59 protein-coding genes and 1 pseudogene (1 of these 60 running past the window's edge) are annotated in these 53,852 nt (G+C 65.7%); 39 read left to right on the plus strand and 21 right to left on the minus strand.

The window, feature by feature from the left end:
- A pseudogene (locus ACSFCA_RS26925) lies at nt 1-376 on the minus strand (sensor histidine kinase); the annotation flags it as partial.
- Nucleotides 377-593: 217 nt separating this feature from the next.
- On the opposite strand from ACSFCA_RS26925, the gene ACSFCA_RS26930 reads away from it, so the two are divergent.
- Together ACSFCA_RS26930 and ACSFCA_RS26935 are read left to right on the plus strand one after the other, a co-directional pair.
- Entirely contained in the window at nt 594-1,334 is a 741-nt protein-coding gene (locus ACSFCA_RS26930; RefSeq protein ID WP_435461659.1) for a Crp/Fnr family transcriptional regulator, read from the plus strand.
- A 125-nt stretch (nt 1,335-1,459) separates the two neighbouring features.
- Nucleotides 1,460-2,167 (plus strand): Crp/Fnr family transcriptional regulator, encoded by a 708-nt coding sequence (locus tag ACSFCA_RS26935; RefSeq protein ID WP_093074795.1) that lies wholly within the window; start codon nt 1,460-1,462, stop codon nt 2,165-2,167.
- Nucleotides 2,168-2,194: 27 nt separating this feature from the next.
- Here ACSFCA_RS26935 and ACSFCA_RS26940 read toward each other — a convergent pair whose 3' ends face one another.
- Together ACSFCA_RS26940 and ACSFCA_RS26945 are read right to left on the minus strand one after the other, a co-directional pair.
- Nucleotides 2,195-2,518 carry a collagen-like protein gene (locus ACSFCA_RS26940; RefSeq protein ID WP_309148878.1) on the minus strand — a complete coding sequence of 108 codons (324 nt, stop codon included), beginning with the start codon at nt 2,516-2,518 and terminating at the stop codon, nt 2,195-2,197.
- Nucleotides 2,519-2,686: 168 nt separating this feature from the next.
- Nucleotides 2,687-3,139, minus strand: coding sequence for a GNAT family N-acetyltransferase (locus ACSFCA_RS26945; protein WP_435461660.1), 453 nt, complete (start codon nt 3,137-3,139; stop codon nt 2,687-2,689).
- Nucleotides 3,140-3,251: 112 nt separating this feature from the next.
- On the opposite strand from ACSFCA_RS26945, the gene ACSFCA_RS26950 reads away from it, so the two are divergent.
- A complete protein-coding gene (locus ACSFCA_RS26950; protein WP_435461661.1) occupies nt 3,252-4,124 on the plus strand; it encodes an alpha/beta hydrolase in 873 nt (290 codons plus the stop codon).
- Between the two features lie 86 nt (nt 4,125-4,210).
- Here ACSFCA_RS26950 and ACSFCA_RS26955 read toward each other — a convergent pair whose 3' ends face one another.
- From ACSFCA_RS26955 to ACSFCA_RS26965, 3 genes are read right to left on the minus strand one after another with little or no spacing between them, the layout of a single operon-like run.
- On the minus strand, nt 4,211-4,759 hold the full coding sequence (locus tag ACSFCA_RS26955) for a hypothetical protein (RefSeq protein WP_435461662.1): 549 nt from the start codon (nt 4,757-4,759) through the stop codon (nt 4,211-4,213).
- Nucleotides 4,760-4,785: 26 nt separating this feature from the next.
- Nucleotides 4,786-5,337, minus strand: a complete 552-nt coding sequence (locus tag ACSFCA_RS26960) for a hypothetical protein (RefSeq protein ID WP_435461663.1) — start codon at nt 5,335-5,337, stop codon at nt 4,786-4,788.
- Nucleotides 5,334-5,999 (minus strand): peptidoglycan recognition protein family protein, encoded by a 666-nt coding sequence (locus ACSFCA_RS26965; protein ID WP_435461664.1) that lies wholly within the window; start codon nt 5,997-5,999, stop codon nt 5,334-5,336. Before ACSFCA_RS26965 ends, ACSFCA_RS26960 begins: the two co-directional genes overlap by 4 nt.
- Nucleotides 6,000-6,272: 273 nt before the next feature.
- On the opposite strand from ACSFCA_RS26965, the gene ACSFCA_RS26970 reads away from it, so the two are divergent.
- Nucleotides 6,273-7,301, plus strand: coding sequence for an aldo/keto reductase (locus tag ACSFCA_RS26970; RefSeq protein ID WP_258355160.1), 1,029 nt, complete (start codon nt 6,273-6,275; stop codon nt 7,299-7,301).
- On the opposite strand, the gene ACSFCA_RS26975 is transcribed toward ACSFCA_RS26970, so the two are convergent.
- Entirely contained in the window at nt 7,298-8,191 is an 894-nt protein-coding gene (locus tag ACSFCA_RS26975; protein ID WP_093054533.1) for a LysR substrate-binding domain-containing protein, read from the minus strand. The genes ACSFCA_RS26970 and ACSFCA_RS26975 overlap by 4 nt on opposite strands.
- A 48-nt stretch (nt 8,192-8,239) precedes the next feature.
- On the opposite strand from ACSFCA_RS26975, the gene ACSFCA_RS26980 reads away from it, so the two are divergent.
- Nucleotides 8,240-9,412, plus strand: coding sequence for an NAD(P)/FAD-dependent oxidoreductase (locus tag ACSFCA_RS26980; protein ID WP_435461665.1), 1,173 nt, complete (start codon nt 8,240-8,242; stop codon nt 9,410-9,412).
- Between the two features lie 12 nt (nt 9,413-9,424).
- On the opposite strand, the gene ACSFCA_RS26985 is transcribed toward ACSFCA_RS26980, so the two are convergent.
- Nucleotides 9,425-10,774 carry a DUF3443 family protein gene (locus tag ACSFCA_RS26985; RefSeq protein ID WP_435461666.1) on the minus strand — a complete coding sequence of 450 codons (1,350 nt, stop codon included), beginning with the start codon at nt 10,772-10,774 and terminating at the stop codon, nt 9,425-9,427.
- A gap of 35 nt (nt 10,775-10,809) precedes the next feature.
- The gene (locus ACSFCA_RS26990; RefSeq protein ID WP_435461667.1) at nt 10,810-11,367 is read right to left on the minus strand and encodes a DUF2844 domain-containing protein; all 558 of its coding nucleotides are present in this window, start codon (nt 11,365-11,367) and stop codon (nt 10,810-10,812) included.
- A 173-nt stretch (nt 11,368-11,540) separates the two neighbouring features.
- Here ACSFCA_RS26990 and ACSFCA_RS26995 point away from each other — a divergent pair, with 173 nt between their 5' ends.
- Together ACSFCA_RS26995 and ACSFCA_RS27000 are read left to right on the plus strand one after the other, a co-directional pair.
- The gene (locus tag ACSFCA_RS26995; RefSeq protein ID WP_435461668.1) at nt 11,541-12,551 is read left to right on the plus strand and encodes a class I fructose-bisphosphate aldolase; all 1,011 of its coding nucleotides are present in this window, start codon (nt 11,541-11,543) and stop codon (nt 12,549-12,551) included.
- 8 nt (nt 12,552-12,559) lie between these two features.
- Nucleotides 12,560-13,858, plus strand: coding sequence for an acetyl-CoA hydrolase/transferase family protein (locus ACSFCA_RS27000; protein WP_435461669.1), 1,299 nt, complete (start codon nt 12,560-12,562; stop codon nt 13,856-13,858).
- Nucleotides 13,859-13,874: 16 nt separating this feature from the next.
- Here ACSFCA_RS27000 and msrA read toward each other — a convergent pair whose 3' ends face one another.
- The 4 genes from msrA to ACSFCA_RS27020 all read right to left on the minus strand — a co-directional run bounded on the left by msrA (nt 13,875) and on the right by ACSFCA_RS27020 (nt 16,468).
- Nucleotides 13,875-14,576 carry a peptide-methionine (S)-S-oxide reductase MsrA gene (gene msrA, locus ACSFCA_RS27005; RefSeq protein ID WP_435461670.1) on the minus strand — a complete coding sequence of 234 codons (702 nt, stop codon included), beginning with the start codon at nt 14,574-14,576 and terminating at the stop codon, nt 13,875-13,877.
- Between the two features lie 102 nt (nt 14,577-14,678).
- Complete coding sequence (locus ACSFCA_RS27010) at nt 14,679-14,930, minus strand: pentapeptide MXKDX repeat protein (protein ID WP_435461671.1); 252 nt, start codon at nt 14,928-14,930, stop codon at nt 14,679-14,681.
- Nucleotides 14,931-15,035: 105 nt separating this feature from the next.
- Nucleotides 15,036-15,827, minus strand: coding sequence for a molybdopterin-binding protein (locus ACSFCA_RS27015; protein ID WP_435461672.1), 792 nt, complete (start codon nt 15,825-15,827; stop codon nt 15,036-15,038).
- Nucleotides 15,827-16,468: a cytochrome b/b6 domain-containing protein gene (locus ACSFCA_RS27020; RefSeq protein ID WP_435461673.1), complete on the minus strand. Its 642-nt coding sequence runs from the start codon at nt 16,466-16,468 to the stop codon at nt 15,827-15,829. Before ACSFCA_RS27020 ends, ACSFCA_RS27015 begins: the two co-directional genes overlap by 1 nt.
- 98 nt (nt 16,469-16,566) lie before the next feature.
- Between ACSFCA_RS27020 and ACSFCA_RS27025 the strand changes: the two genes are divergently transcribed.
- The 4 genes from ACSFCA_RS27025 (at nt 16,567) to ACSFCA_RS27040 (ending at nt 21,167) form a co-directional block, all read left to right on the plus strand.
- On the plus strand, nt 16,567-17,292 hold the full coding sequence (locus ACSFCA_RS27025) for a response regulator transcription factor (RefSeq protein WP_435461674.1): 726 nt from the start codon (nt 16,567-16,569) through the stop codon (nt 17,290-17,292).
- Nucleotides 17,292-18,779, plus strand: a complete 1,488-nt coding sequence (locus tag ACSFCA_RS27030; RefSeq protein ID WP_435461675.1) for a sensor histidine kinase — start codon at nt 17,292-17,294, stop codon at nt 18,777-18,779. Before ACSFCA_RS27025 ends, ACSFCA_RS27030 begins: the two co-directional genes overlap by 1 nt.
- A gap of 23 nt (nt 18,780-18,802) precedes the next feature.
- The gene (locus ACSFCA_RS27035) at nt 18,803-19,780 is read left to right on the plus strand and encodes a crotonase/enoyl-CoA hydratase family protein (RefSeq protein ID WP_435461676.1); all 978 of its coding nucleotides are present in this window, start codon (nt 18,803-18,805) and stop codon (nt 19,778-19,780) included.
- Between the two features lie 166 nt (nt 19,781-19,946).
- Nucleotides 19,947-21,167, plus strand: coding sequence for a glycerophosphodiester phosphodiesterase (locus tag ACSFCA_RS27040; RefSeq protein WP_435461677.1), 1,221 nt, complete (start codon nt 19,947-19,949; stop codon nt 21,165-21,167).
- 25 nt (nt 21,168-21,192) lie between these two features.
- On the opposite strand, the gene ACSFCA_RS27045 is transcribed toward ACSFCA_RS27040, so the two are convergent.
- On the minus strand, nt 21,193-22,116 hold the full coding sequence (locus tag ACSFCA_RS27045) for a transglutaminase family protein (RefSeq protein ID WP_258355147.1): 924 nt from the start codon (nt 22,114-22,116) through the stop codon (nt 21,193-21,195).
- 154 nt (nt 22,117-22,270) lie between these two features.
- Here ACSFCA_RS27045 and ACSFCA_RS27050 point away from each other — a divergent pair, with 154 nt between their 5' ends.
- Nucleotides 22,271-23,074, plus strand: coding sequence for a sulfite exporter TauE/SafE family protein (locus ACSFCA_RS27050; protein WP_258355146.1), 804 nt, complete (start codon nt 22,271-22,273; stop codon nt 23,072-23,074).
- Between the two features lie 10 nt (nt 23,075-23,084).
- On the opposite strand, the gene mnmC is transcribed toward ACSFCA_RS27050, so the two are convergent.
- Both mnmC and ACSFCA_RS27060 read right to left on the minus strand, forming a co-directional pair.
- Entirely contained in the window at nt 23,085-24,926 is a 1,842-nt protein-coding gene (mnmC, locus tag ACSFCA_RS27055) for a bifunctional tRNA (5-methylaminomethyl-2-thiouridine)(34)-methyltransferase MnmC2/FAD-dependent 5-carboxymethylaminomethyl-2-thiouridine(34) oxidoreductase MnmC1 (protein ID WP_435461678.1), read from the minus strand.
- A gap of 7 nt (nt 24,927-24,933) precedes the next feature.
- Complete coding sequence (locus tag ACSFCA_RS27060) at nt 24,934-25,206, minus strand: oxidative damage protection protein (protein WP_012748083.1); 273 nt, start codon at nt 25,204-25,206, stop codon at nt 24,934-24,936.
- 147 nt (nt 25,207-25,353) lie between these two features.
- Here ACSFCA_RS27060 and ACSFCA_RS27065 point away from each other — a divergent pair, with 147 nt between their 5' ends.
- From ACSFCA_RS27065 to ACSFCA_RS27180, 24 genes are all read left to right on the plus strand, one after another.
- Nucleotides 25,354-26,394, plus strand: a complete 1,041-nt coding sequence (locus ACSFCA_RS27065; RefSeq protein WP_093173969.1) for a sulfate ABC transporter substrate-binding protein — start codon at nt 25,354-25,356, stop codon at nt 26,392-26,394.
- Nucleotides 26,395-26,491: 97 nt separating this feature from the next.
- The gene (gene ssuE / locus ACSFCA_RS27070) at nt 26,492-27,076 is read left to right on the plus strand and encodes an NADPH-dependent FMN reductase (protein WP_093054572.1); all 585 of its coding nucleotides are present in this window, start codon (nt 26,492-26,494) and stop codon (nt 27,074-27,076) included.
- A gap of 124 nt (nt 27,077-27,200) precedes the next feature.
- On the plus strand, nt 27,201-27,338 hold the full coding sequence (locus ACSFCA_RS27075) for a hypothetical protein (RefSeq protein ID WP_177142297.1): 138 nt from the start codon (nt 27,201-27,203) through the stop codon (nt 27,336-27,338).
- A 29-nt stretch (nt 27,339-27,367) separates the two neighbouring features.
- Nucleotides 27,368-28,324 carry a sulfonate ABC transporter substrate-binding protein gene (locus ACSFCA_RS27080; protein WP_435461679.1) on the plus strand — a complete coding sequence of 319 codons (957 nt, stop codon included), beginning with the start codon at nt 27,368-27,370 and terminating at the stop codon, nt 28,322-28,324.
- Nucleotides 28,324-29,493 carry an FMNH2-dependent alkanesulfonate monooxygenase gene (ssuD, locus tag ACSFCA_RS27085; protein ID WP_435461680.1) on the plus strand — a complete coding sequence of 390 codons (1,170 nt, stop codon included), beginning with the start codon at nt 28,324-28,326 and terminating at the stop codon, nt 29,491-29,493. The genes ACSFCA_RS27080 and ssuD overlap by 1 nt, the downstream gene beginning before the upstream one ends.
- Before the next feature lie 9 nt (nt 29,494-29,502).
- Nucleotides 29,503-30,351, plus strand: coding sequence for an aliphatic sulfonate ABC transporter permease SsuC (ssuC, locus tag ACSFCA_RS27090; RefSeq protein WP_258355142.1), 849 nt, complete (start codon nt 29,503-29,505; stop codon nt 30,349-30,351).
- 10 nt (nt 30,352-30,361) lie between these two features.
- Nucleotides 30,362-31,330 (plus strand): aliphatic sulfonate ABC transporter substrate-binding protein, encoded by a 969-nt coding sequence (locus ACSFCA_RS27095; protein WP_435461681.1) that lies wholly within the window; start codon nt 30,362-30,364, stop codon nt 31,328-31,330.
- A gap of 5 nt (nt 31,331-31,335) precedes the next feature.
- Entirely contained in the window at nt 31,336-32,166 is an 831-nt protein-coding gene (locus tag ACSFCA_RS27100) for an ATP-binding cassette domain-containing protein (RefSeq protein WP_093074723.1), read from the plus strand.
- A 39-nt stretch (nt 32,167-32,205) separates the two neighbouring features.
- The gene (locus ACSFCA_RS27105; RefSeq protein WP_435461682.1) at nt 32,206-33,495 is read left to right on the plus strand and encodes an O-acetylhomoserine aminocarboxypropyltransferase/cysteine synthase family protein; all 1,290 of its coding nucleotides are present in this window, start codon (nt 32,206-32,208) and stop codon (nt 33,493-33,495) included.
- Nucleotides 33,496-33,511: 16 nt separating this feature from the next.
- Complete coding sequence (locus ACSFCA_RS27110) at nt 33,512-34,108, plus strand: malonic semialdehyde reductase (RefSeq protein WP_435461683.1); 597 nt, start codon at nt 33,512-33,514, stop codon at nt 34,106-34,108.
- Nucleotides 34,109-34,166: 58 nt separating this feature from the next.
- A complete protein-coding gene (locus ACSFCA_RS27115; RefSeq protein WP_007829250.1) occupies nt 34,167-34,382 on the plus strand; it encodes a TOBE domain-containing protein in 216 nt (71 codons plus the stop codon).
- Nucleotides 34,383-34,651: 269 nt separating this feature from the next.
- Nucleotides 34,652-35,314: a peptidoglycan recognition protein family protein gene (locus tag ACSFCA_RS27120; protein ID WP_435461684.1), complete on the plus strand. Its 663-nt coding sequence runs from the start codon at nt 34,652-34,654 to the stop codon at nt 35,312-35,314.
- Nucleotides 35,311-35,877, plus strand: a complete 567-nt coding sequence (locus tag ACSFCA_RS27125) for a hypothetical protein (protein ID WP_435461685.1) — start codon at nt 35,311-35,313, stop codon at nt 35,875-35,877. The genes ACSFCA_RS27120 and ACSFCA_RS27125 overlap by 4 nt, the downstream gene beginning before the upstream one ends.
- Before the next feature lie 199 nt (nt 35,878-36,076).
- Entirely contained in the window at nt 36,077-37,174 is a 1,098-nt protein-coding gene (locus ACSFCA_RS27130; RefSeq protein WP_435461686.1) for an ABC transporter substrate-binding protein, read from the plus strand.
- On the plus strand, nt 37,171-38,535 hold the full coding sequence (locus tag ACSFCA_RS27135; protein ID WP_435461687.1) for an LLM class flavin-dependent oxidoreductase: 1,365 nt from the start codon (nt 37,171-37,173) through the stop codon (nt 38,533-38,535). The genes ACSFCA_RS27130 and ACSFCA_RS27135 overlap by 4 nt, the downstream gene beginning before the upstream one ends.
- Nucleotides 38,532-39,371: an ABC transporter permease gene (locus ACSFCA_RS27140; protein ID WP_258355136.1), complete on the plus strand. Its 840-nt coding sequence runs from the start codon at nt 38,532-38,534 to the stop codon at nt 39,369-39,371. The genes ACSFCA_RS27135 and ACSFCA_RS27140 overlap by 4 nt, the downstream gene beginning before the upstream one ends.
- Complete coding sequence (locus ACSFCA_RS27145; protein WP_258355135.1) at nt 39,371-40,162, plus strand: ABC transporter permease; 792 nt, start codon at nt 39,371-39,373, stop codon at nt 40,160-40,162. The genes ACSFCA_RS27140 and ACSFCA_RS27145 overlap by 1 nt, the downstream gene beginning before the upstream one ends.
- A gap of 20 nt (nt 40,163-40,182) precedes the next feature.
- A complete protein-coding gene (locus ACSFCA_RS27150) occupies nt 40,183-41,004 on the plus strand; it encodes an ABC transporter ATP-binding protein (protein WP_435461688.1) in 822 nt (273 codons plus the stop codon).
- A gap of 45 nt (nt 41,005-41,049) precedes the next feature.
- Nucleotides 41,050-41,997 carry a TauD/TfdA dioxygenase family protein gene (locus tag ACSFCA_RS27155; RefSeq protein ID WP_435461689.1) on the plus strand — a complete coding sequence of 316 codons (948 nt, stop codon included), beginning with the start codon at nt 41,050-41,052 and terminating at the stop codon, nt 41,995-41,997.
- Nucleotides 41,998-42,125: 128 nt separating this feature from the next.
- Entirely contained in the window at nt 42,126-42,608 is a 483-nt protein-coding gene (locus ACSFCA_RS27160) for a rhodanese-like domain-containing protein (protein WP_435461690.1), read from the plus strand.
- A gap of 37 nt (nt 42,609-42,645) precedes the next feature.
- On the plus strand, nt 42,646-43,563 hold the full coding sequence (epsC, locus tag ACSFCA_RS27165) for a serine O-acetyltransferase EpsC (protein WP_258355132.1): 918 nt from the start codon (nt 42,646-42,648) through the stop codon (nt 43,561-43,563).
- Nucleotides 43,560-43,829: a helix-turn-helix domain-containing protein gene (locus ACSFCA_RS27170; RefSeq protein ID WP_081269389.1), complete on the plus strand. Its 270-nt coding sequence runs from the start codon at nt 43,560-43,562 to the stop codon at nt 43,827-43,829. Before epsC ends, ACSFCA_RS27170 begins: the two co-directional genes overlap by 4 nt.
- A gap of 63 nt (nt 43,830-43,892) precedes the next feature.
- Nucleotides 43,893-44,825 (plus strand): family 2A encapsulin nanocompartment shell protein, encoded by a 933-nt coding sequence (locus ACSFCA_RS27175; protein ID WP_093054609.1) that lies wholly within the window; start codon nt 43,893-43,895, stop codon nt 44,823-44,825.
- A 66-nt stretch (nt 44,826-44,891) separates the two neighbouring features.
- Nucleotides 44,892-46,811 carry a family 2A encapsulin nanocompartment cargo protein cysteine desulfurase gene (locus ACSFCA_RS27180; RefSeq protein WP_258355303.1) on the plus strand — a complete coding sequence of 640 codons (1,920 nt, stop codon included), beginning with the start codon at nt 44,892-44,894 and terminating at the stop codon, nt 46,809-46,811.
- On the opposite strand, the gene ACSFCA_RS27185 is transcribed toward ACSFCA_RS27180, so the two are convergent.
- Entirely contained in the window at nt 46,808-47,803 is a 996-nt protein-coding gene (locus ACSFCA_RS27185; RefSeq protein ID WP_435461691.1) for an alpha/beta hydrolase family protein, read from the minus strand. The two genes, ACSFCA_RS27180 and ACSFCA_RS27185, sit on opposite strands and share 4 nt — an antisense overlap.
- A gap of 111 nt (nt 47,804-47,914) precedes the next feature.
- Between ACSFCA_RS27185 and ACSFCA_RS27190 the strand changes: the two genes are divergently transcribed.
- Nucleotides 47,915-49,264, plus strand: a complete 1,350-nt coding sequence (locus tag ACSFCA_RS27190) for an NAD(P)/FAD-dependent oxidoreductase (RefSeq protein WP_435461692.1) — start codon at nt 47,915-47,917, stop codon at nt 49,262-49,264.
- Here the strand turns inward: ACSFCA_RS27190 and ACSFCA_RS27195 are convergent.
- The 3 genes from ACSFCA_RS27195 to solA form a co-directional block, all read right to left on the minus strand.
- The gene (locus tag ACSFCA_RS27195) at nt 49,251-49,913 is read right to left on the minus strand and encodes an Asp/Glu/hydantoin racemase (RefSeq protein WP_435461693.1); all 663 of its coding nucleotides are present in this window, start codon (nt 49,911-49,913) and stop codon (nt 49,251-49,253) included. The genes ACSFCA_RS27190 and ACSFCA_RS27195 overlap by 14 nt on opposite strands.
- Before the next feature lie 5 nt (nt 49,914-49,918).
- Nucleotides 49,919-50,851 (minus strand): 2-dehydropantoate 2-reductase, encoded by a 933-nt coding sequence (gene panE, locus ACSFCA_RS27200; RefSeq protein ID WP_435461694.1) that lies wholly within the window; start codon nt 50,849-50,851, stop codon nt 49,919-49,921.
- A 73-nt stretch (nt 50,852-50,924) separates the two neighbouring features.
- Nucleotides 50,925-52,166 carry an N-methyl-L-tryptophan oxidase gene (gene solA / locus ACSFCA_RS27205; RefSeq protein ID WP_435461695.1) on the minus strand — a complete coding sequence of 414 codons (1,242 nt, stop codon included), beginning with the start codon at nt 52,164-52,166 and terminating at the stop codon, nt 50,925-50,927.
- Between the two features lie 150 nt (nt 52,167-52,316).
- Between solA and ACSFCA_RS27210 the strand changes: the two genes are divergently transcribed.
- Entirely contained in the window at nt 52,317-52,871 is a 555-nt protein-coding gene (locus ACSFCA_RS27210) for an NADPH-dependent FMN reductase (RefSeq protein ID WP_435461696.1), read from the plus strand.
- Nucleotides 52,872-52,942: 71 nt separating this feature from the next.
- Here the strand turns inward: ACSFCA_RS27210 and ACSFCA_RS27215 are convergent, their stop codons facing one another.
- Nucleotides 52,943-53,590, minus strand: coding sequence for an FMN-dependent NADH-azoreductase (locus ACSFCA_RS27215; RefSeq protein WP_435461697.1), 648 nt, complete (start codon nt 53,588-53,590; stop codon nt 52,943-52,945).
- Between the two features lie 136 nt (nt 53,591-53,726).
- Between ACSFCA_RS27215 and ACSFCA_RS27220 the strand changes: the two genes are divergently transcribed.
- Nucleotides 53,727-53,852, plus strand: partial view of a LysR family transcriptional regulator gene (locus tag ACSFCA_RS27220; RefSeq protein ID WP_435461698.1) — the beginning only. It continues 789 nt past the right edge of the window; only the first 126 of its 915 coding nucleotides appear in the window; it begins with the start codon at nt 53,727-53,729; the stop codon falls past the right edge of the window.

Genomic DNA, 53,852 nt, shown 5'->3' on the forward strand with positions numbered 1-53,852 from the left:
TCCGGAATTCTCCGATGGCGAACGGTGCGTCGCGCTCGAAGGCCAGGTCCGTGATCGCCTGGCAAAGGTCGCCGTAGTCGTGAACGACCTGGTCGACCGTGTACCCCAGCTTCAGCAACTCCTTGCCATGGGCGGTGGCGGTCACCCCCATTTCCGACAGCGCCAGCGAGTCTCCGCCCGATGGTCCCGAGATCCTGACGCTCTCGGCAGGTTTGTCGTCTTCTTCGGCCGCAAGGGTTCTTATCAGCTGCTCGAGGAACAACGGGATGCCGTTCGCCAGCTGATGTTCAGTGGCGGCCCGCCGGGGCCTCAGTGCAACCTTCGACTTGCACCGTGAAACCAGCTCTTCCCGGTTGTTGGTGAGAAAGTTGCGCATGTTGCGGGACCTCGATGGCTTTCGCCTGGTTCATCCAATGGATGCCGCCTGCTCTTGCTTCACGGGCGTGCATGCCATCGTTAGCTGGCCGGGGAAGAATTGTCTGTACGGCGCCGCACATACACGGAATGCCGACTTGCGCGCCCTGTGTGCGCAAGCGCACAGACGCCGAGGCATTGGTCGCAAAATGATGGGCACTTTGGAACCTCCTTCCCCCATGGCACCGTCCCCACCCCCGTCTTCTTCGCTCGCAGCCGTGGCGCGCAACAGCCTCCTGGAGGTGATGCCGCCGGAGGTGCTGACGGGCCTGATGCCGCTCCTTGAGCTGGTGCCGCTCAAGCTGGGGCAGGTGCTCTATGAATCGGGCGTGGTCCAGCAGTACGTGTATTTCCCGACCGATTGCATCGTCTCGCTGCTGTACGTGCTGGAAAACGGGCAGTCGGCCGAGATTGCCGTCGTGGGATTCGAGGGAATGGTGGGCGTGTCGCTGCTGATGGGCGGGGGCAGCACGCCCAACCGCGCCGTGGTGCAGAGCGCGGGGAATGCATTTCGCCTGAGCGCCGGGCATATCAAGCAGTTGACCGACAACGGCGGGCCGCTGCTGCATCTGCTGCTGCGCTACACCCAGTCGCTCATCACGCAGATGTCGCAGACGGCCGTCTGCAACCGGCACCACTCGCTGGAACAGCAACTGTGCCGCTGGCTGCTGCTGAGCCTCGACAGGCTCCCCGGCAACGAACTGGTGATGACACAGGAGCTGATCGCCAACATGCTCGGCGTGCGGCGCGAAGGCGTGACCGAGGCCGCCGGCAAGCTGCAGCGCCTGAATCTCATCAAGTATTCGCGCGGGCACATCACGGTGCTGAACCGCCCGGGTCTGGAGAAGCAGGTGTGCGAGTGCTATGAGGTCGTCAAGCGTGAAACGGATCGCCTGTTGCCTCGCCAGCCCGCGACCTGAGCCGGCGGCGACGGCGGCCGGGCTGCATTTGGTGCGCCTCCGCACAGACGCGGGATGGGCCCTCGGCAACAATGCGCCCGGTTGCGCATTTCCGCGCTGAATGACTCTTCCCAACAGGCGGTTCCGTGACATCAGCCCCGACCCGCCCCGTTCTCAATCGCCTGCTCGAGGCGCTGCCGCTCGCAGACCGTGCGCACCTGCTCGAGCGCTGCGACAGCGTGCAGCTGGCCACGGCGCAGATCCTCTACGAGCCCGGCGATGTCATTCACCACATCCACTTCCCGACGAGTGCGTTCGTCTCGCTGGTGTCGACTGCGGACGGCCATGACGGCCTGCAGACGGGCATGGTGGGCAACGAGGGCGCCCTGGGCTATGAGCTGTCGCTGGACGTGCAGAGCGCGCCGCTGCGGGCACTCGTGCAAGGGGCCGGTATGGCGTGGCGACTGACCGCGCAATCGTTCGCGCAAGAGCTGGAGCAGAACTCGAAGCTCAAGCGCATCCTTAATCGCTACGTCTGTGTGCTCTTGATGGAGTTCGGCCGTTCGGGCCTGTGCAACCGCTTCCACCTGATCGAGGAGCGCCTGGCGCGCTGGCTCTTGACCACGCAGGACTGCGCGCATTCCACGCACCTTGCGCTCACGCATGAAGTGCTGGGCCGCATGCTGGGAGTGCGCCGGGTCGGCATCACCAACGCCGCGACGGCGCTGCACACGCGGAGGCTGATCGACTATCGGCGGGGTGTCATCACGATCACCGATCGCGAAGGTCTGGAGAACGCGGCGTGCGACTGCTACCGGGCCAACCGGCGCAGCTATGCCCATCTGATCGCATAGCTGCCGGCTGGTGCGGTGGTCAGTGCATCAGCGTGCGCCCGGAACCACGACAACGGTTCCGCTGCCGGTGCCAGTGCTGCCGGTGTTGCCTCTGGCGCCCGTTGCACCGGTATTGCCGGTGTTTCCCTGATTGCCGGTGTCGCCTGTGGCGCCGGTATTGCCGGTACTACCGGTGTCGCCCGTGGCGCCCGTGTTCCCGGTGTTGCCGGTATTTCCCCTCGCGCCCGTGGCGCCTGTGTAGCCGGTGCTTCCGGTGTTGCCCGTGTTGCCTTGAGGACCCATCGGGCCGGTGCAGGCAGATGCACCAAGCAGGGCGAGCAACAGGATGGACGGGAGTAGATATTTCTTCATGGCAGTTCCTTGTGGTGTCGGGGTGTGCAGCTCGATAGAGGCTACGCAGGCCACAATGACCGCCAGCGGGTATTGCGTCTGTTCGGCACCGCGCATAGGTGCGGTCGCACGGTGGCCCAGCTGTCAAGATCCCGGTGCACGAAGGAGCCGCGATGGACGAGGAGATGCCTAGCCCGCATCCTTCTGCATGAACACGCTCAGCGGATCGTTGGGATAGCTCCCAAACGGGCCACGCCGCGTGTAGCCCGCGCTCGCATAGAACGACAACGCCGCGGGCTGGCTCACGCCCGTCTCCAGTCTGAACAACGCGCAGCCACGTGCCGTTGCTTCGCTTTCGAGGAAGCTCAGAACTTTCGCCGCGATGCCTTGACCCCGGCTCTCGGGACGCACGTACATGCGCTTGAGTTCGCCGAATTCGGGTTCCATCACGATGGCACCGCAACCAATGGCCTTGCCCTCCTCATCACGTGCGACAGCAAACAGCACGTTCGCCGCAGACAGCGCAGCGATGTCAATGCCATAGTGGCTCTCGGGCGGATACAGCGGCTTCTGGTAAGCATCGAGGTCGTCGATGAGCTGGATGACGTCGGGTTGGTCGGGGCTTTCAAGAGAAATCTGCATCAATCGATATTACCGGCCCGGTTTTCGCGAGGCATCGCGAAGTTGACACCTCTGCTGCCCGCGATGAGTATCCGTTCCGGTGCGCCTTGCACCGGAGGAACGAGGAAACAACATGAGGCTTGATTGGCTTCGCCGCGCGCTCGCGGCGTTGGGTGTTTGCGTGGCTCTCGCGGGCGTGTCTGCATGCGGAGGAGGCGGCGGCGGGGGAGGTGGCGGAGGTCTGCCGATCGTGGCACTCCCGACAACTGGCGGCGCTCCCACGCAGCCAGTGCCTTCGGCCAACGGTCGCGTAGTGTCGGAGGTCGTCACGTCGAGCAGCAACGGGGTGCGCTACCCGGTCGATGTTTTCATTCCGGCTTCCTATGACACGGGCACCGATGCGTTCCCCTCCATCTACGCACTCGACGGCGACGCCACCAATGGGCTGCCCGATACACGATTCACGAACCTCAAGAACATCCTGCTCAAGCGCGGTACGAAGAGCCTCCTCATCGGCATCGGAAACACTGCGCGCAGGCAGGAGGACTACAACTTTCCGGGTGCCAATGCGTACCACGCCTTCCTCACGAAAGACCTGATTCCCTTCATCGAATCGAAGTACCGCACGGATCCGAAGAAGCGCATGCTCACAGGCCTGTCGACCAGCGGCAACCTGGCTGCGACAGCGTTGTTCCTGGAGGCGCCGGACAGCCTCGCTTTCTCTTACTTCATCTCCATCGAGGCTGCGTTCTGGCAACAGAAGGATCAGAACTTTGAGCTCGAGCAGAAGATGTTCGACGCACTGGCGGGCAGGCCGCTTCCCGTCACCTTGATCCTGGCTCACTGCGACAGCGGGTGCAATCAAGACAGCGTGAGGGAGATGTACCAGCGGATGGCCGCCCGAAACTATGCGGGGCTTCAGCTGTTGGAAACGTCATTCGCCTCCACCCATGTGGGAACGGATGTTCTTGCGTTCGAAGACGCGATCGTCCGGATCTTCAAATAGAGGCGATCATTTGGCTCGATGTCTCTGGAGGCGATGTGATCTTTGATGCGGAAGAAAACCCGCCGAGGCGGGTTGGGTGGAGGCGGTCAGCGGTTGGTCCGCAGAGCTTTCAGCCGCCGTTCGGCCTCGCCAGGAGGGATCTTTCCCTCTGCCTCCGCCTTCTTGAGCCGTCGTTCATCTGCTCGATCCAGCGCGTCCTTCAGAAGAGCCATCTTGCGGGCCTTGCAAGGCTGGCATTCATAGTAGGTTTCCGGGCCGGAGGTGGGCTTGAGTTTGGCGTTGAGTTCGAAGCTATTGATGCGCCCCGTCGGCTCGATGCCGATAGCAATAGTCTTGCCGTTCTTGAAGGTGACGCGCGCACCGCCAAGGCATCCTGTTCGTTCGGCGTACTCGTCGAAATAGGATTTCTCCGGGACTTTGCGCATGTGCCGGAGTGCATAACGAACATCTTCCTCGGTCAGGACAACGTCGTCGCAGTCAAGAAAGTTCTTGTTTTCCCATGCGGTCGCGCTTGAGGGGGTGATGATTTCGATCTTCCGCGCGGAGTCGAGCGGGTATCGCTTATCGGCCGCGTGAATCTGGACAGTTGCTGCGGTAGTGACCAACACCATCAGGAGGATCTTGACTCGACTCATGGTGCGCGAGGGGATGTGTGTCGAGTTCAACGGCCGGCCCGCAATGTCTTCAAGCGACGCTCCGCCTCGCCAGGGGGAATCTTTCCTTCTGCCTCCAGCTTCTTGAGCCGTCGGTCATCTGCACGGTACAGAGCGTCCTTCAGGAGTTTCATCTTGCGTTCCCTGCAAGGGTCGCATTCGTAGAAGCCTGGAGGGCTCGCCGTGGAGTTCATCTTCGAGTCGAGTTCTCCGGTGCTGATCCGCCCGGTTGGCTCGATGCCCATGGCGAGGATCCGTCCATTCTTGAACGTAACCAGCGCGCTGCCCTTGCATCCGGTGGTGTCCGTGTTTTCCGGAGCGTAGGCGTTCCATGAAACCCTGCGCATGTGCTGCAAGGCATAACGAACGTCTTCCTCTGTCAGCACGACGTCGTCGCAATCCAGAAAATCCTTGTTCTCCCAGGCCGTTCGGCGTGAAGGTTCCGTGATCTCGACCTTTTGCACATAAGCGATGGGGTATCGCCGGTCTGCCGCCTGCGTTGAGGATGTGCCTGCTGCCGCGATCAGGGTCGTGGCCACGAGAGCGTTGAATTTGTTCATGGCTTCGGCAAAGGCAGATTCCAGTTCGCGCCTTGGGCTTCGGTTTTGTTCTTGCTGCTGACCACGGGATGACGGAATACCTCGCCTCGAGGCACCTGAATCGAATCTTCAAGCACGCTGACAAGCCACGAGAGTGCTTGATTCTGCGCAGCAGTCGGCATATCGAATATGCCGTACTCGCCTCGCAATCTGTCGTGGGACCAGTTTTGTTCTTCGCGGACCGGCTTGAATCCTGCCGGCAGTCTCGCCCTGCCAACCATCTCGATCCCTATCGACTCCATGTTGCCCGGATAGCGATCACCGGGAGTCTTTTGCATCTCGATCCGATGCATCGCCATCGCACCCGCCTTCCTTGGAAAGTCTTGCGGCTTGCACATTTTCATCACCAGGCATCTTGCCTTCAACGGCCCCACATGATTCGTGCGCTGATAGATCGCCGCCGTCTGGTAGATCGTCCCATCCTTGTCGATTAGAAAGTGCGCTCCGTTCGCCTTGGGGTTCTTGTAGCTGTTCAATGAGGATGCCAGGGTATCGGCATCGGTCTGATGCACGACGATGCCGGTGATCGCTCCGGCCCTTTTTCCTCGTTCGATCTGAGGGCTGCGAGCATGCCTGACCCTTGCGTGATTGATCATTCCGTGTTTGTCGACTTCGACAAGCATGTGGTTTCTCCCTGAAGATTTTTGATTGGTTGCTGACACTTCGCGAGGCGTGTCCGCGCATCTATGCACGACACGGGTCACAACCTCGCGGCGCATGCTACTGACCGAAAAAGAGAGTTTCGTGGCGGCTTTGTCAACCACTTGTGGCCGGCTTCAACAAAGCCCGCCCGCCCGCATGGTTCAACGCTCCGTCCAACAATGGCCGCGCGGCAGGGCTGTTCGGCTTGCCGGTTTTCTTTTTTCCCGAATCCGCAAACACGAAGGAGTACCACTTTGGAATACCGTCATCTAGGCAAATCAGGCCTCAAGGTTCCCGTGTTGAGTTTTGGCACCGGCACTTTCGGCGGCAAGGGCGAGTTCTTCAGCGCGTGGGGCAGCACCGATGTGGCCGAGGCGCGCAAGCTCATCGACATCTGCCTCGAGGCAGGCGTCAACATGTTCGACAGCGCTGACATCTATTCGGCTGGTGCAGCCGAGTCGGTGCTCGGCGAGGCGATCAAGGGCCGGCCGCGCGACGGGCTGCTCATTTCCACCAAGGCCACCTTCCGCAGCGGCGAGGGGCCGAACGATGTGGGCTCGTCGCGCCATCACCTCGTGCAGGCTGTTGATGGGGCGCTCAAGCGACTGGGCACCGACTACATCGACCTGTTCCAGCTGCACGGCTTCGATGCGAGCACGCCGGTGGAAGAAACGCTCGGCACGCTCGACGACCTCGTGCGCGCGGGCAAGCTGCGTTACATCGGCGTGTCGAATTTCTCGGGCTGGCACCTGATGAAGTCGCTGGCCGTTTCGGAGCGCTACGGCTTGGCACGCTACGTCGCCAACCAGACGTATTACTCGCTGGTCGGCCGCGACTACGAGTGGGAGCTGATGCCGCTGGCACAAGACCAGGGCGTGGGCGCGGTAGTGTGGAGTCCGCTGGGCTGGGGCCGGCTCACGGGCAAGATCCGCCGCGGCCAGCCGCTGCCCGCCAACAGCCGCCTGCACGCTACCGCCGACATGGGCCCGCCGGTGCCCGACGAACTGCTGTACCGCGTGGTCGACGCGCTGGAAAAGGTCGGCGCCGAAGTCGGCAAGACGGTGCCGCAGGTCGCGCTGAACTGGCTGCTGCAGCGCCCGACAGTGTCGAGCGTGGTGGTCGGTGCACGCGACGAGGCGCAGCTGCGGCAGAACCTCGGCGCGGTGGGTTGGAACCTCACGCCCGCGCAGGTTGCCGAGCTCGATGCGGCCAGCGCGACGACGCGGGCCTATCCCTACTGGCATCAGCAGGGTTTTCTCGAACGCAACCCCAATCCGGTTTAAGCAGGCGTCAGCCCGAGCACCCACCGCTTGAAGTGCTCGAGCGCCCCGGAGGCCGGCCGGCCTTCGGGGTACGCGAAGTAGTAGCCCTGGCGTACGTCGAGGTGCCGGTCCACCGGGATCACGAGTTCGCCGGCGCGCAACTCATGTTCGATCAGGATGCGCGGCGCCAGGCCCACGCCCATGCCGGCGGCCGTGGCTGCGACGACCATGGTGAACAGTTCATAGCGCGGCCCGCGCGATGCGTGCACCGTGTATTCCCAGCCCTGCTGCGCGTACCAGTCGCGCCACGCATGGGCGCGTGTGCTCAGGTGCACGTGGCGGCATTGCTCGAAGCCGGCTTCGTCCCACGGCCCGTGCGCATCGCGGAACGCGGGGCTGCAGATCGGCACCATCTCGCCCTCAGCAAAGATCAGCCCGCCGCGGGTGTTTGGCCAGAACTGGTCGCCGAAGTAGATGGCCGCGTCGTACGCGTTTTCCTGAAAAGAGAAGGGCTGCGAGCGCGCCGACAGGTTCACCGTGATGTTCGGATGCAGCAGGCTGAACTCCGGCAGCCGCGGTATCAGCCACTGCGTGGCAAAGGTGGGCACCACCGCCAGTTCCAGCACGAAGCCCATCTCGTGGCCGGCGCTGATCTCCAGCGTGTCGCGGCGGATCTGGTCGAGGTGGCGCCTGATGCGCGCCGCGTATTCGCGGCCCACGTCGGTGAGCGTGAGCCGGCGCCGCACGCGCGAAAACAGCGGCACGCCGAGCCGCTGTTCGAGCATGGCCACCTGCCGGCCGACGGCGCTTTGCGTCAGCGCCAGCTCGGTTGCCGCGCGGGTGAAGCTGCCCAGCCGCGCCGAGGCCTCGAAGGCCTGCAGCGCGCCGAGGTTGGGAATGTCTTTTCTCATCGGCGCTATTCTGCGTGTGTGTGGGCGAGCAACGAAGAAAGGCATTTCATGCGTCGTGTGGTGATCATCGGCGGCGGGGCCATCGGCTCCGCCATCGCCTACTTCCTGACCCGAAGCCCCGAAGAGGAGCCCTTCGAGGTCACAGTGGTCGAGCGCGATTTCTCGTACAAGCAGGCCTCGTCGGCGCTGTCGGCCAGCTCGATCCGCCAGCAGTTTTCCACCGCCATCAACATCGAGATGTCGCTCTACGGCATCGACTTTTTCCGCAATCTCGGCGAGACCCTGCGCGTGGGCGACGACGTGCCCGACATCGGTCTGGTCGAGCCCGGCTACCTGTACCTCGCCTCGCCTGCCGGCGTCGGCGTGCTGCGCGAGAACCATGCGATGCAGAAAGCGCACGCGGTGGATGTGGCACTGATGACGCCCGATGAGCTGAAGGCGCGCTTTCCGTGGATATCGACAGAGGGTGTGGCGCTTGCATCGCTGGGCCTCTCGGGCGAGGGCTGGTACGACGGCTACAGCCTGCTGCAGGCCTTTCGCAAGAAGGCCGCCTCGCAGGGTGTGCGCTATGTACAGGCGCATGCGACGGGCTTGCGCCGCAATGGGCGAACGGTGACCGGCGTGCAGCTCGACAACGGCCAGACGTTGGAAGCCGATGTGGTCGTCAACGCCGCAGGTGCATGGGCCGCGAAGGTGGCGCAGTGGGCCGGCATCGACCTGCCCGTGCGTGGCCGCCGCCGCAGCGTGTTCAGCTTCTCGTGCCCCGACACGCTGCCCGGATGCCCGCTGGTGATCGACACCTCCGGCATCTGGCTGCGCCCCGAGGGCCGTCAGTTCATCTGCGGTTTCGCGCCGCCCGAAGACCAGGACCACGACGACGTGCCGCTCGACGTCGAGTACGAAGCCTTCGACAGCTTCATCTGGCCGTCACTGGCCGAACGCGTGCCAGCCTTCGAAGCCATCCGCATGACAGGCGCATGGGCGGGCTACTACGAGATGAACGTGTTCGACCACAACGCCGTCCTCGGCCTGCACCCGGATTGCGACAACCTCTACTTCGCCAACGGCTTCTCGGGCCACGGCTTGCAGCAATGCCCGGCAGCGGGGCGCGGTGTGGCGGAGCTGATCCGCTTCGGTGAGTACCGCAGCCTTGACTTGTCGCCGGTGTCGTTCGCGCGAATCCTCGAGAACAGGCCGTTGCTCGAGAAGAATGTGATCTAGCGATGGCCCTTTTCAGGGCGTTGCCAGCGCCGTGAACGGCCCCGGCTGCCCCAGCGCTGACTGCCCCTCGTTGAGCACGGCGACCAGCCTGCCATAGAAGAACGGAAGGCCAAAGTCGATGGTACCGCTGCCCGAGTTCGTGGCGGCGATGTTGTTGACCGCCACCACACCCGGGTTGCTTGTGAAAAGCGACTGTGCGCTCGCAACCGCGAAACTCTGGCTCAACGGCGCTCCTGCCGCGGCGGTGAAACTGGCGCTCAGGTCCAGCGTGCTGGCAGGGCAGTAGAAACCGGCGAAGTTGCCGCTTTGCGGACACTGGGTGATCGTGGAATCGTAGAGGAAGAAGAAGTTCGACCCGCTGTCGAGAAAGCTGTCGGGAAAACTCGTGTTCTTGTAGGTGGCCGAGACGCTGAGCGTGCGCGGATTGGTCTGCAGCACCGTCGCCCCGCTCATGGCGTTGTTGGATTGCGTGGCTACTCCGAAGTAGAGCGTGCCGACGGTGACTCCCTGGCCCGCAGAGGAAATCGCCGGCAGGCCGAGCACGACCCCGTTGTTGTCCTGCGCGAAGTTGGCAACGACGTTCTGCGATTGCATCGCGACCGGCACCGCCGTGTTCTGGCACTGACCTCCCGACGGGCAGGCGTAGTAGGTGGCCGCAATGGCCTTCTGCGCACATGCCGAGCCGCAGTCCTGCAGGAAGGCGGCCACGCCGATGATGCCGTTCGTTCCCAGGTCCGCGGGGGTGTTCTCGGCCTGCAGCGTTCCGTTGTCCGAGCACGCGTTGGGCACGGTGCCAGACGCCGGGTCTCCCACGATCTGCAGCGGTTGCGACGTCGCGGACTTCGGCCCCAGCGTGATGTCGGCAACCCGCATCGTTCCCCACGTGTAGCCGTCCAGGAACTGCTCGCACGCATTCAGGGGTGTGCTGTTCACCGTCTCCTGTGGCAGAGCTGCAAGCATCGACGAGCTGAGCGCCGCGGCAGCGATGCGCACGCCCGTGGAGCCGGTGTCGACCAGCACGTTGTCGATCGTCTGGCATGTGCCGGTTCCCGGCGCGCAGAGTTGCACGCTGACCTGCGGAAGGTTGACCCCGCTCGAATCGGTTCCGTGCGACACGGTGAGGGACATCGAGTTCTGCGAGGTTGTCGCAGGGGCCGGTGTGGAAGCCGGTGCCGAAGTCGATGCGGGACTGCTGGTGGGCAGCAGCCCGATCGGCAGGGCGCCGCTGCTTGCGCCGCCCCCGCCACCACCGCAGGCGACGAGTCCCAGCAGGCTCGCGGCGCATGCCGCCGCGACAGCCGCTCGAAGAATCAAGGTCCTGGCGCCGGCAACGCGCCGGTTGCCTGCTTGTCGTTGTTCCATGGGCACGGTGTGTGGTTGCAAGCGGGTTGAAAGGATCAGGAGCCTTGTTCCGGGATGGACAGCGTGTTCGGGTCGAGGCCTGGAGGCAGCATCCGGGGCAGCCAGGCAACGCCCGTCGAGGAGCGCTGGTGCGCGGAGGCCCGCACAGCGAATGTCTCGTCCATTTGCGAGGTCGTGGCGTGAGAGCTTCTGCCTTGCTGGCGCAGCTCGCGTGCGTTGCGGGACATCTGCGTGGCGTAGCGCGTGCCCAGCAGCACCGACAGTTCAGGCCGGTGGGAGCCGCGCCATGCCACCGCGAACACGGTGCCGTCGGTCGTCAGGTATTCGCGCTGGATCAACCCGTCGGGCAGCGTGACTTCCCGCATGCTCCAACTGGTGGCGGTTCCCGCCGTTGCGCTGCCGGTTGCTTGGTCACTCGCCTTGCGTGACTCTTTGGCGACGCGCTGGCCCGGACCCAGTGTGGGAGCGCCACCCAGCTCCGCGAACGCGGAAGGTGTTCCGAACACGGCTGCGGCGAGCGCGAGCCCGAGCCCGGCCAGCACCGCGGGCCCTTTGGCGTGGCGCGCGTGACACTTTCGTGAACCATGTTCCATTCAGACTTCCTTTCCGTCCCGACGCGCGAAGATTACTGCTCGCTGGCGTCAGCTTGGCAAAGACCCGGGGCGCTGCATTGGCTGAAACACCAAGTCGGCCAGCGATCAGGTTGGCGGTGTTAACGAGTCGTCGGGGAGGGCGTAGGATGGCCGCCAGAGAGGTGCACCTACCCATGACCGCACAGACACTGATCGACACCGCCCGCGCACTCGTCGCCGGCGACAAGGGCTTGCTCGCGATGGACGAGAGCAATGCCACCTGCAACAAGCGCTTTGTGGCGCTGGGCATCCCGCAGACCGAGGCGGCGCGGCGCGACTGGCGCGAACTGATCGTCACCGCGCCGGGGCTGGGCGACAGCATCAGCGGCGCGATCCTGTTCGACGAGACCATCCGCCAGAAGACCAACGCGGGTCAGCCGTTTGCCAAGGCGCTGGAGGGCGTGGGCATCATCCCCGGCATCAAGGTCGACACGGGCGCGAAGCCGCTGGCCGGACATCCCGGCGAGACCGTCACCGAGGGGCTCGACGGTCTGCGCGAACGTCTGGCTGAATATGCCGGCATGGGCGCGCGCTTTGCCAAGTGGCGGGGCGTGATCGCCATCGGCGACGGCCTGCCGACGCGCGCCTGCATTCGCGTCAACGCCCACGCGCTCGCTCGTTACGCCGCGCTGTGCCAGGAAGCCGGCCTGGTGCCCATCGTCGAGCCCGAGGTGTTGATGGACGGCGGCCATTCGCTCGCGCGCTGCGCCGAAGTGACCGAAGAAGTGCTGCACAAGACCTTCGCCGAACTGCGCGCGCAGGGCGTATTGCTCGAAGGCATGCTGCTGAAGCCGAACATGGTGCTGCCGGGGCAGAAGGCCGCTGTGCAGGATTCTGTAGAGGCGGTTGCAGAGGCCACGGTCAACTGCCTGCTGCGCACCGTGCCCGCCGCCGTTCCCGGTGTGGCGTTTCTCTCGGGCGGCCAGTCGGCGCAGCTGGCTTCTGCCCGGCTGAACGAAATGAACATCCGGTTCAAGTCGCGCATGCCGTGGGCGCTGGCCTTCTCGTTCTCCCGCGCGGTGCAGCAGCCCGCGCTCGATGCGTGGAAGGGCGATGCCGCCAACGTGTCTGTTGCCCAAAAAGCGCTGGTGCTCCGCACCCGGGCCAACCAGGCCGCGCGTCGCGGTGACTACAAAGAGGCATAGAGCCACGCATGACGACCCCTCAGGACCTGTACAACCAGAAGCTGGCATCCGCAGCCGACGCCGTGCGCCAGGTGCGCAACGGCGACATGATCGTCGTGCCGACGGGAGTCGGCGAGCCGCCCACGCTGCTCACGGCACTGTCGGAGCAGCGCCGCGATTTCCGCGACGTGAAGGTCGCGCAGATTCTTGCGATGCGCAAGTACGCCTACATCGACCCCGAGACCATCGAGCATGTGCGCCACGTCGCGCTGTTCTTCGGCGGCGCCACGCGCGCGGGCGGGCAGGAGGGTTGGATCGACTTTCTGCCGAACTACTTCTCGGAGATTCCGGCGCAGATCGAGCGCGGGCAGATGCCGGCCGACGTGGTCTTCAGCATGGCCTCGCCGATGGACGCGCATGGCTACTTTGCCCTGAGCCTGGGCGCCGACTACACGATGGCCGCCGTTGCCAAGGCGCGCGCCGTGGTGCTTGAGGTGAACCCGAACGTGCCTTTTGCCTATGGTGCCTGCCATGTGCACATTTCGCAGGTGGCTGCGCTGGTGGAAAACGAGGCGCCGGTGATGGAGGTCGGCCTGCCGAAGATCGGGGTGGTGCAGGAAGCCATCGGCAAGTACGTGGCCGACCTGATCAACGACGGTTCGACGCTGCAGATCGGCTACGGAGGCATTCCCGATGCGGTGGTGATGCAGCTCACGCACAAGCACGACCTGGGCATTCATACCGAGATGATCGGCGACGGCATTCTCACGCTGGTGGAGAGCGGGGCCGTGACCAATCGGCGCAAGAACTACCTGCCGGGCAAGTCGATCGCCACCTTCGCGCTGGGTTCGAGCAAGCTCTACCGCTTCATGGACCGCAACCCGGCGCTGGAGATGCACCCGGTGAACTTCACCAACGACCCGGCGCTGGCGGGGCTCAACGACAACCTCATCGCCATCAACGCGACGATGCAGATTGACCTGCTGGGTCAGTGCGGTTCGGAGAGCCTGGGCCATGCGCCGTACTCGGGCACGGGCGGGCAGTCTGACTTCGTACGTGCCGCCAATCGCTCGCGCGGCGGCAAGGCCTTCATCGTGCTGCCTTCGACGGCCAAGGACGACACCATCTCGCGCATCGTGCCCTCGCTGTCGCCGGGCACGCATGTGAGCACGAGCAAGAACGACATCAACTACGTGGTCACCGAATACGGCGTGGCCCAGTTGCGAGGCAAGTCGGCGAAGCAGCGGGCCCGCGAGCTCATCGGCATCGCGCATCCGGCCTTCCGGGCGGAGCTGACCGAGCAGGCCAAGCGGCTGAAGCTGCTGTAGGCCTGCAGGTTGGCGATCAGCCGGCCTTGGACGCCTTCACCAGCGAAGGCGTTGCCTTGTAGCTCTCCGGGAACAGCTTCTTCAGGTCGTCGATCTTCGGCATGTCGTTGATCGCGATGTAGGGCTGGCTCGGGTGCAGCGTCAGGTAGTCCTGGTGATAGTCCTCGGCCGCATAGAAGGGTTTGGACATCTCGACCGTGGTGGCCAACTGCTTGCCGAAGGTCTTGGCCTGGTTCAGCTGCGCGATGTAGGCGGTGGCGATGCGCGCCTGCTCAGCGTTTTCGGCGAACACTGTGGAGCGGTACTGCGTGCCGGTGTCCGGGCCCTGGCGGTTGAGTTCGGTCGGGTCGTGCGCCACCGAGAAGTAGATCTGCAGCAGCTTGCCGTAGCTGACCTGCTGCGGGTCGTAGGTGATGCGCACCGATTCGGCATGGCCCGTGCGGCCCGAGCCGACTTCGTCGTAGCGCGCCGTCTTGGCGTCGCCGCCAGCGTAGCCCGAGACGGCGTTGCTCACACCCTTGACGCGCTGGAACACGCCCTGCACGCCCCAGAAGCAGCCGCCGGCGAACACGGCGGTTTCAGTCTTCGCGGCCGGCGGTGCCACGAGGTCTGCCGTGGGCGCGGGCACACGGCGGGCGGTTTCTGCGAACGAAGGCACCGCGTGCCAGACCAGTGCGGCGGCAGCCAGCGTGCCGGCGGTGAGTGCGAGGGATTTCATGGGGGTTCCTTGAGGGGCAGGATTTCAGTGGCTGGATAACCGGTTGGCGCGACATTGACGCCGAATCTGCCGGGCGTCAATGGCGTTTGCGGGTTGCTCTGCTTACTTCTTCATCTCGTCCTTGCTCATGGCGTCTTTCTTCATGGCGTCCTTGGACATCGAGTCTTTGGCCATCGAATCCTTCTTCATGGCGTCTTTCGACATGGAGTCCTTCGCCATCGAGTCTTTCTTCATGCCATCTTTGGCCATCGAATCCTTGGCCATGCCGTCTTTCGCCATTTCGTCCGCGGCGAAAGCCGAGGCGCCGACGAAGGCCATGCAGGTTGCGAGCAGGGTTGCGGTGAGCTTGTTCATTGGAGTCTTCCTGGGTTGAGTTTGGATTTCGTTTCAAAGATCGGCCTGGTTACAGTGAACTGGGCCTTGCGCTTTCTTCGGCAGTCGAGCGGCTGTGGCGGCCCCTCAGCTCCCTCCGAACCAGTTGTAGCCCTGGTCTTCCCAGTAGCCACCTGTGTAGGTGTTGGTGACGAACATCGCCTTGATGTGCTTCGGGTTCTTGTAGCCAAGCTTGGTCGGCATGCGCAGCTTCATCGGAAAGCCGTACTTGGGCGGCAGCGGCTGGCCGTCGTAGGTCAGCGTCAGCAGCGTCTGCGGATGCAGCGCGGTGGGCATGTCGATGCTGGTGTAGTAGTCGTCCGCGCACTTGAAGCCGACGTACTTGGCTGTCAGGTCGGCGCCGATATGGCGCAGGAAGTCGGCAAAGCGCACGCCGCCCCATTTGCCGATGGCGCTCCAGCCTTCCACGCAGATGTGGCGCGTGATCTGGTCGTGCTGCGGCATGGCGCGCAACTCGGCCAGTGTCCATGCGTGCTTGTCGGCGACCATGCCGGTCACTTCGAGCTTGTAGCTGGCTTCGTCTACTTCGCGCACCTCGTCCTCGCCGTAGTAGGCGTTGAACGGAAAGGGGCGCGTGATCTCGGCTTCGGTGTAGGTCGGGGCAAGCTGCGTGGGGCTGAAGATCAGGCCCTGCACCTTGTCGTTGAAGCGCGAGATCTTCGTGAGCGCGGCTTCCACCTGTGCGTTGTCGCTGATGCTGCAGCCCGTGAGCAGCGAGAGGCCGCCTAGCGTGAGCGAGCGTTGCAGGAAAGCGCGGCGCGAAGGCTGGTCGAGCTTCTTCGCAATCAGCGTGCGGGCTTCGAGCAGCACGGCGTCGCCGTCGATGCCGCTCAGGGTGGGGGCTTTGAAGATTTTCATCAGGCTTTGGGCGCACGGCCGCGGATCATGGTGAGGAGGGTGCGGGGCACCAGGGCCACCATCACGAGGTGCACGACGACGAAGGCGACGATGGCGGCCATCGCAAAAAAATGGATGCGGCGCGCAAACTCGTAGCCGCCCAGCAGCTCGCGCAACACGGCGAACTGCACCGACTTCCACAGCACCAGGCCTGACAGCACGATCACGATCAGGTCGAGCATCACGAACAGATAGGCCAGCTTCTGCACGCTGTTGTAGTGGCGCGGGTCGGCATGCGAGAGCTTGCCTTTCAGGGCGGCCAGTGCATCGTTCAAGATGCCGCGCGGCGTCACCGGGAAGAACTTGGCGAAGAGTCGGCCGCTGGCGATGTTCATGGCCAGATACACGAGGCCGTTGAACACCAGCAGCGACATGGCCGCAAAGTGCCACTGCAGCGCGCCGCCGAGCCAGCCGCCCAGCGTTATCACGGTCGGGATGGTGAACGGGAAGAACGGCGCCGCGTCATAGATGCGCCAGCCGCTGGTCACCAGGATCACCACGGCCAGCGCGTTGAGCCAGTGCGTGATGCGCATCCACAGCGGATGAATCGGGCGGCGGGCATCGGCCTGCGGGGCGAGAGGTGCGATGGCTGTGCTGTTCATGGGGCGGATTGTTGGGCGCACCCCATGGCCGATTCATCACGCAAAGTTCAATTAATCGTGATAACTCCGCAAGCCGTATCGCAGGACAATGGCGCCCTATGGATACCTCCAAGCGCGTGCTGATCGTCGAAGACGACGCCCACATTGCCGAGCTTCTGCGCATGCACTTGCGCGACGAAGGCTATGCGGTCGAGCACGCCGCCGACGGCCACGCCGGCCTGCGCGAGCTGGAGCGCGGCAACTGGGACGCGCTGGTGCTCGACCTGATGCTGCCCGGCATCGACGGCCTCGAGATCTGCCGCCGCGCCCGAGCCATGACGCGCTACACGCCGATCATCATCATCAGTGCCCGCTCGAGCGAGGTGCATCGCATCCTTGGCCTGGAGCTGGGCGCCGACGACTACCTGGCCAAGCCTTTCTCGGTGCTGGAACTGGTAGCGCGCGTGAAGGCGCTGCTGCGGCGCACCGACGCACTGGCGCGCAATGCGCGCATGGAGTCGGGCAGCCTCACGCTCGGCAACCTTGACATCGAGCCGCTGGCGCGCGAGGTGCGGGTGGACGGCAAGCTCATCGAACTCACGCCGCGCGAGTTCGACTTGCTTTACTTCTTTGCTCGGAACCCCGGCAAGGTGTTCTCGCGGCTCGACCTGCTCAACCAGGTCTGGGGCTACCAGCACGACGGCTACGAGCACACCGTCAACACGCACATCAATCGGCTGCGCACCAAGGTCGAGGCCGATCCGGCGGAGCCACGGCGCATCCTCACGGTATGGGGGCGGGGCTACAAGCTGTCGGCCACTGCGGACGGGGAGGACTCTGCGTGATGGCGTGGGCCACGCTGTCGCGGCGGCTGTCGGCCGTGTTCGCGGTGCTGCTGCTGGTGTGCTGCGGGGCCTCGGCGTGGCTGCAGATGCGCTCCAACGGCATCCACGAGCAGGAGGTTATCCAGCGCCTGTCGCTCGGGCTCGCGGCGCACATCGCCGAGAACTCCGAGCTGATGAAGCCCGGCGGGCTCAACCAGGAGGCGGTGAAGGACCTGTTCGACAAGCTGATGGCTGTCAATCCGAGCGTGGAGGTCTACCTGCTGGGGCTGGACGGCCGCATCAAGGCGCAGGCCGCGCCGGTCGGGCACCTGAAGCGCGACAAGGTCGAACTGGGGCCGATCCGCAAGCTGCTGTCGGGTGCGCCGCTGCCCATTGGGGGGGACGATCCGCGCAGCCTTGACGCGTCCAAGGTGTTCAGCGCCGCGCCGCTGCGCATGGACGGGCGCGACGTGGGATACGTCTACGTGGTGCTGCAGGGTGAAGACCATGACGCGCTGGTTGCCAATACGGCGACCGACAACGTGCTGCGCACCACGCTGTGGTCGATGGGCCTGGTGGCGCTGCTCGGGCTGCTCGCGGGCCTCGCGGCCTTCCGCCTCATCACGCGGCCGCTGCGCGAGCTGACCTCGGCGGTGAAGCGCTTCGAGACAGAAGGCATTGCCTCGCTCGAAAGCGAAGCGCCCACGCTGGAGCGCCTCTCCCACGGCAGCGACGAAATCGCGCAACTGGGCCAGGCCTTCACGCAGATGACGCGGCGCATCGCCGAACAATGGCGCGAGCTGACCCTGCAAGACCAGCAGCGCCGCGAGCTGTTCGCCAACATCTCGCATGACTTGCGCACGCCGCTCACCTCGCTGCATGGCTATCTCGAAACGCTGCTGCTCAAGGCCGGCACGCTCAGCGAGGAAGAGCGTCGGCGCTATCTGGAAATCGCACTGGGCCAGAGCCGCAAGGTCGGCCGCCTCGCGCAGGAAGTGTTCGAACTGGCGCGCCTCGAATACGGCGTGGTCAAGCCCGAGAAGGAAAACTTCGCGCTGGCCGATCTGGTGCAGGACGTGTTCCAGAAGTTCGAGCTGGCGGCCGAGGCGCGGCACCAACGCCTCAGGCCCGACATCGCACCGGGCCTGCCGGTAGTGTCGGCCGACCTCGGCATGATCGAGCGCGTGCTGACCAACCTGCTCGACAACGCGATCCGCCACACGCCCGAGGGCGGCGAGATCGTGGTGCAGCTGCGCGCCGAGAACGCGGGCGTGACGGTGCAGGTGAGCGACACGGGCCCCGGCATTCCGGGCGAGCTGCAGCCGGCCCTGTTCATGCGCCCCGTGTTCATGAGCGGATCGCGCACCGACAGCGCGAGCAGCGGCGGGCTGGGCCTGGTGATCGTGAAGCGCATTCTTCAGCTGCATGGCAGCGACATCCGGCTTGTGCAGCAGCCGGACAAGGGCGCGGTGTTTCGCTTTCAGCTGGGTGGTGCGGCAAGCGCCTGAAGGGCTTGCAGGTTTGCCTGCGCGTGGGTGACGATGCTGCAAGAGCAGCACAACCCTCACGCAAGGAGACAAACCAGATGCCCGCCTTCGAAACCGTCCTGATCGACAAGGATCCGCAGCACCCGCGCATCGCGCGCCTCTTGCTCAACCGACGCGAGAAGCTCAACGCCATCGGCGAGACCACGCCCTCGGAGATTCGACGCGCGGTCGAATGGGCCGAAGCCGACGACGAGGTGCACGTGATCGTGGTCGAAGGCGCAGGCCGCGCCTTCTGCGCCGGCTATGACCTTGGCGACTACGCCGAAGGCCACGGGCGTGAAGGGCAGGGCGACCACCCCTGCCGGCAAGAGAAAACGCCATGGGACCCGATGCTCGACTACGCCGCCATGAAGCGCAACACCGACGACTTCATGGCCCTGTGGCGCAGCCGCAAGCCCACCATCGCCAAGGTGCACGGCTATGCAGTTGCGGGCGGCAGCGACATCGCGCTGTGCTGCGACCTGCTGACCATGGCCGACGATGCGCGCATCGGCTACATGCCCACGCGCGTGTGGGGCTGCCCGACCACCGCGATGTGGACCTACCGCCTCGGTGCCATGCGCGCCAAGCAGCTCATGTTCACGGGCGACACCATTGCCGGCACGCAGGCGGCCGATTGGGGTCTCGCCAATTTCTCGGTGCCCGCCGATCAGCTCGACGACGCCACGCTGAAGCTCGCACTGCGCATCGCGGGCGTGCCGCGTTCGCACCTGATGATGCACAAGCTGGTCGTCAATCAGGTCTGGCATTCGATGGGGCTGGAGCAGAGCCAGATGTTCGCCACCGTGTTCGATGGCATCACGCGGCACAACCCCGAAGGCATGTGGTTCAGGCGCCAGGCCGAGGCCGAAGGCTTCAAGAGCGCGGTGCAGTGGCGCGACAGCGGCCGGCCGATTCCCGAAGGCGACGAAGCCCGCGCACGCATTGCCGAGCTCGAAGCGAAGCTGGCAGCGCGCGGCTGATCCGGCACGGGCAGGCGCCGGTGCGCGCCGATGGCCCTTTGTCGCGTGGTGCATGTCACGCGACCGACACCTCCCCCTTCGATGATCCGGCGCGCCCGCCGCCAACCTGCTCGGCAGCCAAAGGCGGGCGTATTTGCATCGATAGAAACAAATAGGGGGAATTTCAATGCAGTTGTTAACTTTTTCCAGGACCACCCTGGCGGCTTGTGCCTGTGCGTTCATGGCGGCATGCGGTGGTGGCAGTGGCGGCGGCATGCCCGCGCTGCCCGTTGCGCCGGCGTCACCACCGGCACCGGCTCCCCCGCCGGCTCCTGCGCCAGCGCCCGCACCCGCGGAGGCCGCACCCGCGCTCGTCATCGGCCATCGCGGCGCTTCGGCGTTGCGGCCCGAGCACACGCTGGCTTCGTACCAGCAGGCCATCGACGACGGAGCCGATTTCATCGAACCCGACCTGGTGCCTACCAAGGACGGCGAACTGGTTGCCCGCCACGAGAACGCCATAGCCATCGTCGACACCTCGGGCAACGTGATCGAGGCCACCACCAACGTGGCCGACGTGCCGAAGTTCGCTGGCCGCAAGGCCACCAAGACCATTGACGGCATCTCTATCACCGGCTGGTTCACCGAAGACTTCACGCTGGCCGAACTCAAGGAGCTGAAGGCCCGCGAGCGTATTCCGAAGCTGCGTCCGGCCAACGTGTCGTACAACGACCAGTTCCAGGTGCCCACGCTCGACGAAGTGATCCAGCTTGCCAAGGCCCAGTCTGTGGCCAAGGGCCGCGTGATCGGCATCTACCCCGAGACCAAGCACCCGACCTACTTCCGCTCGATCGGCCTGCCGCTGGAGAAGAAGCTGCTCGACACGTTGCAGAAGCACGACCTGAACAAGGCCGATGCTCCGGTGTTCGTGCAGTCCTTCGAGACGGGCAACCTGAAGGACATCCGCCTGAAGAGCACGGTGAAGATCGTCCAGCTTGTCTACTCGGCGGGCGCGCCCTACGACCTCGAGGTCCTGGGCGACAAGCGAACCTATGCCGACCTCAAGAAGCCCGAGGGCCTTGCCGAGATCGCGACCTATGCGCAGGGCATCGGAGCGGACAAGGCGAGCGTGATCCCGGTGGTCAACGGCAAGCTGGGCACGCCGACCACGCTCGTGAAGGACGCGCACGAGAAGAAGCTACAGGTCCACATCTGGACCATCCGGCCCGAGAACAACTTCCTGCTCGACAGCTTCAAGAAAGAGCCCAAGACCGACCCGACTGTGTACGGCGACACCGCCGGGGAGATCAAGGCTTTCCTCGACGTGGGCATCGACGGACTCTTCGCCGACAGCCCCGCCACGGCGGTGCCGGTGGTCAAGGCGTATCGGGCGGCGCGGCCGAAGTAGGGCGCGAAAGAGAAGCGGGCGGCGCTCAGTTCTTGCGACGCGTGACGACCACCGTCGCTTCGAGGCCTTCGTAGGCCTCGGCGTCGCCGTACCAACTGCCCGAGATGGGCGCCGCCTGCGCCGGGTCGCGCGTGACGCCGACGCGGATCAGCTGGCCGCTGCCCATCAGGTTGTTGGTCGGATCGAAGGCCAGCCAGCCGATGCCCGGCAGGTAGGCCTGCAGCCAGGCATGCGTGGTGCCGGCGCCGGTCATCGATTCGCCCTTGGTCTGGGCGGCGTTGTCGAGCGCGGCGTCGTAGAGATAGCCGGAGACGAAGCGGGTGGCAATGCCAAGGCGCCGCGCGGCTTCCATCATCAGCAGGGCGTAGTCGCGGCAGCTGCCGCTGCCCAGCGCCAGCGTGACGAGCGGCGTTTGCGTGCCTTCTTCGTCGCGCGCCTTGTATTCGAGGCTCTGGCCGATGTGCGCGTTCATGCGCGTTAGCACTTCGCGCGTGCTGTTGGGCTTGTCGGTGTGCAGGAACTGATGGGCCCAGCGGATCAGCGTGCCCTGGTTGTCGTCGTCGTGATGCGGGCGCAGGTAGTGCTCGAGGTCGAGGCGCTCCTGTACCGAATAGGCGAAGGGCAAAAATTCGGCGGCCGGGTCGAGCGCCAGCTGGTCCTGCTGCGCCGGCACGTGCTCGATGGTGAACGAGCACACGATGCGCAGCTCGGTCGCCTCGCCCATGGGCTGCACCAGCGCGACGGAATTGGAATGCGGGTCTTGAATGAGCCGTGTGAAGGCCTGTGGGCTCACCTGCAGGTCGGTGGCCAGCACGCGCAGGTCGTGGCTGTCGCGTGGACGGAACATCACGCGGTGCAAGCCGAAGGTGACCGGCTTGTTGTAGCGATAGACGGTGGTGTGCTTGATGTCGTACTGGATGGCCATGCGGTGCATTCTCAGTGTTCCCATGGCAAAACGGTGGATTGGCGTGGGCACATGCCGCAGAATCGGCGCCCGTCCGGGCTTTGCCCGGGTCGATTCGGGTTTATTCACCCAGGAGATTCCGGCCCGCCATGTACTCCGCCACCTTCAGCTTCGCTGGTCAAGGCCCCGCGTAGCAGCCATGCCTGAAGCGTTCGGTCTCGTTCAAGTGCTGGGCGGGCTGGCGATCGGCATCTTTTCGGGTGCGATGGCCGGGCTGCTCGGTGTGAGCCCTGGCGGGGCGCTGGTGCCCGCGCTGGCGTTGATGCCCGGCCTGGGGCAGCACGATGCGCAGGCCATTTCGCTCGCAGCGCAGTTGGTGCCGACCAGCCTGGCGGGGTTTCTGCGCTACCGGGTGTCGGGACATGGGGCCTCGTGGCGCACGGTGATCTGGATCTCGCTCGGGTTTCTGGCTGGGGCTTATGCGGGCGCGCGTGGAGCGAGTCATGTCGCCGATGCGGCGCTGCGGTGGATGTTCGTGGGGTATCTGCTGGTGCTGGCGACGCTGGTCGTGCTGAAGTCGCCTGCGAAGGCTGCGGGCGTAGATGCGACGCAGGCCGATGAGCCGCGCGGGGCGGTCGTTGCGCTGGTGGTCGTGGGCATGGTCGCGGGTGCGTCGTCGGGCTTGCTCGGCATCGGCGGCGGGCTGGCCATCACGGCGCTGCTGACGGTGGCGCTGCATTACTCGCAGCACCGGGCGCAGGCGGTGAGCCTGGCGATCAATGCGCTACCGCTGGCGTTGCCGGCGGTGCTTGTCTATGCCAGCGTCGCCAACGGGCTGCCCTGGGTGTTGCTGGGCTTTGTCGTGCTGGGGTTGTGGATCGGCACGGCGGCCGGGGCGCGGCTGGCGACCCGGCTGGACGAGCGGGCGCTGCGCAGGTACTTCTTCGTGCTGGTGATCTGCATGGCGCTGCTGATGGCCTGGCGGGCATCGGGCGCGGGCTGACCGGATCCGTTCAGAGTCGCTGCGTGCCGAGTGCCTTGGCCAGCGTGGCGGGCAAGGGCAGCGGCTCGGCATGCCACTGCGCGGCCAGCAGTTCTGCGCACAGCGCGGCAAAGCTCAGGCCGCGCGAGCCCAGCGCGGTGCAGGCCCAGAGGCCGCCTGCATCGGCGTCGAGCGGGCCGACCAGCGGTCGCCGGTCGCCCGAGGCGCAGCGGATGCCGACCCAGGCGTTGACCTGGCCGAGCGCGAACGAAGGGGCCAGCGCGGAGGCCGCGGCCAGATGCAGCCGCGCAAGGCGCTCGCGGTTGGCCTCGCTGTCCGCTTCGGTGGAGGCGAGGTCCGTGCTGTCGCGGTCGAAGGTCGCGCCGGCCAGCCAGATCGGGGCGCCCTCGGCATCGGGCACGTGAGCGACCAGATGGCCGTCGCCGTTGAGGGGCGTGGCGGGCAATTCGAGGCTGTCGGTCATTTGGCCCCAGGCGACCTGGCCGCGTACCGGCTGAAGAGGGAGCTTTGAGGCGAATCGGCCTGATTCGAAGCCCGCGGCGATCACCACGCGGTCGACGTCGATCAGCAATTGATCGGCCGGATCGAACAGATGCCAGCCGCTCGCGTCCTGAGCCAGACGCGCCACCTCGCACCCACCTCGAAACTCGACACCCGGCTGCCGCAGCCACGCGGCGATCAGCCGATGCGGCCGCACCCAGGCTGCGCGTGCGTGCCAGAGGGCGGGCGCATCGCCCGGCAGGCCCACAGCCGCCAATTGCTCGGCGCTCGCAGGCCACGATTCGTTGGGGCCGCTGTCGCTCCAGCCAGCCGGCACGCGCGTATCGCCATCGGGCCGGCGCTCCAGCACGCCGGTGGCGCGCCAGTCGCGGCCTTCTTCCAGCAATCGTGTCAGTTCGGCCCACGTGGCGCGGATGCCTGCGCGTGTGAGCCGCGACAGCAGCGCGTCGTCGGGCGACACATGCGGCGCCAGCATGCCCACCGGCAGCCCCGAGGCACCAGAGGCGGGCCAGTCGGCAGCGTCCAGCACGGTGACCTGCCATCCGCGCCGCGCAAGGCTCGCCGCCACGGCCGCGCCTGCAAGCCCGGCGCCGATGACGGCGCAGCGGCCCGGCGTGTCGATGCGCTCGGGCGCCGGGCCGCGGCGGCGCACCGTCCAGGCGGGCGCGAACACGCCGCGCAGGCAATCGCGCTTGGGAGGAAGGCCCTGGTCTTTTTCGACCGAAAACCCGAACTGCTTGAGCGCGTCGCGCACCGCCCGCGCAATCGTCCATGTGGCGATGCGCGTGCCTTGCCGCGCAAAGCGCGACACGGCCTTGAGCGTGTCTTCCGACCACATGGCAGGGTTCTGCTGCGGGCTGAAGCCGTCGAGAAAGATGCTGTCGGCCTCGAAGCGCTGGGCGCGCAGCATCGGCTGCACGTCGCCGATGCAGAGGGTGAGCAGCACGCGGCCTTCGTCGAAAGCCAGCCGGTGGAAGCCCGGCAGCAGCCCGTGCCACTGCGCGGCCAGTTCGCGGGCGAGGGAGGCCAGTTCGGGATACGCCCCGGCCGCGCGCAGCAGATCGTCAGCCGAAACCGGGTGCGCCTCGACCGAGACGAAGTGCAGCATCCGTGGCCGCTCGGCGTCTGCACGCCACGCCTGCCAGGTCGTCAGGAAATTGAGGCCAAGCCCGAATCCGGTTTCGAGAACCAGCCATTGCGGCTGTCCGATCCAGGCTTCCGGCAGCCCGCAACCGCCCAGAAACACATGGCGCGACTGCGCCAGTGCTCCGGTTTCGGTGTGATAGATGTCGTCGAAGCGCTCGCTGCGGGGGACGCCGTCGGCGCGCCAGGCGACGGGCTCGGCGGCCAAGACGGGCTCAGTTCGACGGGGGTACGTAGCCTTGCGCCACGTCGGCGCCTTCGCCGAAGAAGTGCTTTTCCATCTGCCGCGCCAGGTACTGGCGGGCGCGCAGATCGGCCAGATTCAGCCGGTTTTCATTGACCAGCATGGTCTGCTGCTTGAGCCAGGCGGCCCAGGCTTCCTTGCTGACGTTTTCCCACAGGCGCTTGCCCAGCTCGCCTGGGTAGGGCGGGAAGTCGAGCCCTTCGGCCTCTTTGCCGAGCTTGATGCACTGAACCATGCGTGCCATTTCGATTGCCTTTGAACGGGAAAAGTGGGGAAAGCGGTTGCTTAGTTGATTTGGCTATTTAGAACTGAAAACTTGGTCGTTCCAGTTTCTATATGTCGTATTGAGAATACGCAGCTTCATTGATATGCCTTTTCAGAGCAAGACACCATGAGCCTCCGCCGCGACTTTATCAAGCTTTCCCTGGGTGCCGGCGTGGCCGGTGCCATGGCCCTGTCGGCGTTGCCGACGTTCGCACAAGGCGGCGCGGCTCCCGTGACGCTGCTGAACGTGTCCTATGACCCGACCCGCGAGCTGTATGTTGACTACAACCAGGCCTTCGCCAAGTACTGGAAGGCCAAGACCGGGCAGGACGTGACAGTCAAGCAGTCGCATGGCGGCTCGGGCAAGCAGGCCCGCTCGATCATCGACGGCATCGACGCCGACGTAGCCACGCTGGCGCTGGGCGGCGACGTCGATGCGCTCGTCACGCACGGCGGCCTCGTCAAGGCCGACTGGCAGAAGCGCCTGCCGCACAACTCTGCCCCCTATACCTCGACCATCGTGTTCTTGGTGAAGAAGGGCAACCCCAAGGGCCTGAAAGACTGGGACGACCTGATCAAGCCCGGCGTGCAGGTGATCACCCCCAACCCCAAGACCTCGGGCGGCGCCCGCTGGAACTACCTGGCCGCTTGGGAGTTCGCCAAGCGCAAGTACGGCGGCGATGCCAAGGCCAAGGAATACATCGGCAACCTGTTCAAGAACGTGCCCGTGCTCGACACCGGCGCGCGCGGCTCGACCATCACCTTCGTGCAACGCGGCGTGGGCGACGTGCTGCTGGCCTGGGAGAACGAAGCCTTCCTGGCGCTGAAGGAGTTCGGTCCCGAGAAGTTCGAGATCGTGGTGCCCTCCATCTCCATCCTGGCCGAGCCCAGCGTGGCGGTGGTCGACAAGGTCGTCGACAAGAAGGGAACGCGCGCTGTGGCCGAGGAATACCTGAAGTACCTGTACTCGGACGAAGGCCAGGACATCGCGGGCCGCAACTTCTACCGCCCGACGTCTGACAAGGCAAAGGCCAAGTACGACAAGCAGTTCCCCAAGCTGACGCTGGTGACCATCGACCAGGCCTTCGGCGGCTGGGCGAAGGCCGACAAGGAGCACTTTGCAGACGGCGGCTCCTTCGACCAGATCTACACGACAAAGCAGAAGTAACTCGACCCGCGACCAAGCCGGTCCTGCATGGCGCCCGTTCCGCGAGCGCCGTGACACGGTTCGCCTCGACATCTCCGAAGAAAACAGAAAGCCTCCCGTGTCCGTTCTCCTGATTGCCGGCAGCCCCACGGCCCCGTCCCGTTCCACCGCCTTGCTCGACTCGGTGGGCGAGCGGCTGGCCCAGCGCCACGCGCGGATCGAGCGGCTTGCCATCCGCGAGCTGCCGGCGCAGGCGCTGCTGCTGGCCGAGTGGAACAACCCGGCCATCGAGCGCGCCATCGCCCAGGTGGCGGCGGCCCGTGTGATCGTGGTGGCCACGCCGGTCTACAAGGCGGCCTACAGCGGCCTGCTCAAGGTCTTTCTGGACCTGCTCTCGCAGAACGCGCTGAAGGGCAAGACGGTGCTGCCACTGGCCACCGGCGGCAGCCCTCACCACATGCTCGCGCTCGACTACGCATTGCGGCCCGTGCTGCAGTCGCTGTCTGCGCGCCACATCCTGCCGGGCGTGTACGCCAGCGAATCGCAGATTGCGCTGACGCCCGAGAACGCCTACCAGGTGCACAACGACCTGGCCGAGCGACTCAACGAGGCCGTCGAGGTGCTGGCCACCGAAGGCCTGAAGCTGCCGGCAACGCACGGTTTCGAGCCGGTTCCGTTCTCGCGCGTGCGATGTAGCGTCTGAAAGCACGGGCTCGTTGCGAGCCCGGCTTGCCCAGACCTATCCCTCATTCCCGTTTTTGAAAGCCGCCAGCGCGCGGTGCGGGACAGCTTTTGCCTGAAGTTTTTGCAGACCAAGGAATCCACGCATGACCCCCGTTGCCACCGAAGACTCCGTGCTCGACACCTCGCCGCGCTCCCTCTGGCACGCGCTGGGCGATCTTGCCGTGAGCGTCATCGTCGTCAGCGCCATTGCGCTGATCGTGAGTTTCATTGCCGCCGCCTGACCGCGCGGCGCATCCATACAAGCATTGCCATGACATTGATTTCCGCACCCCGACGTCGCCTGATCCAGGGCGTTGCCGCCGCCGTTGCACTGCCGTCGTTCGCAGCGCTGGCACAGGCGCCTGCACGCCAGCTTCGCATCGGAAACCAGAAGGGGCCACTGAGCGTTCTCAAGGGTCGCGGCACGCTCGAAAAGCGCCTGGCGCCTCTAGGCGTGACCGTGAAGTGGACCGAGTTCACCGCCGGCCCCGTGCAGCTCGAAGCACTGAACGTCGGCTCCATCGACTTCGGCGACGTTGGCGAGGCGCCGCCCATCTTCGCGCAGGCCGCCGGTGCGCCGCTGGCCTATGTGGCCGCGACAGTGCCGCGCCCTCGGGCGGAAGCGGTGATCGTGCCCAAGGGCTCGGCCATCAGGACCGTGGCCGACCTGAAGGGCAAGAAGATTGCGCTCAACAAGGGCTCGAACGTCCACTACTTCATCGTCAAGCTGGCCGAAAGGCACGGGCTGCCGTACACCGACCTGAACCTGGTCTACCTGCCGCCGGCCGATGCGCGCGCCGCCTTCGAGAAGGGCTCGGTCGACGCCTGGGTCATCTGGGACCCGTTCCTCGCCGCAGCCGAGAAGTCGCTCGAAGCGCGCGTGCTGGCCGACGCCACCGGCGTGGTCGGCAACCGCGGCTACTACTTCTCGTCGCTCGACTACGTGGCAAAGAACGCCGACGTGCTGGCCGTCGCGGTCGAGGAGATCAACAAGATCGACGTCTGGGGCGAAGCCAACAAGGGGGACTACGCGGCCGAGCTGGCCACCCTCTGGGGCCTGCCGAAGCCGGTGGCCGATTTGTCCGTGGGCCGTGTGGGCTACGGCACTGCAGCCATCACCAAGGCAATCCTGGCCGAGCAGCAACAGATTGCCGATACCTTCTTCGCACTGAAGCTGATCCCGAAAAAGATCAACGTGCTCGAAGCCGCCGGCGCGGGGATTGCGTGATGCAGATCTTCTGGTTCCTCCCCACGCACGGCGACAGCCGCTACCTCGGCACGAGCGAGGGCGCGCGCCCCATCGACCTGGCCTACCTGCAGCAGATCGCCGGCGCGGCCGACAACCTCGGCTACGAGGGCGTGCTCATTCCAACGGGCCGCTCGTGCGAAGACCCGTGGGTCATTGCTTCGAGCCTGATCGGCGCGACGAAGAAGCTCAAGTTTCTGGTGGCGGTGCGCCCGGGCCTGCACCAACCCAGTCTGGCCGCACGCATGGCCGCGACCTTCGACCGGCTCTCTGGCGGGCGCTTGCTTGTGAACCTCGTGACGGGCGGTGACCAGGCCGAGCTCGAAGGCGACGGCGTGTACCTCGACCATGCGTCGCGCTACGAACAGTCGGCAGAGTTCATCCGCATCTGGCGCGAGATCATTGCGCGCAGCCACGACGGGCAAGCTTTCGACTACGAGGGCAAGCACCTGAGCGTGAAGGGCGCCAAGCTGCTGTACCCGCCGGTGCAGAAGCCGTATCCGCCCGTGTGGTTCGGCGGCTCGTCGGCCGCTGCGCACGACCTCGCCGCGGAGCAGGTCGATGCGTACCTCACCTGGGGCGAGCCGCCCGCGGAAGTCGCGAAAAAGATCGCGGACGTGCGGGCACGTGCCGAACGCCAGGGCCGCAAGGTCGAGTTCGGCATTCGCCTGCACGTGATCGTGCGCGAGACGGAAGACGCCGCGTGGAAGGCCGCCGAGGAACTGATCAGCCGTGTGGACGACGAGACCGTCATCCGTGCGCAGGCCGCCTTCGCGCGCATGGATTCCGAAGGCCAGCGCCGCATGGCCGCGCTGCATGCGGGCGGCGCGAAGCGCTCGCGCGCCGAGCTTGAAATCGCGCCGAACCTCTGGGCCGGTGTGGGCCTCGTGCGCGGTGGTGCCGGCACGGCGCTGGTGGGTGATCCGAAGACCGTTGCCGCGCGCATCGAGGAGTACGCGGCGCTTGGCCTCGACAAATTCATTCTCTCGGGCTACCCGCATCTCGAAGAGGCTTACCGCTTCGCAGAGCTGGTGTTCCCGTTGCTCTCGCGCAAGGCGCAGACGCGCCTGGCAGGCGGCTCGCTCAGCGGCCCGTTCGGCGAAGTCGTTGCCAATCTCGATGCGCCGTCGCGCCTCGTCTCCCAAAGCTGAAGGACCGCCATGACCGAACAAGTTCAGGAGCTGCCGGCCGTGGCACCCACCGAGAACAACGCGGGCAACGCGTTCAGGAGCTTTGCTGCCAACGTCGCCGGGCGGCTGGTGCCGTGGCTCGTGCCGGTCGGGCTCATCGTCTTCTGGCAGATCGCGTCGTCGCTGGGCTGGCTCAGCACGCGCGTGCTGCCGGCGCCGGTCGACGTGGTCAAGGCTGCGTGGAGCCTCACAGTGTCGGGCGAGCTGTGGACGCACGTGAAGGTCAGCGCGGGCCGCGCGCTCGCGGGGCTGGCCATCGGAGGTGGGGCGGGGCTTGCGCTCGGCTTGCTCACGGGTTCGGTGAAGTTCGCCGAGACGCTGCTCGACTCCACCATCCAGATGGTGCGCAACATTCCGGCGCTGGCGCTGATTCCGCTGGTGATCCTGTGGTTCGGCATCGACGAATCGGCCAAGCTGTTCTTGATTTCGGTGTCGGTGTTCTTTCCGATCTACCTGAACACCTTCCATGGCATCCGCAACGTCGATCCGCAACTGATCGAGATGGGGCGCACCTACGGTCTGTCGCGCTGGCAGCTGTACCGCGAGGTGATCCTGCCGGGTGCGCTGTCGTCGATCCTCGTGGGCCTGCGCTTCTCGCTGGGCCTGATGTGGGTGATCCTGATCGTGGCAGAGACCATCTCGGCGCAGGCCGGCATCGGCTACCTCACGATGAACGCCCGCGAGTTCCTGCAGACCGACATCGTGCTGGTGGGCATCCTGCTGTACGCGCTGCTCGGCAAGCTGGCTGACCTGTTCGCGCGCGGACTGGAGCAATGGTGGCTGCGGTGGCACCCGGGCTACCAGAAGAAGGCGAAGTGAGGGCAGGGGCATGACGCAATTCCATGTTTCCCGTCGCACCGTCATCGCCACGCTGGGCGCGCTTGGCGCCAGCGCGGTGTTTGCGCAGGGCGTGGCTGCTCGGCCTGCGACCGTGCGGCTCGGCTACCAGAAGTCGTCGACGCTGATCGCCGTACTCAAGGCGCAGGGCGCGCTCGAAAAGCAGCTCGCGCCGCTCAACGTCACGCTGACCTGGCATGAGTTCACCAGCGGCCTGCCGCTGCTTGAAGCGCTGAACCTCGACAACCTCGACATCAGCGCCGACGTGGCCGACACCGTGCCGGTGTTTGCGCAAGCCGCCGGAGCAGACCTGACCTTCATTGCGCAGGAAGCGCCGTCGCCCGCTGCACAGGCCATCGTGGTGCGGGAAGACTCGCCGATCAAGACCGTGGCCGATCTGAAAGGCAAGAAGGTCGGCTTCGCCAAGGCCGCCGGCGCGCACTACCTGCTGATCGCCGCACTCGACAAGGCCGGCCTGTCGTTCAAGGACATCGAGCCCGCCTACCTCACGCCGGCCGATGGCCGCGCAGCCTTCGAGAAGGGCGCCATCGACGCCTGGGTGGTGTGGGACCCGTTCCTCGCCGCTGCACAGCGCCAGTCGAAGGTGCGCGTGTTGGCCGATGGCGCGGGCATTGCCTCGTACCAGCGCTACTACCTCGCGAGCACCAAGTTCGCGAAGGCGCGGCCTGACGTGTTGCGAGTGGTCTACGCCGAGCTTGAGAAGACCGGCAAGTGGGTCAAGCAGAACCCGAAGGACGCGGCGGCGCTGCTGTCGCCCGTGTGGGGCCTCGACGCCGCAACCATCGAGCAGGCCAACAGCCGCCGCAGCTATGCCGTGCGCCCGGTGGTGGCCGAGGCCCTGACCGAACAGCAGCGCATCGCCGATGCCTTCTTCACGGAAAAGCTGCTCCCCCGAAAAATCGATGCGCTGAACGTGGCGCTGTTCAAACCCGGAGCCTGAAGCCCATGAGTGCCGTCCTGAAAGACATCCAACCCCAGGCCATCGCTGGCGGCGTGCGCCTCGAAGCGCGCGGCCTGCACAAGCGCTACGGCGCGCGCGAAGTGCTGCGCAACACCCGCCTGACCATCGAGCCGGGCCAGTTCATCGCCATCGTCGGGCGCAGCGGCTGCGGCAAGAGCACGCTGCTGCGGCTCATTGCGGGGCTGGAAGAGCCGAGCGCCGGTGGCCTCTACACCGACGGCAAGGCCGTGCATGGCCTGCATGACGACACCCGCATCATGTTCCAGGAGGCGCGCCTGCTGCCGTGGCGCCGCGTGCTCGACAACGTGACGCTGGGCCTGCCCAACGACGCCAAGGCGCGCGGCAAGGAAGTGCTGGCGCAGGTCGGCCTGGCCGACCGCGAGAACGAATGGCCGGCGCGCCTTTCGGGCGGCCAGCGCCAGCGCGTGGCCCTGGCCCGCGCGCTGGTGCACCACCCGCGCCTGCTGCTGCTCGACGAGCCGCTGGGCGCACTGGATGCGCTGACGCGCATCGAGATGCACCGCCTTATCGAGAACCTGTGGCAGCGCCACCGCTTCACGGCGCTGCTGGTGACACACGATGTGCAGGAGGCGGTGGCGCTGGCTGACCGCGTGATCCTCATCGAAGACGGCCGCATCGCACTCGACGAGAACATCGCCTTGGCCCGACCGCGCTCGCAGGGCGACCCGGCCTTCGCGGCCATTGAAAAACGAATCCTCGACAGGGTGCTGCAGAAGCCGGAAGACACCGCGCCAGAGAGCACCGACGCAAGCTGGCTCAGCACCCCCGCGCACGCATTGCGCTGGGCGATCTGAGCTTCTTTCATCCATCCGCCCCTTTTGAAAGGCAGTCGCATGTCGCAGAACTGGAAATTCGAAACCCTGTCGGTGCACGCCGGCTACTCGCCCGAACCGACCACCCGCGCGGTCGCGCCTCCGATCTACCAGACGGTGGCCTACGCTTTCGACAGCGCGCAGCACGGTGCAGATCTGTTCGACCTGAAGGTGCCGGGCAACATCTACACCCGCATCAACAACCCGACGCAGGACGTGCTGGAGCAGCGCGTGGCCGCGCTCGAAGGCGGCATCGCGGCGCTGGCGCTGGCCTCGGGCCAGGCGGCCGTGACCTACGCGATCCAGACCATCGCCGAGGCCGGCGACAACATCATCAGCAGCACCGCGCTGTATGGCGGCACCTACAACCTGTTCGCCCACACGCTGCCGCAGTTCGGCATTACCACGCGCTTTGCGGACCACCGAGATCCAACGAGCTTCGAGAAGCTGTTCGACGAGAAGACCAAGGCGGTGTTCGTCGAATCGCTCGGCAACCCGGCGGGCAACGTGACCGACATCGCAGCCATCGCCGAGATCGCGCACCGTAACGGCGTGCCGCTGATCGTCGACAACACGGTGCCCTCACCGTACCTGAGCCGGCCCATCGAGCACGGCGCCGACATCGTGGTGCATTCGCTCACCAAGTACCTGGGCGGCCACGGCACCAGCATCGGCGGCGCCATCGTCGATTCGGGCAAGTTCCCGTGGGCCGAGCACAAGCAGCGCTTCAGGCGCCTGAACGAGCCCGACGTGAGCTACCACGGCGTGGTCTACACCGAGGCGCTGGGCCCGGCCGCCTACATCGGCCGTGCGCGCGTGGTGCCGCTGCGCAATACCGGCGCGGCCATCTCGCCGTTCAACGCCTTCCTGATCCTGCAGGGCATCGAGACGCTGGCACTGCGCATGGACCGCATCAGCAGCAACGCACTCGCGGTGGCGCAGCACCTGAAGCAGAGCAAGGCCGTGAACTGGGTGAACTACGCGGCGCTCGAAGACCACCCCGACTACCCGCTGGCGAAGAAATACTTCGGCGGCCGCTCCAGCGGCGTGCTGACCTTCGGCATCGGCGCAGGTCGCGAGGGTGGGGCGAAGTTCCTCGATGCGCTGAAGCTCTTCACGCGCCTCGTGAACATCGGCGACGTGCGCTCGCTGGCCACGCACCCGGCCTCGACCACGCACCGGCAGCTGTCGCCCGAAGAGCTGGCGAAGGCCGGCGTGACCGAAGACACCGTGCGCCTGTCCGTCGGCATCGAGCACATCGACGACCTGATCGCCGACCTCGACCAGGCGCTCGCCGCCGCATCGAACTGAAAGGCCTTCTGAAGAAATGACCACACTGCAAGCCATCCCCGAAGCCGCGCTGGACCAGCTGTTCCGCAAGGCCCGCACCGTGCACGCGTTCAGGCCCGTGCCCGTGACCGACGAGCTGATCCACCAGCTCTACGACCTGCTGAAGTGGGGCCCGACCGCCTACAACGCCCAGCCGGCGCGCTATGTGTTCGTGCGCAGCGAAGAAGCCAAGGCGAAGCTGAAGCCGGCCGTCTCCGCGGGCAATACCGCGCAGACGCTGGCGGCCGGCGTCACGGTGATCGTGGCGCACGACACGCGCTTCTACGAGCACCTGCCCACGCAGTTCCCGACCTACGACGCCAAGCCCTTCTTCGAAAAGAGCGCCGAAGCCGCACAGGCCACGGCCTTCCGCAACAGCAGCCTGCAGGGTGCCTACCTGATCCTGGCGGCGCGCTCGCTGGGGCTCGACGCGGGGCCCCAGTCGGGCTTCAACGCCGACCTGGTCGACAAGGCCTTCTTCCCCGACGGGCGCTACCGCGCCAACTTCCTCGTCAACCTCGGCGTGGCTGACCACGCCGGTACTTTCGAGCGCGGCCCCCGGCTGGCGTTCGACGACGTGGCCGAGATCGTCTGACGCTCCGGCCCATTCATCCATCCATCCCTGCTTACTTCAATCCGAAAGAGAAACCATCATGTCCATCCAAGCCATCAATGTGCGCAACCAGTTCAAGGGCAAGGTCCGCGAGATCATCCGCGGCGACGTCGTCTCCGAAGTCGACGTCGAAACCGCCTGGGGCATCGTCACCTCGGTCATCACCACGCGCTCGGTCGACGAGTTGCAACTGAAGGTGGGCTCCGACGTGGTCGCGCTCGTCAAGTCGACCGAGGTTTCGATCGCGAAGCTCTGACGGACCCTCGGGCATCTGCGACAACCCGGCGCTGTGATGGCGCCGGGTTTTTTCGTTTCTTGGGTGGTGTGTTTGCAGGGGTTTACAGGCCATCCATTCGTTGACTGTGCTGAATTTCAGGAATCGATCGAATCTTTTAAGGCTCTTCCTCCCTTTTGAATACCTCGCCATAGCATGCGCCGCGAGGTCGTGATCCGTGTCGTGCATCGATGCGCGGATACGCCTCGCGAAGAGTCGGTAATCAAGCAAACACATCAGGGAGGAACCCCATGCTCGTTGAAATTGACGAACACGGAATGATCAGTCACGCGCGAGTCAGGCATGCTCGCAGCCCACAGATTGAACGAGGGAAACGGGTCGGAGCAATCACCGGCATCGTCGTGCACCAGACCGACGCCGATACTTCGGCGTCTTCATTGAACAGCTACAAGCAGCCGAAGGCGAACGGCGCGCACTTTCTTATCGACAAGGATGGGACCATTTATCAGACGGCGGCGATCTATCAGCGTACGAATCATGTGGGGCCGTTGAAGGCGCGATGCCTGATTGCGGGGAAATGCCGCCCAGACGATTTCAAGAACGTGGGGGCGGAGGGAATGCATCGCATCGAGATGCGCAAGCCACCTGGCGAGCGCTACCCGGGCAACATGGAAGCCATCGGGATCGAGATGGTTGGCAGGGCTAGGTTGCCGGTGGGGTTCAAACCATCTGGCAAGAAGCTCGAGTGGTCACTCGAAAAAATACGAGGTGAACACGGCATATTCGACGCGCCGACCGCGGCCCAGAATCAATCTCTCTCGTGGCTTGTCAGCGTACTGGCAGACTCGATAAAAATCGGTCCAACTGAAGTCTTTCGTCATCCTGTGGTCAGCAGCAAGAACATAACGGAGGCGCAAGGCGCGAACTGGAAAAATTCCACACCGACACCATGAACAAGATAAACACTTTCATGACTGCTGCGGCGCTGGTCGTGGTGGCAGCGGCATTTCCAGCACAAGCAGCCGATAAGCGATACCCGATCGCCTACGTGCAGAAAGTAGAGGTGACAGAACCTTCACGCCGAAACGTTGCTTGGGAGAACAAGGACTTCCTGAATTGCGACGACGTCGTGTTGACGGAGGAGGATGTCCGCTATGCCTTGCGGCATATGCGGAGAGTTTCGTGGAAAGGCTACGACCCAGAAAAAGTGGACGCCACGGGATGTGAAGGAGAGGCGCTCGTTACTTTTAAGAACGGGCGAATCCTCGCCATGGGCATCGAACCCACCGGGCGAATCGGCACGGCGGAGTTCGACGCAAAGATGAAACTGGTTACGGGTTCCACAAGCTTCTACGAGTGCAGCCGTTGCCGGGGGCGCAAGATGGCTCTCCTGAAGGATGCGTTGGACCGCGCGGACGAGCGAAGACTCAAGAGACTGGAGGCGGAGGGCCAGATCCCTCCTGGCGAGGCGGAGCGCCGGCTGAAGTGGCTGCGGGCCGAACGCGACAAGCCCTGACGCTCATCAGACCGAAGTCCTTCGCTGACAACCCGCTTCGGCGGGTTTTCTTTTGTCCAGACCTCAAGCCGAACAACCGCCTTCCTCACCCCCCCGCCCTTAGTCGGCCGCCGCATTAGAAAGCGCGAACAGCTTCCTTCCGCCTCGCGCACCCGCCTCGCAGAATCTTCTGGATTCATCGAAGCCAAGGTTGCCGCTCATGCTCAAACGTTCGTTTCTTCGTCACGCTGCTGCGTGGCCCTTGATCGCCGCCGCACCACGCCTGCTGGCAGCCAATACAGCGGAGACGCCTGCCACCATTCGCATCGGCGTCGCCACTGGCGGCGTAGGCAACCCGGTTCGCTTCGGTGGTTCTTCGGCAGCGCTGCTGCATGCCTTCGGTGGGCTCGAGGAAGAGTTCAAGGCCGACGGCACGAAGATCGAGTGGGTGTTCTTCAAGGGCGCGGGCCCGGCGGTGAACGAGGCGCTGGTCAACAAGCAGCTCGACCTGGCCTGGCAGGGCGACCTGCCTTCCATCGTGCATCGCGCAGGCGGAGTCAAGACTCGGATCATCGCGGGCTCGGGCGTGCGCAATGGCCTTTACCTTGCGGTGCCGCCGGATTCACCAGTCAAGCGCATCGAGGACCTGCGCGGCAAGCGCATCGCGCTCTACAAGGGCACCAACCTGCATCTCGCGGCCGTGCGCGCGCTGGCCGCGCACGGGCTGAAGGAGAACGATGTTCGCCTCATCAACCTCGACCTGCCGGGCGCGCAGGCCGCGCTGGCCACCAGGGACATCGACGGTGCGTTCGGCTATGTCGAGCTGTTCGTGCTGCGCGACAAGGGCGCGGCAAAGGTGATCTATTCGGCTTCCGAGGATTCATTCAAGTACACGCGGCAGACGGTGCTGCTGGCATCGGACGATTTCGCGCGAAGCTATCCGAAGGCCACGCAGCGCATCGTCAAGTCGCTGGTGACGGTGGCGCGGCGCTACTCCGACGAATCGCAGCGCGACGAAGTGTTCAGGCAATGGGGCAAGGCCGAGGTGGCCGAGAAGTACTGGCGCGAGGACTTCATCGGCCAGCCGCTGCGCGTTCGCCTGTCGCCGCTGCTCGATCCGTTCCTGGTGCAGCGCTACAAGGATTCGGCTGAACAGGCGCTGGCGCTCAAGCTGGTGCGCGGCAAGGCAGAGATCGACAACTGGTTCGACCGCAGCTTTCTCGATGCGGCGCTGCGCGAGCTGAAGCTGGAGAACTACTGGCCGGTGTACGAGGCCAATGGCGAAGTCAGCGGCAAGCAGGTGGCGGTGGCGCGATGAGCAGCAGCAAGCGACAGATCAAGCTCAACGCCTTCCTGATGGCGACCGGCCATCATGTGGCGGCATGGCGCCACCCCGATGTGCCGTTGCAGGCCGGGCTCGGTTTCGCGCACTACAAGGCGCTGGCGCAGACGGCGGAGCGCGCTAAGTTCGACGCGGTGTTCCTGGCCGACAGCGTGGGCATCCGCGACGCGTCGGCGTCGCGCACCCTGCATCGCAGCGCACGGGTCTCGGGCTTCGAGCCGCTGACGCTGCTGTCGGCGCTCGCGGCCGTGACCGAGCGGCTGGGCCTGATCGCCACGGTGTCGACCACCTACAACGAGCCGTATCACGTGGCGCGCAAGTTCGCCTCGCTCGATCACCTGAGCGGTGGGCGTGCTGGCTGGAACGTCGTCACCTCGTCCAACGAGGCCGAGGCGCTGAACTTCAATCTCGACCGGCATCCCGAGCACGCGCTGCGTTACGAGCGCGCGCGGGAGTTCGTCGATGTGGTGACAGGGCTGTGGGATTCGTGGGACGACGATGCCTTCACGCACGACAAGGCGGCCGGCGAATACTTCGACCCCGACCGGCTGCATGTGTTGGCGCACCAGGGCAAGCACTTTCGCGTGCGCGGTCCGCTCAACGTCGCGCGGCCGCCGCAAGGGCACCCGGTGGTGGTGCAGGCCGGCGCTTCGGAAGCGGGGCAGGCGCTGGCCGCTGCGACGGCGGAGGTGATCTTCACCGCGCAGCAGTCGCTGGCGGGCGCACAGGTGTTCTATCGCGGCCTGAAGGCGCAGCTGGCGCACCATGGCCGCGACCCCGAGGGGCTCAAGATCTTGCCGGGCGTGTTCCCCGTGGTGGGGCAGAGCGAACAGCATGCGAAGGAAAAGCTCGAAGAGCTGCAATCGCTGATTCCGCCCGACGTGGGCGTGGCGCTGCTGTCGATGGTGATCGGTGGCATCGACCTTACGGGCTACCCGGTCGACGGTCCGCTGCCCGGCAACCTGTCCGAGCCGAACGGGCCCAAGAGCCGCTTCCGGCTCGTGACCGAACTGGCGCGCACCGAGGGCCTGAGCATCCGCCAGCTCTACCAGCGCGTGGGCACGGCGCGCGGGCACTGGTCGATCCACGGCACGGCCTCGCAGATCGCCGACCAGTTGCAGCAGTGGTTCGAGGAAGAGGCGGCCGACGGCTTCAACGTCATGCCGCCGACCTTGCCCGGCGGGCTGGACGACTTCGTGACGCAGGTGGTGCCCGAACTGCGCCGCCGCGGCCTGTTCCGCCATGAATACGAAGGCCGCACGCTGCGCGAGAACCTGGGACTTGCGCGGCCCGCGAACCGGCATCTGCTGGCGCGTGATCTCAAGGCGGCCGCATGAGTGCGGTGCTGCCTCCGGAGCTGTCGCTTCCGGTCGTCGGGCGAGCTTCGCCTCTTGCGGCATGGCGCCGATGGCTGCCTGGCACGGCGCGCCTGCTGCTGGCCTGGCCGGTGCCACTGGCCGTGCTGCTGCTGTGGCACATCGCGGCGCGCAACGAATGGATCGCGCCGCAGGTGCTGCCTTCGCCCGAGGCGGTGGCGGCCACCTTCGCCGAGGCGCTGCGCAGCGGGGAATTGCTCGACAACCTGCGCATCAGCCTCTGGCGCGTGTTCGCGGGCTTTGGCGTCGGGCTGGTGGGCGGCTTGCTCATCGGCACGGCGATGGGGCTGTCGCCGACCTTCAAGGACTACGTCTATCCGCTGTTCAAGGCCTTCGCGCAGGTGCCGGTGCTGGGATGGCTGCCGTTGCTGATGCTGCTGGTGGGCATCGACGAGACGCTCAAGATCATCCTGATCGCCAAGGCTTCGCTGGTGCCCATTGCGCTCAACACCTACAAGGGCATCCAGAACGTGCCAACGCGCTACATCGAGGTGGCGCGCGTGTTCCGCTTCAGCCGGTGGCAACTGCTGTCGCGGGTGGTGTTCCCGGCTGCGGCAGCACCCATCTGGAACGGCGTGCGCTACGGCTTCACGCATGCATGGCTCGCGCTGGTGGTGGTCGAGCTGCTGGCGTCGAGCGAAGGGCTGGGCTACATGATCGTGTTCGGGCGGCAGCTGTTCCAGCTCGACGTGGTGCTGGCGGCGGTGGTAATGGTGGGGCTGGTTGGCTTTGTGCTCGACAAGCTCTTGGCGCTGATCGAAACGCGGCTGCTGCGTTGGCGGCGGGCGGGGTTCTGATGAGTGCCGGGAACCTCTTTCGCCGCGTGCCGAAACCATTGCGCGGCTGGGTGCTGCCTGCATTGCTGGTGGCGCTCTGGTGGGCAGCCTTCCGCTTCGGCTGGTCGAGCTCGCCGCTGCTGGTGTCGATCGACAGCGTCTGGCAGCAGGCGGTGGAGCAGGCCACGAGTGGGGAGCTGTGGGTAGGGCTCTCCGCCAGCCTGTGGCGCGACCTTGCGGGCTTTGCCATCGGCGCGAGCGCCGGGCTGCTGTTCGGCGCGGCGCTGGGCTTGTCGCGGTTGTTCGAGAACCTGGTGGGGCCGGGCTTCCACACGCTCAAGCAGATTTCGCTGTTCGCATGGATTCCGCTGCTGTCGGTCTGGTTCGGGCTGGGCGATGCGGCCAAGGTGGCCTTTCTGTCGCTCGCGGCCTTCTTCCCGGTGGTGCTCAACACCTTCGAAGGCATCCGCAGCGTGCCGGGCGACTTGGTCGAGGTGGCGCGGGTGCTGCGCTTCAACCGCTGGCAGCTGTTCACGCGTGTGGTGCTGCCGAGCGCGTCGCCGTCGATCTTCGCGGGCATTCACCTGGCGCTGATCTACGCATGGCTTGCCACGCTCGGGGCGGAGTACCTGCTGGTCTCGGGCAAGGGCATCGGCAACACCATGATCGACGGGCGCGACCACTTCCGTATGGACCTCGTGATCTTCGGCGTGATCGTGGTCGGGCTCGTGGGCTTCACGCTCAACTGGATTGCCACGCGCATCGAGAACCGCCTGCTGGCCTGGCGCGGACGTTCCGTGGCCGGCTTCTGAACAAGAGAAAGAACAACGCAATGGCACACGCCGCCACTCTGGAAATACGCCAGCTCAGCAAGCAATACGAGGTCGAGGGCGCACCGCTGAAGGTGCTCGACGACATCAGCCTGACCATCACGCCGGGCGAGTTCGTCAGCATCGTGGGCTCCAGCGGATGTGGCAAGTCGACGCTGCTGCGGCTGATCGTCGGCCTCGAAGCCGACTACCGCGGCGAGGTGCTGATCGACGGGAATCGCATCGTGGGCACCAGCCTCGACCGCGGCATCGTGTTCCAGGAGCACCGGCTGTTTCCGTGGCTCACGGTGCGGGACAACATTGCGCTGGGCCTGCTCAATGCCGGGCTCAGTGCGCAGCAGAAGCGCAAGGAGGTGCAGGCGCACATCGAGCTGGTCGGGCTCAAGGGCTTCGAGAGTGCCTATCCGCATCAGCTCTCGGGCGGCATGTCGCAGCGCGTGGCGATTGCGCGGGCGCTGGTGAACCGGCCCGAGATATTGCTGCTCGACGAGCCTTTCGGCGCGCTCGACGCGATGACGCGCGCGCATCTGCAGCAGGAGCTGCACCGCATCTGGCAGGCCGAGGGCATCACCATGATCCTCGTCACGCACGACGTGGAGGAGGCCGTGTACCTCGGCGACAAGGTGGTGGTGATGGAGCCGCGTCCCGGGCGCATCCGCCGCATCGTGCCGGTGGAGCTTGCACATCCGCGCAACCGCGTGGACCTTGCCTTTACCCACGTCAAGGAAGAGGTGCTGCGCGAGTTCGCGGGCACGCCGCCGCCGGCCGAAGCGCCGCTGTATCCGGTGGGTGGCTTGCCTGCCGGCCTGCGCTTTGCCTACTGAGCCCTTGTTTCTTTCCTTTCTTCCATCAACCAAAGAGGACCTTCGATGAGCGCCATTCTTTCTTCCCCGGTCGTTGCGCAGGACAACGAACTCGACATCGTCCGGCAGGCCGGCCACATTGGCGCGGAGGTGCGCGGCGTGCGTCTTTCGGGCGCGTTGCAGCCCGAGGTGTTCGGCGCCATCAAGGCCGCGCTGCTCAAGCACAAGGTGCTGTTCTTCCGCGGCCAGCAACATCTGGACGACGCGCAGCAGGAGGCCTTCGGCCGCCTGTGGGGCGAACTGGTGCCGCACCCGACCGTGCCCTCGAAAGACGGCACGCGGCTGCTGGAGCTCGACTCGCGCCACGGTGGTCGCGCCAATTCGTGGCATACCGATGTGACCTTCGAGGTTGCCTATCCGCAGGTGTCGATCCTGCGCGCGGTGGTGATTCCGGCCTATGGCGGCGACACCGTCTGGGCCAACACGGTGGCCGCCTACGAGAGCCTGCCCGACGACCTCAAGGGGCTGGCAGACCGGCTGCGCGCCATCCACGGCAACGACTATGACTACGCCGCCGCGCGCCTGCCGGTTGACCTGGACGACGAGGGCGCCCGTCGCTACAAGGAAGTGTTCACGCGCCGCCTGCTCGAAGCCGAGCACCCGGTGGTGCGCGTGCACCCCGAAACCGGCGAGCGCAGCCTGGTGCTGGGCCATTTCGTGAAGAGGCTGGCCGGTCATTCGACGCACGACTCGGGTCATCTGTTGAGCGTGCTGCAGAGCCATGTGCACCGCCTGGAGAACACGGTGCGCTGGCGCTGGACGCAGGGCGACGTGGCAATCTGGGACAACCGCGCCACGCAGCACTACGCGATCAACGACTATGGCGACCAGCACCGCGTGGTGCGGCGGGTGACGATCGCGGGCGACGTGCCCTATGGCGTGGATGGCGCGACGAGCGTGGACCGGACGGCCCCGGCCGTGCGCGCTGCCGAAGCTGCGGAAGCGGCTGCCTGAGCCTGTTTCTATAGATCGGATGGTTGTTAGGAATCGACTTTTCAGTTGTTTGAGCTTCGGCGTGCGGCTCCTACAGTGGTGGTTATCGCCATCAAGGCGTATCCAACGCACAACAGGAGCCGCACAGCATGTCAGTGGAAGTTGAAGAAGAACTCGTCTTGCCCGAAGCACTGGAACAGGCGCGCGCCAGGGCCGCCGAAAGCAATTGGCCCTACGCCGGCGGCGTGACGCCACCGGTGGCCTGGGAACTGGTGCAGAACGGCCATGCCGTGCTGGTCGACGTGCGCTCGGGCGAGGAGCGCAAGTTCGTCGGCCACGTGCCCGACAGCCTGCACGTGGCCTGGGCCACGGGCACGGCGCTCACTCGCAACCCGCGCTTCGTGCGCGAACTGGAGGCCAAGCTGGCGAAAGACGGCGGCAAAGAAGCAGTGGTGCTGCTGCTGTGCCGCAGCGGCAAGCGTTCCGCACTGGCCGCCGAGGCAGCTGCCAAGGCCGGCTTCACGAATGTCTTCAACGTGCTCGAAGGTTTCGAGGGCGAGATCGACGCACACCAGCACCGTGGCGGTGCAGACGGCTGGCGTTTCCACAAGCTGCCGTGGGTGCAGGACTGAGACCCTCAACACAAGACGTTCCCCGGGAGAAAAACACATGGCCCATTTCGAGGTAAGCGACATCGTGCGCGCGCTGCATGGCGTGCGCGACGAGTGGCGCGATTCGCAGCGCCGCTCGCGCGAGCCCGGTGCGCGCGAGTTTCCGTCGCGTGATGCGCTCACGCAGATCGTCGAGTCGCTGAAAGGTGCGCTCTTTCCCATGCGGCTCGGCCCGCCGGACCTGCGCCACGAGAGCGAAGACTTCTATGTCGGCCACACGCTCGATGCCGCCTTGCAGGCGCTGCTCTTGCAGGCCCGGCTGGAGCTGAACTTCAACGCTCGCCTCCAGCCGCGCCCCGCGAGCGAGATCGACGATGCGGCCACCGAAGCCGTTCGCCGGTTCGCGAACGCGCTGCCCGGCCTGCGCCGCCTGCTGGACAGTGACGTGCTCGCGGCCTACCAGGGCGACCCGGCCGCGCGCAGCGTCGACGAGGTGCTGCTGTGCTACCCCGGCGTGCTCGCGATGATCCATCACCGCCTTGCACATGAGCTCTACAAGCTCGGCCTGCCGCTTCTGGCACGCATCGTGGCCGAACTTTCGCATGCACAGACGGGCATCGACATTCATCCGGGCGCGCAGATAGATGCGGGTTTCTTCATTGACCACGGCACGGGCGTCGTGATCGGGGAGACGGCCGTCATCGGCAAGCGCGTGCGGCTGTACCAGGCCGTCACCCTCGGTGCCAAGCGCTTTCCGACCGACACCGAAGGCAACCTGCAGAAGGGTCTGCCGCGGCATCCGGTGGTGGAAGACGACGTGGTCATCTACGCGGGCGCGACGATTCTCGGGCGGGTGACGCTCGGCAAGGGCGCCGTCATCGGCGGCAATGTGTGGATTACCGACGACGTGCCGCCAGGCGCGAGCGTCACGCAGGCCAGCCTGCAGAACGCACCGAAAGCGGGTGGGGCAGCATGAAAGCATTTGTCGAAGACTTCGGCGTGACGATTCGCCAGCTGCGCGAGGGCAAGGGCTGGTCGCAGGAAGAGCTGGCCGAGCGTTCCGATCTGAACCGCTCGTACGTTGGGGAGATCGAGCGTGGCCGTGTCATTCCGTCGATCGTCACTGCGCAAAAACTCGCGACTGCGCTGGGCATCAACATGGTCGGCCTGCTCATGCGCTGCGAGCAACTGGAGCAATCGCGCCTCGCAAGAAGGATCAACTTGGCGGCTATAGCCTGTTGAGGGAAAACCCGTGGCCGCCGGACACTGGCGGCCACTTTTTCCTTAACACCGGAGCCCTGATCCATGAGCGCAACAGTTGGTGGTACGACCGCCCTTGGCGACAACGCCGCAAGACAGCTAGCCAATGCCACCAAGACAGTCCCCCAGCTCGAGACCATCAGCCCGCGCTGGCTGACGCACCTGCTGCAGTGGGTGCCGGTGGAGGCGGGCATCTACCGCGTCAACAAGGTCAAGAACCCCGAGTCGATCAAGGTCACCTGCACCTCGCGCGAAGAAGAAAACCAGCTCCCGCGTACCTTTGTCGACTACGAAGAAAACCCGCGCGAGCACTACCTCAATGCCGTGAGCACCGTGCTCGACGTGCACACCCGCATCTCCGACCTCTACAGCAGCCCGCACGACCAGATCAAGGAGCAGCTGCGCCTGACGATCGAGACGATCAAGGAGAACCAGGAGAGCGAGCTCATCAACAACCCCGACTACGGCCTGCTGGCCCAGGTGACGGAAGAGCAGCGCATCTTCCCGCTGACCGGCGCGCCCACGCCCGACGACCTCGACGAGCTGCTGACCAAGGTGTGGAAGGAGCCTGCGTTCTTCCTCACGCACCCGCTGGCCATTGCCGCCTTCGGCCGCGAAGCTACGCGCCGTGGCACGCCGCCGCCGACCGTGAGCCTGTTCGGCTCGCAGTTCATCACCTGGCGCGGCATTCCGCTGATTCCGTCGAACAAGGTGCCGGTGGCCGATGGCAAGAGCAAGATCCTGCTGCTGCGCGTGGGCGACAAGCGCCAGGGCGTGGTGGGGCTGTTCCAGCCCGGTCTGTCGGGCGAGCAGGGCCCGGGGCTGTCGGTGCGCTTCATGGGCATCAACAACCATGCGATCGCGTCGTACCTGATCTCGCTTTACTGCTCGCTCGCGGTGCTGACCACTGACGCTCTGGCGGTGCTCGACGACGTCGAGATCGGCAAGTACCACGACTACACCGACACCTACAAGTAAGCCGCGGTGAGCAGCACTCCATCGATTCCGGGTGAGGCGCCGTTCGACCCGGCCATCCTCGCGCGCATGGCGAGCGCCATGTTCGCTGCACTGCCGGGCACGCCGCCAACGTCGCTGCCCGGTGTGGCGAGCGGGCTGGTGCCGGGCGCGCAGTTTCCCGCCAACATCGCGCCGCCGGGTTCACCGCTGGCGAGCCCTGCCGGCTTCGGGCCGAGCGTGCCGGGCACGCCGATTCCGCAGGGGCAGATTCCCGGCGCCAACGTGCTGCCGGCATCGCCCACGCAACTGCCTTCGCTCGCGAACCGCGCGCCAGCCTTGCTGCCGCATGCGGTGGCGGGCAATGGCGTGCCGGACACTGTGCTCTCGGTGGCGCCGGCTTTCGAGCCGCGCTCGGGTGGCACGGTACAAGGCGTGCCACAGCAGGTGAATGCGCCTTCGGCACCGCAGGCGGACGCGTCGCCGTTCTACTTCCTGAGCAACAGCTTCGGGCATCCGTTGGCCGGTGCGGTCTCTGCCGTGTCTGCGCCGCCACAGGTCTTGCCCCCTCTCCCGCTTGCGGGAGAGGGCCGGGGTGAGGGTCTGCGGGCGAGCCAGGGCGCGGGGTCACCCCTCACCCCAACCCTCTCCCCAGAGGGGCGAGGGAGCAACCCTCAGTTCTACTTCGTCGATGCGGTGCGTCTGCCCAACGGCTTCGTCACGCCGGCCAAGCCCGATCCGCGGGGGCCCGATGCCGTGCCGCTGGCCGGCAGCGGCCAGCATCCGCCGTTCGACGTCAACGCCGTGCGGCGCGACTTCCCGATCCTGCAGGAGCGGGTGAACGGCAAGCAGCTGGTGTGGTTCGACAACGCGGCCACCACGCACAAGCCGCAGTCGGTCATCGACCGCATTGCGTACTTCTACGAGCACGAGAACTCGAACATCCACCGCGCAGCCCACGAGCTGGCTGCGCGCGCGACTGACGCCTATGAAGGCGCGCGTGAACGCGTGCGCAAGTTCATCAACGCGCCGGAAGTCGAAGAGGTGATCTTCGTGCGCGGCACCACCGAGGCCATCAATCTCGTGGCCAAGAGCTGGGGCGGGCAGCACGTGGGCGAGGGCGACGAGATCATCGTGTCGAACCTCGAGCACCACGCCAACATCGTGCCGTGGCAGCAGCTCGCCGCCGCCAAGGGCGCGAAGCTGCGCGTGATTCCGGTGGACGATTCGGGCCAGGTGCTGCTCGATGAATACCGCAAGCTGCTCAACGACCGCACGAAGATCGTCGCCGTCACGCAGGTCTCGAACGCGCTGGGCACCGTGGTGCCGGTGAAGGAGATCGTCGAGCTGGCGCACCGCGCGGGCGCGAAGGCGCTGGTCGACGGTGCGCAGTCGGTCTCGCACATGCGGGTGGACGTGCAGGACATTGGTGCAGACTTCTTCGTGTTCTCCGGCCACAAGGTGTTCGGCCCGACCGGCATCGGCGTGGTGTGGGGCAAGCGCGAAGTGCTCGAAGACATGCCCCCGTGGCAGGGCGGCGGCAACATGATTGCCGACGTGACCTTCGAGAAGACCGTGTTCCAGCCGATACCGAACAAGTTCGAGGCCGGCACCGGCAACATCGCCGACGCCGTGGGGCTGGGTGCCGCCATCGACTACGTCAACAAGGTCGGCATCGAGAACATCGCGCGCTACGAGCACGACCTGCTGGTGTACGGAATGCAGCAGCTCGGCGCGATTCCGGGTGTGCGGCTGATCGGCACGGCGGCCGACAAGGCCAGCGTGATGTCCTTCGTGCTCGATGGCTACACCACCGAGGAGGTGGGGCATGCCTTGAACGACGAGGGCATTGCGGTGCGCACTGGTCACCATTGCGCGCAGCCGATCCTGCGGCGCTTTGGTGTCGAGACGACGGTGCGGCCTTCGCTGGCGTTCTACAACACCTTTGACGAGGTCGACCGGCTGGTGGCTGTGGTGCGGCGGCTGTCGTCGCAGCGGCGGGCAGGCTAGGGCTTTGGCGCCAGGTGCTGCTTGAAGAAGGCAGCCACCTCGGCGTTAAACCCGGCATGGAACGCCACGCGGTTGAAGCCCGGCCCATCGCGGCAGATCTCGGGCAGGGCGCTGGCCATGGCCGGTGAGCACGGCGCGAGGAAAGCGAAGTGCGCGGCGCCGGTTGCCACATGCCATTCGGGCGCCGCAGGCAGATTGCGGCGAACCGCGGCCACGTTCTCGGGCGTGACGCCATCGCCGCCGTACTCGGAAGCCCAGAGCTGGATCGGGATCGTCACATTCTTCAGGCTATCGGCATCGAAGACCATGCTGAGCGGATCGGCGATCACGGCGGCCTTGATGCGGGTGTCATGGGTCAGCGGCGAGGCGAGCAGTTCCTGGAATCTCTGCCGCATCAGCGCACACAACGGGCCTTCCGGCGCCGATGCGCAAGGGGACGAAGGCAGGGGCGGGAGCCGCTCGAAATTCGGGCGCGCACCGCTGAGCACAAGGCCCGTGTAGCCGCCCCTTGAAAAACCATAGAAGCCGATCTGCTCGGCGGCGAGCCTGTCATGCGCGGGCCACTGCTGAAGCATGTGGTCGATCAGCCGCGCGATGTCGGTCGTGCGTGTTGCGAGTGCCGAAATCTTGTCGTTCGGGCCACCCCGGATCTGGGAGTTGTCGTCCGAATGGCTGATGGCGGCGACCACGAAGCCGGCGTCGGCCAGCGCCTGTGCCGTGTCGTAGTGGCCGAGGAATGAGCCTCCATACCCATGCGACACCACGATCAACGGCAGCTGGCTGCCGTCGATGGGGCAGTCGCGTACGCCAGAGATGGTGGAGCGGCCGAGCCTGATTTCGCCAGCTGGCGCGGCGCAGGGCGTCCACACGGCGCCGTGCAGCGCCGGGCCTTTCTGGTCGGCAGGTATCTCGATGGTGCTGAAGCCCGCGGCCTGGGCAAGCGTTGCCGAAAGGCAGAAGACGGCGAGGAAGAGGGTGCGAAAGAGGGACATGCCTGCAGTGTGCTGCTGCCCGGCGGGCGCCGCTTAGCCGACTTTGCTATCTTTCTTCGGGCGGCCGGCGCGCTATGCTTGACCTTTGTTAACAATGTCGCCTGTCCACGCATGTCCTTGCCAGAAGCTTCTCTCGGAACCGCCGACGAATCCTGCGACGTGATGGTTGTAGGCGGTGGCCCCGCCGGCTCGACCATCGCCGCCTTGCTAGCCCAACAGGGCCGCAAGGTGGTGCTGCTCGAAAAGGCGCACCACCCGCGCTTTCACATCGGCGAATCGCTGTTGCCCGGGAATGTCGAGCTGTTCGAGAAGCTCGGCGTGCGCGACCAGGTCGACAAGATCGGCATGCCCAAGTTCGGCATCGAGTTCGTCTCGCCCGAGCACGAGCACCGCAGCTATGTGGAATTTGCCGAGGGCATGGACAAGTCGCTCGATTCCGCCTGGCAGGTGCGCCGCTCCGAGCTCGACGAGCTGCTGTTCCGCAATGCGGCCACGCGCGGCGCGCAGACCATCGAAGGCTGCAAGGTGCGCGACGTGGCCTTCGATGCCGACGGCGCCACGGTGCAGGCCGAGATGGACGACGGCGCGCGCCGCAGCTGGCGCACCCGCTTCGTGGTCGACGCCACCGGCCGCGACACGCTGCTGGCAAACAAATTCCGCTGCAAGGAAAAGAATCCTGACCACAACAGCACCGCGCTGTTCGGCCACTTCACGAACGCCGAGCGCCTCGAAGGCAAGAAAGAAGGAAACATCAGCATCTGCTGGTTTCCGCACGGCTGGTTCTGGTTCATTCCGCTGGCTGACGGCACCACCAGCGTGGGCGCAGTCTGCTGGCCGTACTACCTGAAGACGCGCGACAAGCCGCTGAAAGAGTTCTTCTACGACACGATCGCGACCTGCCCCGTGCTGGTGGAGCGCCTGAAGAACGCCACGCTGGTCGACGACGCGGTGCACGCCACCGGCAACTTCTCGTACTCGAGCACGCACGCCACGGGCGACCGCTACCTGCTGCTGGGCGACGCCTTCACCTTCATCGACCCGATGTTTTCCTCGGGTGTGTACCTCGCAATGCACAGCGCCTTCGACGGCGCCGAACTGGTGGCGAAGGCGCTCGACCGGCCGGCCGAACTGGCGGCTGCACGCGAGGACTTCGAGGCCATGATGCGCAAGGGCCCGCGCGAGTACTCGTGGTTCATCTACCGCGTGACCAACCCGACCATCCGCGACATGTTCATGCACCCGGGCAATCCGTTCCGTGTGAAGGAGGGGCTGATGTCGCTGCTGGCCGGCGACATCTACCGGGGCACGCCGACGCGGGGGCCGCTCGGCATGTTCAAGTTGCTGTACTACTTCATCTCGGTTACGCACATGCGGCGTACCTGGGAGGGGTGGAAGCGACACCGCTTCAACGTCCGGGACATGGGGATGCTGAAGGGGGAGACGATCCTCAAGTCGGATTAGCGGCCAGCGCCACGGCGTGTCGGGCACCCAGCGCGGGGCTGCTGAGCACGTCGATGCCGAGGTCTGCGAGCAGGGCGGCCGCAGGGGCCATCGAGGCCTGGGCCAGCACGATGACGTCGGCCTCGCCTGCCGCGGCGCGGATCGAGCGGGCCAGGGTTTCGATGTAGCGCGCGTTGTCGCCGGCTTCGAAATGGGGCCACGCTTCTTCGACCAGTAATGCGCTCGGCTGCACCGCGATGCCGGCGTTTGCCGCGGCAGAAAGAATCAGGGCCTTCGTCGGAGCGAGCGTGCTTTCGACCGCTGCCACGACCAGCACGCGCGGCCCGGTGCGCACTGCGCGGTCTGCCATGGCGCGGTCGATGCGCAGGGCCTTGAACGCGTCGCCCGTGGGTGTTTGCTCTGCGATGGCACCGATGGTCGAGCAGGTGCACACCACGACTTTCGCACCGCTGGAGGCGGCTTCGCGCATGGCGTGGTGAACGCGGGCGATCAGGCCTGTGTCGTCGGTGCCCACGACACGCGCATCGGCCAGCAGGTCTGCTTGTACGAGGTGTCGCACACGCAGGCCGGGTGCCATCTCGTTCACCAGCCGCTCGAAGGTCGGCACATGCACCTGTGCCGTGTGCAGGAACGCCAGCGCGCCGCGCATGACGCTCAGGCTGCCGTACGGGCGCGCTGCGCTTCGTAGGCTTTCAGGTGGACGTACGCCGTGCGCAGCACCGAGGGCACCGGCAGGTTGCCGGGAGCCGCGCGGCCCAGCAGATCGCCGACGATGTGATCGGCCTCGACCGCCGCGCCGCGCACCATGTCCTTGTACATCGACGCGGTCATCGGCGAGCCGGCGGTCGTCATGATGGCGCGACCGCGCTGTACGGCCGCGGGGCGCGGCGCGAAGCCGTTGTGCGTGGCGATGGCGCAGCATTCGTCGAAGATCGACAGCGCCACGTCCTGCCCGCCGGCGGCCACGATGTCGCCGATGGACGCGCGCATCAGGCTCGTGAGGCCCGCCGCCGAGGCGATGAAGACCCACTTTTCCCACATGTCCTGCATGATGTTTTCGCTGGCTGTGGCGTCGAACTTCGCGCCCGCGAACTGCGCTGCGATGGCATCGACGCGCGCCGAGCGGCCGCCAGCGCGTTCGCCGTAGCTCAGGCCGTGCATGTCGTTCAGATGCAGCACACGGCCTTCGTCGTCGAGCGTGGCGGAGATCATGCACAGGCCACCCAGCACACGTTCGCTGCCGAAGCGTTCGGCCAGCCGGTCGATGTGCTTCATGCCGTTGAGCAGCGGGAGGATCACGGTGTCGGGGCCGACTGCGGGCGCGAACGAGTCCATCGTCGAATCGAGGTCGTAGGCCTTGCTGCCGACCACGATCACGTCATACGGGCCGTCGATGCCTTCGGCCAGCACGTGCTTTGGCGCAGGCAGCTGCAGGTTGCCGAAGGGGCTCTGCACCACCAGCCCGGTCTTCGCGAGTTGTGCCGCGCGGCGCTGGCGCAGCAGGAAGGTGACGTCGCGTCCCGCCTCCAGCAGACGTCCGCCAAAGTAACCACCGAGTGCGCCGGCACCCACCACCAGAAATCTCATCGCGCTTCGCTCCTGAGTCAGACAGACCAAAAAAGATCGAAGACGATGATGCCCGGGATCGCCCGGGCCTGCTTCAGGCCGGCGCTTTCTCCAGCAGTCGCTGGCGGGCAAAGGGCCGCAGGTCGAGCTTGCTAGGGCGGTCCAGCACGTGGTCGGCGATGGCTTCGCCCAGCCCGGCCGAATGCTTGAAGCCGTGGCCCGAACAGGCCGAGGCGATGAGCACGCGGGGCAGGCTGTCGAGCGCGTCGATCACGAAGCGGCGGTCGGGCGTCACGGTGTACATGCAGGCGCGCGCCTTGAGGGCGCGGCCGCCGATCTGCGGAAAGCGGCCGGCCACGCGGTCGCGGTACATGGCGGCGGTTTCTTCCGCGCCCACGGTGCGGTCGATGGTGTCGGGCGTGGTGGCGGCCACGTACTGCTCGGTCGCGACCTTGAGCGCGGGCTGCGACGGGTCGGAAGACGGAAAGCCGTACATGTAGTCTTCCGGCCCGTCGCCGAACATCCAGATGAAGATGGGAAAGCGGCCGGGCGCGAAGTCGGCGGTGGCGCTGCCGGTGTCGAACCAGTGCATCACCTGCCGGTGCACGGAGAAGTCGGCTTGCCAGTCGGCTCGCGCCTGCGCGCCCAGGAATTCGGGCAGCCATGCACCGGCTGCGACCACGACGCGGTCGGCCGTGAAGCTTGCGGTGGCTGTGCGCACACGCACGGTGTCACCATTGCCCATGGGCTCAACGGCTTGCACGCGCTCGCCGGTGAGCGTTTGAGCGCCCGAGGCGCGGGCCACGTCCAGCTGGGCGCCGATGGCATCCTCGGGCCGGACGAAGCCGGCGTCGTGCTCGTAATAGCCGATTTCGTCGCCCTGAAGGTGGAACTGCGGAAAACGCGCGCGGATGCCGGCTGCGTCGAGCACTTCGTGCGCGATGCCGAAGCGCTCGGCGCAGGCGATGGTGCGGCGCACGAAGTCGGATTTGCCGTGGTGCTCGGCCACGCGGTCGCGCGGCGCGAGGATCAGGCCGCCGGTGGTGGTCATCAGCGGCTTGCCGGTGCGCGCCTCGAGCTCGCGCCAGATGGCGTGCGAGCGCTGGACGAAGGGCACGTACTCGTCGCCTTCGCCGACGGCCAGCCGCGTGATGCGCGAATCGCCATGCGAGGAGCCCAGGTCGTGCGGCGGCGCGAACTGGTCGATGCCCAGCACGCGCGCGCCGCGCTGCGAGAGTTGGTAGAGAGTCGCAGCGCCGAGGGCGCCAAGGCCGACGACGATGACGTCGTAGTGGGAAGAGGATGAGGGAGAGGAAGAAGACTGAGACTGGGGCACGGGAGCGTCCTGCGCTTCGATGAGGTTGGGGGATGCGGTTTATCTTGCCGCCGTTCGTCCGGCTCTGCATGAACTTTTCCCGAAAAGGTCTTGAGCGCTTCGCATAATCGCGTTCGTCATTCCGACCCCCTCACTCAAGGAGTTTCACCCATGGCCCAGACCCGGATCGCTGTCATCGTCGGCAGCCTGCGCAAGGATTCGTTCAACCACAAGCTGGCCCTTGCGCTGGCGCACCTCGCGCCCTCGGACTTCACCTTTGAAACCCTGCGCATCGACGACCTGCCGCTGTACAACCAGGACGACGACGGCAATCAGTCCGCGCCGGTGAAGCGCCTGAAGACCGAGATCGCGGCGGCTGACGGCCTGCTGTTCGTTACGCCCGAATACAACCGCTCGATTCCCGGCGTGCTGAAGAACGCCATCGACCAGGCCTCGCGCCCCTATGGCCAGAGCGCCTGGGCAGGCAAGCCGGCTGGCGTGGTCGGTGTCTCGGTGGGGGCCATCGGCACCGCGCTGGCGCAGCAGCATCTGCGCAACATCCTGGCGTATCTCGACGTGCCCACGATGGGGGCGCCGGAAGTGTTCCTGCAGGCCAAGGACGACCTGTTCGACGACAAGGGTCACATCGGCAACGAAGGCTCGAAGAAGTTTCTGCAGGGCTGGATGGACAAGTATGTAGCTTGGGTGAAGAGCCACTCGGCCTGATCGATCCGCTTCGTCTCCGGACGAAAAAAAGCCGCCCACCGGGCGGCTTTTTTGCTGGTGCCGGAGCGAACTCAGGCAGCGATAGCAGCGTCGCGCTGGTTCGCGGCTTCGGCCGTTGCCACCAGGATGTCGGCGCGGGCCGTTGCCAGGGCGCTGTTCCGGGCTTCATCGCCCATCGCCACACCTTCGGCGCGCACGACGCGCACGTCGGTGATGCCGAAGAAGCCGAAGACCGCCTTGAGGTAGCTCTCCTGGTGTTCCATGGCCTGGCCACCTTCGCTGGTCGAATAGACGCCGCCGCGGCTGGAGGCCACGATGATGGTCTTGCCGCCGGCCAGGCCCACGGGGCCCTTCTCGGTGTACTTGAAGGTGCGGCCGACTTGTCCCAGGCGGTCGATCCAGGCCTTGAGTTGCGTCGGGATCGAGAAGTTGTAGAACGGGGTGCCGATGACGACCACGTCCGAGGCCAGGAACTGGCTCACGAGCTTTTCGGACACGGCGTTTTCACGCTGCTGGGCTTCGGTGGGCTCGGCTTGCACACCGGTCTTGATGCCCAGCGCGTCGGCGCTGAAGTGCGAAGGGGTGTCGACGGCCAGGTCGAGGTATTCGACGACGGTGTCGGGGTGGGCGGCGCGCCATGCGGTCACGACTTCGGCCGAGAGGAGGCGCGAGGTCGAGTGGGCGCCGAGGATGCTGGAGTCAATATGGAGCAGCTTCATTTCAATCAATCACTTTCTGTGTTGGCTGTCGGCGCTCAAAGTGGCCGGCGGATGGAAGAATTCTATTTTTGGATCGAGTGATCGATAAGTATCCAAAAATTGCCTAGATCGTTCTATCTGCAGGACAATCACCACCATGCAAGACCTCAACGACATGGTTTTCTTCGCCGAAGTGGCCGAGCGCGGCGGCTTCGCAGCCGCCAGCCGGGCGCTCGGCATCCCCAAATCGCGCCTCTCGCGCCGCGTCGCCGACCTGGAAGAG

The organism is Variovorax multivorans (assembly GCF_051216835.1).
In the GTDB taxonomy this organism is placed as follows: domain Bacteria; phylum Pseudomonadota; class Gammaproteobacteria; order Burkholderiales; family Burkholderiaceae_C; genus Variovorax.

Bases quoted from the DNA above. Each gene is read 5' to 3' on its own strand.
- ACSFCA_RS27150 (WP_435461688.1), top strand. From the start codon at position 40,183: ATGGCACACGCCGCCACTCTGGAAATACGCCAGCTCAGCAAGCAATAC.
- ACSFCA_RS26985 (WP_435461666.1), bottom strand. From the start codon at position 10,774: ATGGAACAACGACAAGCAGGCAACCGGCGCGTTGCCGGCGCCAGGACC.
- ACSFCA_RS27010 (WP_435461671.1), bottom strand. From the start codon at position 14,930: ATGAACAAGCTCACCGCAACCCTGCTCGCAACCTGCATGGCCTTCGTC.
- ACSFCA_RS27115 (WP_007829250.1), top strand. From the start codon at position 34,167: ATGTCCATCCAAGCCATCAATGTGCGCAACCAGTTCAAGGGCAAGGTC.
- ACSFCA_RS27100 (WP_093074723.1), top strand. From the start codon at position 31,336: ATGAGTGCCGTCCTGAAAGACATCCAACCCCAGGCCATCGCTGGCGGC.
- msrA (WP_435461670.1), bottom strand. From the start codon at position 14,576: ATGAAATCCCTCGCACTCACCGCCGGCACGCTGGCTGCCGCCGCACTG.
- ACSFCA_RS26965 (WP_435461664.1), bottom strand. From the start codon at position 5,999: ATGCTTGTCGAAGTCGACAAACACGGAATGATCAATCACGCAAGGGTC.
- ACSFCA_RS26960 (WP_435461663.1), bottom strand. From the start codon at position 5,337: ATGAACAAATTCAACGCTCTCGTGGCCACGACCCTGATCGCGGCAGCA.
- ACSFCA_RS26990 (WP_435461667.1), bottom strand. From the start codon at position 11,367: ATGGAACATGGTTCACGAAAGTGTCACGCGCGCCACGCCAAAGGGCCC.
- ACSFCA_RS27045 (WP_258355147.1), bottom strand. From the start codon at position 22,116: ATGGGAACACTGAGAATGCACCGCATGGCCATCCAGTACGACATCAAG.
- ACSFCA_RS26930 (WP_435461659.1), top strand. From the start codon at position 594: ATGGCACCGTCCCCACCCCCGTCTTCTTCGCTCGCAGCCGTGGCGCGC.
- ACSFCA_RS27190 (WP_435461692.1), top strand. From the start codon at position 47,915: ATGTCCTTGCCAGAAGCTTCTCTCGGAACCGCCGACGAATCCTGCGAC.
- ACSFCA_RS27110 (WP_435461683.1), top strand. From the start codon at position 33,512: ATGACCACACTGCAAGCCATCCCCGAAGCCGCGCTGGACCAGCTGTTC.
- ACSFCA_RS27095 (WP_435461681.1), top strand. From the start codon at position 30,362: ATGACGCAATTCCATGTTTCCCGTCGCACCGTCATCGCCACGCTGGGC.
- ACSFCA_RS26950 (WP_435461661.1), top strand. From the start codon at position 3,252: ATGAGGCTTGATTGGCTTCGCCGCGCGCTCGCGGCGTTGGGTGTTTGC.
- ACSFCA_RS27155 (WP_435461689.1), top strand. From the start codon at position 41,050: ATGAGCGCCATTCTTTCTTCCCCGGTCGTTGCGCAGGACAACGAACTC.
- ssuC (WP_258355142.1), top strand. From the start codon at position 29,503: ATGACCGAACAAGTTCAGGAGCTGCCGGCCGTGGCACCCACCGAGAAC.
- ACSFCA_RS26980 (WP_435461665.1), top strand. From the start codon at position 8,240: ATGCGTCGTGTGGTGATCATCGGCGGCGGGGCCATCGGCTCCGCCATC.
- ACSFCA_RS27135 (WP_435461687.1), top strand. From the start codon at position 37,171: ATGAGCAGCAGCAAGCGACAGATCAAGCTCAACGCCTTCCTGATGGCG.
- ACSFCA_RS27175 (WP_093054609.1), top strand. From the start codon at position 43,893: ATGAGCGCAACAGTTGGTGGTACGACCGCCCTTGGCGACAACGCCGCA.
- ACSFCA_RS27030 (WP_435461675.1), top strand. From the start codon at position 17,292: ATGGCGTGGGCCACGCTGTCGCGGCGGCTGTCGGCCGTGTTCGCGGTG.
- ACSFCA_RS27020 (WP_435461673.1), bottom strand. From the start codon at position 16,468: ATGAACAGCACAGCCATCGCACCTCTCGCCCCGCAGGCCGATGCCCGC.
- ACSFCA_RS27210 (WP_435461696.1), top strand. From the start codon at position 52,317: ATGGCCCAGACCCGGATCGCTGTCATCGTCGGCAGCCTGCGCAAGGAT.
- panE (WP_435461694.1), bottom strand. From the start codon at position 50,851: ATGAGATTTCTGGTGGTGGGTGCCGGCGCACTCGGTGGTTACTTTGGC.
- ACSFCA_RS26955 (WP_435461662.1), bottom strand. From the start codon at position 4,759: ATGAGTCGAGTCAAGATCCTCCTGATGGTGTTGGTCACTACCGCAGCA.
- ACSFCA_RS27160 (WP_435461690.1), top strand. From the start codon at position 42,126: ATGTCAGTGGAAGTTGAAGAAGAACTCGTCTTGCCCGAAGCACTGGAA.
- ACSFCA_RS27185 (WP_435461691.1), bottom strand. From the start codon at position 47,803: ATGTCCCTCTTTCGCACCCTCTTCCTCGCCGTCTTCTGCCTTTCGGCA.
- ACSFCA_RS27140 (WP_258355136.1), top strand. From the start codon at position 38,532: ATGAGTGCGGTGCTGCCTCCGGAGCTGTCGCTTCCGGTCGTCGGGCGA.
- ACSFCA_RS27215 (WP_435461697.1), bottom strand. From the start codon at position 53,590: ATGAAGCTGCTCCATATTGACTCCAGCATCCTCGGCGCCCACTCGACC.
- ssuD (WP_435461680.1), top strand. From the start codon at position 28,324: ATGCAGATCTTCTGGTTCCTCCCCACGCACGGCGACAGCCGCTACCTC.
- ACSFCA_RS27105 (WP_435461682.1), top strand. From the start codon at position 32,206: ATGTCGCAGAACTGGAAATTCGAAACCCTGTCGGTGCACGCCGGCTAC.
- ACSFCA_RS27080 (WP_435461679.1), top strand. From the start codon at position 27,368: ATGACATTGATTTCCGCACCCCGACGTCGCCTGATCCAGGGCGTTGCC.
- ACSFCA_RS27040 (WP_435461677.1), top strand. From the start codon at position 19,947: ATGCAGTTGTTAACTTTTTCCAGGACCACCCTGGCGGCTTGTGCCTGT.
- ACSFCA_RS26945 (WP_435461660.1), bottom strand. From the start codon at position 3,139: ATGCAGATTTCTCTTGAAAGCCCCGACCAACCCGACGTCATCCAGCTC.
- ACSFCA_RS27170 (WP_081269389.1), top strand. From the start codon at position 43,560: ATGAAAGCATTTGTCGAAGACTTCGGCGTGACGATTCGCCAGCTGCGC.
- ACSFCA_RS27065 (WP_093173969.1), top strand. From the start codon at position 25,354: ATGAGCCTCCGCCGCGACTTTATCAAGCTTTCCCTGGGTGCCGGCGTG.
- ACSFCA_RS26975 (WP_093054533.1), bottom strand. From the start codon at position 8,191: ATGAGAAAAGACATTCCCAACCTCGGCGCGCTGCAGGCCTTCGAGGCC.
- ACSFCA_RS27130 (WP_435461686.1), top strand. From the start codon at position 36,077: ATGCTCAAACGTTCGTTTCTTCGTCACGCTGCTGCGTGGCCCTTGATC.
- ACSFCA_RS27145 (WP_258355135.1), top strand. From the start codon at position 39,371: ATGAGTGCCGGGAACCTCTTTCGCCGCGTGCCGAAACCATTGCGCGGC.
- ACSFCA_RS27195 (WP_435461693.1), bottom strand. From the start codon at position 49,913: ATGCGCGGCGCGCTGGCGTTCCTGCACACGGCACAGGTGCATGTGCCG.
- ACSFCA_RS27060 (WP_012748083.1), bottom strand. From the start codon at position 25,206: ATGGCACGCATGGTTCAGTGCATCAAGCTCGGCAAAGAGGCCGAAGGG.
- ACSFCA_RS27075 (WP_177142297.1), top strand. From the start codon at position 27,201: ATGACCCCCGTTGCCACCGAAGACTCCGTGCTCGACACCTCGCCGCGC.
- ACSFCA_RS27015 (WP_435461672.1), bottom strand. From the start codon at position 15,827: ATGAAAATCTTCAAAGCCCCCACCCTGAGCGGCATCGACGGCGACGCC.
- ACSFCA_RS26940 (WP_309148878.1), bottom strand. From the start codon at position 2,518: ATGAAGAAATATCTACTCCCGTCCATCCTGTTGCTCGCCCTGCTTGGT.
- ACSFCA_RS26995 (WP_435461668.1), top strand. From the start codon at position 11,541: ATGACCGCACAGACACTGATCGACACCGCCCGCGCACTCGTCGCCGGC.
- ACSFCA_RS27125 (WP_435461685.1), top strand. From the start codon at position 35,311: ATGAACAAGATAAACACTTTCATGACTGCTGCGGCGCTGGTCGTGGTG.
- epsC (WP_258355132.1), top strand. From the start codon at position 42,646: ATGGCCCATTTCGAGGTAAGCGACATCGTGCGCGCGCTGCATGGCGTG.
- ACSFCA_RS27050 (WP_258355146.1), top strand. From the start codon at position 22,271: ATGCCTGAAGCGTTCGGTCTCGTTCAAGTGCTGGGCGGGCTGGCGATC.
- ACSFCA_RS27120 (WP_435461684.1), top strand. From the start codon at position 34,652: ATGCTCGTTGAAATTGACGAACACGGAATGATCAGTCACGCGCGAGTC.
- ACSFCA_RS27025 (WP_435461674.1), top strand. From the start codon at position 16,567: ATGGATACCTCCAAGCGCGTGCTGATCGTCGAAGACGACGCCCACATT.
- ACSFCA_RS27180 (WP_258355303.1), top strand. From the start codon at position 44,892: ATGGCGAGCGCCATGTTCGCTGCACTGCCGGGCACGCCGCCAACGTCG.
- ACSFCA_RS27000 (WP_435461669.1), top strand. From the start codon at position 12,560: ATGACGACCCCTCAGGACCTGTACAACCAGAAGCTGGCATCCGCAGCC.